At 55.3% G+C, this 44093-nt stretch carries 30 protein-coding genes and 1 pseudogene; 17 read left to right on the top strand and 14 right to left on the bottom strand.

The genetic code is table 11. The features are described from left to right. Positions 1-285 precede the first annotated feature (285 nt). On the bottom strand, positions 286-1140 hold the full coding sequence (locus ACFWW4_RS20600; RefSeq protein WP_411892559.1) for a LysR family transcriptional regulator: 855 nt from the start codon (positions 1138-1140) through the stop codon (positions 286-288). 103 nt (positions 1141-1243) lie between these two features. Here ACFWW4_RS20600 and ACFWW4_RS20595 point away from each other — a divergent pair, with 103 nt between their 5' ends. Genes ACFWW4_RS20595 through ACFWW4_RS20580 form a run of 4 tightly spaced genes read left to right on the top strand, consistent with a single transcriptional unit; the run spans position 1244 to position 2950 of the window. Then, entirely contained in the window at positions 1244-1441 is a 198-nt protein-coding gene (locus tag ACFWW4_RS20595; RefSeq protein WP_411892558.1) for a tautomerase family protein, read from the top strand. Between the two features lie 3 nt (positions 1442-1444). Then, on the top strand, positions 1445-2143 hold the full coding sequence (locus ACFWW4_RS20590; protein WP_411892557.1) for an SRPBCC family protein: 699 nt from the start codon (positions 1445-1447) through the stop codon (positions 2141-2143). Then, positions 2031-2558 (top strand): YceI family protein, encoded by a 528-nt coding sequence (locus tag ACFWW4_RS20585; RefSeq protein WP_411892556.1) that lies wholly within the window; start codon positions 2031-2033, stop codon positions 2556-2558. Before ACFWW4_RS20590 ends, ACFWW4_RS20585 begins: the two co-directional genes overlap by 113 nt. A gap of 20 nt (positions 2559-2578) precedes the next feature. Then, positions 2579-2950 carry a GFA family protein gene (locus tag ACFWW4_RS20580; RefSeq protein WP_411892555.1) on the top strand — a complete coding sequence of 124 codons (372 nt, stop codon included), beginning with the start codon at positions 2579-2581 and terminating at the stop codon, positions 2948-2950. A 447-nt stretch (positions 2951-3397) separates the two neighbouring features. Here ACFWW4_RS20580 and ACFWW4_RS20575 read toward each other — a convergent pair whose 3' ends face one another. Beyond that, complete coding sequence (locus ACFWW4_RS20575) at positions 3398-4189, bottom strand: helix-turn-helix transcriptional regulator (protein WP_411892554.1); 792 nt, start codon at positions 4187-4189, stop codon at positions 3398-3400. A gap of 196 nt (positions 4190-4385) precedes the next feature. Here ACFWW4_RS20575 and ACFWW4_RS20570 point away from each other — a divergent pair, with 196 nt between their 5' ends. The 5 genes from ACFWW4_RS20570 to ACFWW4_RS20550 all read left to right on the top strand — a co-directional run bounded on the left by ACFWW4_RS20570 (position 4386) and on the right by ACFWW4_RS20550 (position 12230). Then, positions 4386-5324: a S66 peptidase family protein gene (locus ACFWW4_RS20570; RefSeq protein ID WP_411892553.1), complete on the top strand. Its 939-nt coding sequence runs from the start codon at positions 4386-4388 to the stop codon at positions 5322-5324. 485 nt (positions 5325-5809) lie between these two features. After that, positions 5810-7492, top strand: a complete 1683-nt coding sequence (locus tag ACFWW4_RS20565; protein ID WP_411892552.1) for a hypothetical protein — start codon at positions 5810-5812, stop codon at positions 7490-7492. An 89-nt stretch (positions 7493-7581) separates the two neighbouring features. Beyond that, positions 7582-7842, top strand: coding sequence for a hypothetical protein (locus tag ACFWW4_RS20560; RefSeq protein ID WP_411892551.1), 261 nt, complete (start codon positions 7582-7584; stop codon positions 7840-7842). A gap of 383 nt (positions 7843-8225) precedes the next feature. Beyond that, the gene (locus ACFWW4_RS20555; RefSeq protein WP_411892550.1) at positions 8226-8717 is read left to right on the top strand and encodes a hypothetical protein; all 492 of its coding nucleotides are present in this window, start codon (positions 8226-8228) and stop codon (positions 8715-8717) included. Between the two features lie 9 nt (positions 8718-8726). Next, entirely contained in the window at positions 8727-12230 is a 3504-nt protein-coding gene (locus ACFWW4_RS20550) for a hypothetical protein (RefSeq protein WP_411892549.1), read from the top strand. A 224-nt stretch (positions 12231-12454) separates the two neighbouring features. On the opposite strand, the gene ACFWW4_RS20545 is transcribed toward ACFWW4_RS20550, so the two are convergent. Continuing rightward, the gene (locus ACFWW4_RS20545; protein ID WP_411892548.1) at positions 12455-13231 is read right to left on the bottom strand and encodes an alpha/beta fold hydrolase; all 777 of its coding nucleotides are present in this window, start codon (positions 13229-13231) and stop codon (positions 12455-12457) included. 296 nt (positions 13232-13527) lie between these two features. Here ACFWW4_RS20545 and ACFWW4_RS20540 point away from each other — a divergent pair, with 296 nt between their 5' ends. Next, a complete protein-coding gene (locus ACFWW4_RS20540; RefSeq protein WP_411892547.1) occupies positions 13528-14841 on the top strand; it encodes a tyrosine-type recombinase/integrase in 1314 nt (437 codons plus the stop codon). Next, complete coding sequence (locus ACFWW4_RS20535; RefSeq protein ID WP_411892546.1) at positions 14838-15974, top strand: tyrosine-type recombinase/integrase; 1137 nt, start codon at positions 14838-14840, stop codon at positions 15972-15974. The genes ACFWW4_RS20540 and ACFWW4_RS20535 overlap by 4 nt, the downstream gene beginning before the upstream one ends. Before the next feature lie 205 nt (positions 15975-16179). Here the strand turns inward: ACFWW4_RS20535 and ACFWW4_RS20530 are convergent, their stop codons facing one another. Then, on the bottom strand, positions 16180-21138 hold the full coding sequence (locus ACFWW4_RS20530) for a RecQ family ATP-dependent DNA helicase (RefSeq protein ID WP_411892560.1): 4959 nt from the start codon (positions 21136-21138) through the stop codon (positions 16180-16182). Positions 21139-21549: 411 nt separating this feature from the next. On the opposite strand from ACFWW4_RS20530, the pseudogene ACFWW4_RS20525 reads away from it, so the two are divergent. After that, a pseudogene (locus tag ACFWW4_RS20525) lies at positions 21550-21834 on the top strand (IS110 family transposase); the annotation flags it as partial. 204 nt (positions 21835-22038) lie between these two features. On the opposite strand, the gene ACFWW4_RS20520 reads toward ACFWW4_RS20525, so the two are convergent. Beyond that, a complete protein-coding gene (locus tag ACFWW4_RS20520) occupies positions 22039-23418 on the bottom strand; it encodes an IS1182 family transposase (RefSeq protein WP_411892545.1) in 1380 nt (459 codons plus the stop codon). 288 nt (positions 23419-23706) lie between these two features. Next, positions 23707-24642, bottom strand: coding sequence for a hypothetical protein (locus ACFWW4_RS20515; protein ID WP_411892544.1), 936 nt, complete (start codon positions 24640-24642; stop codon positions 23707-23709). Positions 24643-25211: 569 nt separating this feature from the next. Here ACFWW4_RS20515 and ACFWW4_RS20510 point away from each other — a divergent pair. The 3 genes from ACFWW4_RS20510 to ACFWW4_RS20500 all read left to right on the top strand — a co-directional run bounded on the left by ACFWW4_RS20510 (position 25212) and on the right by ACFWW4_RS20500 (position 27934). Beyond that, the gene (locus ACFWW4_RS20510; RefSeq protein WP_411892543.1) at positions 25212-26009 is read left to right on the top strand and encodes a HipA family kinase; all 798 of its coding nucleotides are present in this window, start codon (positions 25212-25214) and stop codon (positions 26007-26009) included. Continuing rightward, complete coding sequence (locus ACFWW4_RS20505) at positions 26006-26935, top strand: hypothetical protein (RefSeq protein WP_411892542.1); 930 nt, start codon at positions 26006-26008, stop codon at positions 26933-26935. Before ACFWW4_RS20510 ends, ACFWW4_RS20505 begins: the two co-directional genes overlap by 4 nt. A 63-nt stretch (positions 26936-26998) precedes the next feature. Next, a complete protein-coding gene (locus ACFWW4_RS20500; RefSeq protein WP_411892541.1) occupies positions 26999-27934 on the top strand; it encodes a hypothetical protein in 936 nt (311 codons plus the stop codon). Between the two features lie 233 nt (positions 27935-28167). Here the strand turns inward: ACFWW4_RS20500 and ACFWW4_RS20495 are convergent, their stop codons facing one another. Together ACFWW4_RS20495 and ACFWW4_RS20490 are read right to left on the bottom strand one after the other, a co-directional pair. Then, a complete protein-coding gene (locus ACFWW4_RS20495) occupies positions 28168-29778 on the bottom strand; it encodes an SH3 domain-containing protein (protein WP_411892540.1) in 1611 nt (536 codons plus the stop codon). Further along, positions 29766-31220, bottom strand: coding sequence for a hypothetical protein (locus ACFWW4_RS20490; RefSeq protein ID WP_411892539.1), 1455 nt, complete (start codon positions 31218-31220; stop codon positions 29766-29768). Before ACFWW4_RS20490 ends, ACFWW4_RS20495 begins: the two co-directional genes overlap by 13 nt. A 44-nt stretch (positions 31221-31264) precedes the next feature. Between ACFWW4_RS20490 and ACFWW4_RS20485 the strand changes: the two genes are divergently transcribed. Further along, the gene (locus ACFWW4_RS20485; RefSeq protein ID WP_411892538.1) at positions 31265-31852 is read left to right on the top strand and encodes a DUF1353 domain-containing protein; all 588 of its coding nucleotides are present in this window, start codon (positions 31265-31267) and stop codon (positions 31850-31852) included. A 678-nt stretch (positions 31853-32530) separates the two neighbouring features. On the opposite strand, the gene ACFWW4_RS20480 is transcribed toward ACFWW4_RS20485, so the two are convergent. The 6 genes from ACFWW4_RS20480 to ACFWW4_RS20455 all read right to left on the bottom strand — a co-directional run bounded on the left by ACFWW4_RS20480 (position 32531) and on the right by ACFWW4_RS20455 (position 43371). Beyond that, positions 32531-33100 (bottom strand): hypothetical protein, encoded by a 570-nt coding sequence (locus ACFWW4_RS20480; RefSeq protein ID WP_411892537.1) that lies wholly within the window; start codon positions 33098-33100, stop codon positions 32531-32533. Positions 33101-33254: 154 nt separating this feature from the next. Further along, entirely contained in the window at positions 33255-36332 is a 3078-nt protein-coding gene (locus ACFWW4_RS20475) for a type III restriction-modification system endonuclease (protein WP_411892536.1), read from the bottom strand. Between the two features lie 4 nt (positions 36333-36336). Next, a complete protein-coding gene (locus ACFWW4_RS20470; protein ID WP_411892535.1) occupies positions 36337-38217 on the bottom strand; it encodes a site-specific DNA-methyltransferase in 1881 nt (626 codons plus the stop codon). Between the two features lie 25 nt (positions 38218-38242). After that, the gene (locus ACFWW4_RS20465; protein WP_411892534.1) at positions 38243-38911 is read right to left on the bottom strand and encodes a DUF4391 domain-containing protein; all 669 of its coding nucleotides are present in this window, start codon (positions 38909-38911) and stop codon (positions 38243-38245) included. Continuing rightward, complete coding sequence (locus ACFWW4_RS20460) at positions 38908-42180, bottom strand: helicase-related protein (protein WP_411892533.1); 3273 nt, start codon at positions 42178-42180, stop codon at positions 38908-38910. The genes ACFWW4_RS20465 and ACFWW4_RS20460 overlap by 4 nt, the downstream gene beginning before the upstream one ends. 360 nt (positions 42181-42540) lie before the next feature. Next, complete coding sequence (locus tag ACFWW4_RS20455; protein WP_411892532.1) at positions 42541-43371, bottom strand: helix-turn-helix transcriptional regulator; 831 nt, start codon at positions 43369-43371, stop codon at positions 42541-42543. A gap of 65 nt (positions 43372-43436) precedes the next feature. Here ACFWW4_RS20455 and ACFWW4_RS20450 point away from each other — a divergent pair, with 65 nt between their 5' ends. Continuing rightward, the gene (locus ACFWW4_RS20450; RefSeq protein ID WP_411892531.1) at positions 43437-43859 is read left to right on the top strand and encodes a hypothetical protein; all 423 of its coding nucleotides are present in this window, start codon (positions 43437-43439) and stop codon (positions 43857-43859) included. Positions 43860-44093: the final 234 nt, after the last annotated feature.

Genomic DNA, 44093 nt, shown 5'->3' with positions numbered 1-44093 from the left:
GCGATGCAGCAATGAATTCGCGACAACGCAGGAAGTTTTCATGCTGCGAGCGCACGCAGCGCGACTAAGCCACCTCCGCAATGGGCTCTCTGCCGCCGTTAGATCGGTTGCAGTATGTGCGAAGGTCAGATGGTGTACCACGAGCAGGGACGGCCCATTCTGGACCTTCGACTACGGGGTCAGATGCTGCGGTTCAGCCCCTCAAACCGGACCCAGAACGCAAGAGCGTGAATGCGATAGCCGCACGAATTTAAACATAGCGGGACATGACGACATTGAGGGCGGCTACATGTTCTTCAACCCCCGCACGACCGCGGCCATCACCTCGCCCACACGCGGGACGTGGCGCAGTTCCTCGTGCGTCACCACCCATGCGGCGGTCTCCATCGCGTCGCCGAGGCGCACGAGCGAGGCCAGCGCCAGGTGCCGGGCCACGTAGGCGTCTGGCAGGATCGTCCGCCCCAGCCCGAGCGTGGCAAGCCGCGCGTGCGACATGAAGCTGTCGACGCGCGCGACGATGCGGGCGTCGGGTTCCTGCGCCAGGATGAAGTTGTCGATCTCGGACACGCCGCGCGGCAGGTTCCACGACAGCCACGGCAGGCCCGCGCCGCCCTTTGCCGCGTCCGGCGGCGCATAGACGCCAAGCTGGATCGGCGGCAGGCGGCGTCCGACGAGGCTGTCATGGGGCTTGTCGATGACCCGGATCGCGACATCGGTCTCGCGTCGGTCGATGCTGAGGTAATCGTTGGTGGGCCGCAGGTCGAGCACGAGGTCGGGAAACCGCTTCTGAAGTGCCACCAGTTCCTCCGCCAGAAGGTCGAGCAGAAAATCGGTGCCGGAGAGCTTCACGAGGCCGGAGACGGCGTAGCCCTCGGAGTGAGGCGCCAGCGCCGAGTTCAGACCCGCCTCCGCCGTCCGCGCGACGCGCACCAGCTCATTTCCGGTCGCCGTTAGCACAACGCCGCCCTTGATCCGCTCGACCAGCTTTTCGCCCAGCCGCTTCTCCAGTCGGCGCAAACGGCGCGGGATCGTCGTGGGATCGACGCGCAGCCGCTCGGACGCGCGGTTGACGTAGCCCGCCTCGGCCAGCGCGAGGATCAGCTTCAGGTCGTCCCAGTCCAGTTCGTCGCTCGGTCTCATGCCGCCTCCTGCATAGATGCAGGACAACCTGCAAAGACCTGCATTGAGATGTCAAGCGCCGTTGCACATCTTCCTTGCACACACCCGAACAGGAGAAACCCAAATGCCAACCATTCGCGTCACCGTCCCGCAGGCCGCCTGGTCGAAGGACGAAAAGGCCCAGATCGTGGCCAAGCTCACCGACGGGCTGAACGCCGTCGCCGCCGACAGCGGCAAGGGCGACATCAAGCCTTACATCAACGTGCACATCGAGGAGACCGCAGAGGGCGGCTACGCGATGGGCGGTCAGGTGGTGGGCTGAGCCATGGAACTGACCATCTCACGACAGATCAACGCGCCGCTCGACAAGGTATGGAACATCGTCGGGCCGAACTACACCGCCGCCGGGGACTGGGCCAGTTCGGTCTATGTCTCGGGCGCGCGGCCCGGCACGCCCAAGATCGCCAATGCGCCGGCGGCGGGGCGGGTCTGCGAAACTTCGCTCGGACCGTTCACCGAAACCATCGAAGCCTATGACGACGCGCGCCACATGGTGTCCTACTCGGCCACCGGCGCGAAGATGCCGGGCTTCATGAAGGGGCTGCGCAACACGTGGCACCTGACCCCCAGCGGCAGCGGCACCAAGGCCAGCATGACCCTGCGCGCCGACATCGCCTTTCCCATGAACATCCTCATGGGCTGGATGATGAAGATGCAGTTCAAGAAGGCCCTGAACGAGACCATCGACGACCTGAAGGTCTACGCCGAAACCGGCCGCCGCGGTCGGCGAGGCGCTTGCCGTCGATTTCCGCAACTTCGCGAACATCCACGGCGGCACCTACGTCGAGATGTGATGATCCGCCCGGGCGCCACACGCGCCCGGGGCACCCCCCGATCCCGAGGACAAACCGATGCGCACCACCATCCCCCTTCTCTTCTGGTTGCTGACAGCCAACCTCGCCCAAGCGATGGAGATCGACCACCATGCCAGCACGCTCGGCTTCACCGTGGAAATCGGCGGTAACATCAAGGAGGCCAGCTTTGCCGGCTGGCACGCCACGCTCGAAACGCGGGACGACCTGATCGCCGGGTTCGACGTCGTCGTCCAGATCGCCTCGGCCAGTTTGGGCAACGCACTTTTCGACAGCGTCATGCTGTCGCCGGACTGGCTCGATGCCGCGGCCCACCCCGAAGCGCGCTTCGTCGTGGACAGGATCGAAAGCAGCGGACGGGGGTCACATACCGCAACCGGCATGCTGACGCTGAACGGACATGAAAGACCACTCGCGGTGACGATCCGCGAGGTCGGCCCACTGGATGACCGGACCTTCGAGGTGTTCGCGCAACTGTCGCGGCTGGACTTCGGCATGACCGACATCACCGCCCCAGTGGCTGAGACCGTCGCGATCACCGGCCGGATCCACCTCCTCGACCAATGACATTCCTGAGAAAGATCCCCATGCTCACGCTCTCCGGTCGCTGCCTGTGCGGTGCCATCACCTTCGAGATCCCCGCCCCCGCGCGTTTCGACGTGTGTCATTGCGTCGACTGCCGTCGCTGGCACGGCACGTCCCCGGTCGGGATCGACCTGACCGACGTGACGCTCACCAGCGGGGCTAGCGCGCTCACATGGTATCGAAGCTCGTCCCTCGCCGAGCGCGGCTTTTGCAGCACCTGCGGCTCCAGTCTGTTCTATCGCATGACCACCAATCCGGCCCGCTGGTCGTGCTACCTCGGAGCGCTGGAAAACGTGCCCCGCAACATCGGGTTGGGATCACAGCATTTCGAGCAACAGAGACCGGCGCAATACCGGGTCGTGTCAATGCCATGACCCGGTTCAATGACGGGAGCGTCCATTCAACTGCATAATCGGAATCATCCAAAGATCTGCAAAACGATCGATTCAAGAGGCGCGGCCCGTTTTTTTTGGAGTAACTCTTAGAATATCCAAAACGGGGAAAACCGACTCACTGAAAGTCGTAGGGCATATGGCAGAAGCTCCCAACTAGCGCTTAGGATCTGACACTGTGAGATTTATCAAGTTCGATACCGGCCCATAGCTGCCTTTGGCCTGTTGGTGTTGATGCTGCGGTACGGCCGCTCAAAGCGGACATTGGTACGTGCTTAGGTTTTAGCATCGCAACCACATCTTAGCGGACCAATCCAAAGACCATAAACTCAAGGATAGATTCACCTTTGCTTGCCTCTGTTACGCTGTCGCAAGACTATCTTGCTAGACGAGTAAAATCATGCGAGTGCGCGAGAGCTAGAACTCAGATTATAGCTGATCTGCTGAGCTAAGGGCGCCATTCACAACGGCAAGCGACATTTTTGAGACCTCCTCGAGTTTCGGCAGGACTCGTTGGTCTTCTACATCAGAAATTTGCTTTGATCCGATTGCTTGTCTGAACGTCGCTTCAGAGCGTTTGCCCTGGCTCTTGAAAGCAACTACTGGAGAGGCGACGGGAAAATAACCAAAGTAAGTCTTTTCTTGCAATCCCATCACAACACCAAGTAACACGCCATTGTCAGACAAGCGAAAGTTCATTGTTTTTCGAATTACGTTAGCACCGTCATCCGTACGGCTACGCATCTGCAAAACAGATGCCTGCGGAACAATCGCAACGACACCCTGGAAAAGATAGTCGTGCCGTTCGCCTTCGCGCGACAAGTTCGACTGCCTTTCCAAGAATCGGAAACAATCGTCGGTATCCTCACCCGATATGCGAAGGTGGGAAATCACAACGCCGTCCGGGTAGTCAAATGAACGACGGTAAAGAAGATAATCGCCCTTCACCTGGGCAAGATCCGAGTATTTGTACCCACCAAACTTTGCGTCGGCATAGCCCAGGCGGGCGCCCAGCTCTTCGGGAGTCAGCAGCCTGTCTGTCAGTCTTACTTTGAAAACACTTTCTAACTTCTTCAAGGTGTTGCGCTGAGGCGAGGATCTGCCGTTTCTAAGATCATTGACGGTTCGCTGAGAAACTCTTGCCTGGACCGCTACATCTTGATCACCCAACCGGCGATGTTCCATCAACTTATTCAGATTTTCCTGAAAAATCTCCTGCAAATCTGCCCCTCCCTCAACAAGCGAATCGCTACATAATTATGAAATCCTAAGCAGAAGTCGGCAGAATCCAAAGGAAAACGCGAAGTTCTTCATCGTCGCGCCGAAAGCTATTGCCAGCTTTCCGTATTCTCCAGCAAAGAAGAGTGTTAGTAATCTTCGCTCAAAAAAAAGAGAATGGATGAATCGGAGAGCAGCTATGCGTCCACTAAAAGTTGGCGATACTATCGGGCTAGTTTCACCAGCCTCGGCGCCACAGGATCAGATAATCCCATTTGCGAACGACTTCTTCCCATCGCGAGGCTACAGAGTCCGCCACTTTGGGCATGAAGAAACTAGTTTCGGCCGTATGTCGGCGCCAGATGCCTCTCGCTCGGAGGCCCTAAAAGCTGCTTTTGATGCACCAGAGGTCGCAGCAATCATGTGTACACGCGGCGGATATGGAAGCGGACGACTGATTGATAAATTGGACTTTACCCAGATCGGCGCAAATCCCAAACCGTTCGTTGGCTATAGTGATATCACCAATTTGCTCATGGAATTCCATGTTCGCTTGGGGATGACTACTTTTCATGGCCCCATGGTGAGCGACCTGCACTCCAAGGGAGACGCTTGGTCAATTGCACGGATGTTCGATGTGCTCACAGGCCGGGCAAACGGATACCGACTAAGATCTGAGGACTTTGCCTGCTTGATACCAGGCCACGCAAGCGGACGATTGATCGGCGGCAATCTATCAATATTGTGTGCGATGGCCGGCACCACAAAGTTGGCGCCGGACGAGGATATTGTTCTGCTTATAGAAGATGTGGGTGAATTTATGTTTCGGCTTGACCGCTGTCTTGTGCAGCTATCGAGAATTGGACTTCTCGATCGGGCAAAAGCTATACTCGTTGCTGACATGAAATTGAAGGATCGCGGCGATGATAATTCCTTGGGGTTTTCACTTGAAGAAGTGTTTAGTGAACACTTCGGTCCGCTCGGGATTCCTGTCGCATACGACCTGCCTGCAGGCCACACAGAGCGCCAAATGACTCTGCCGATAGGTGCATGGGCAACTGTAGACGTGAGTCGGGACACGCTGAATCTATCGTTTCCATACCTGTGGCGCGATCAAGACAGCGAATATGCAGCCTGAGCACCAGGCGCTCCTTGCTCGCGCTCCCTACGCCTAATTTCGGGCTCATCTTTACAATACCGCATTCAATCCGTGTCCCACTGACCACACCAAGGGAACATTGCTCACGCAATTCAAGTCTGGATCAGGGCAAATATCGTGCACCGGAGTCAGCGGCTTTATGGTTAAAAGCTTACCGCTCGTGAGAGACTTATCTCATAAAATCAGCATATTAGCCTGCAATTCTCCTTGCTCTGATCATGGGACTAAACGGTTCTATCGGCTCCAGCTCTGCTAAGTTCTGCCGAATTGGCATCATGTTTTGCGCAGTCTTGGCGCAAAAATTCAAAACGTATCGCTCTTGAAAACGAAAATTTGCCGCAATCCCCAGAAAACTGAGTGGAAAAGGCATAACTCCCGCTGGCCAATTCCAATTCTCTCAATAGAACCAATGGATTGAATTCGGGCAAGAAAAGGACATCAAACCAATAAGGGGGAACTCAAAAATGTCCTTTACTCGTAATCCCGTAATTCTGCTGCTTGTCATCCTGTCTTGGACTGCGACTGCATCAGGTGTGTATCTCAAAACCGGTGGACCGGTTGATCCGTCTCAACCTGGTTTTTTCCTTGCTCTGCTTTTTTCCGTTCCGGGGCTGCTTTTTGCTGCGCTGGTGCAGGTGCTCAACGTCAAATGGCTCGAACTTTCGCTGCTGCCGCGCGCGGTCAACAATTTGAAGAGCGTCACGACTCTCTTGTTCGGTCTGACGCTTGCGATCAGCGTGACGTTCGGACTCGCATTCTACGGATCAGTCTTCAACAGCTTCGGCTCCGCCAATCGCGTTACTTTGGACGTGGCCCGTGAAGCGGTCGCGGAATCGGTCGAATCTGCCCATGCCAATGAACAACTGGTTGTCTCTTCTCTCGAGCAGCTCTACAGTTCAATCCGCGCGGAACGGGAAGAAGAAGGCAAGACTGGTGAAGGACCGCGTTATCACACCCTCGGACGCGCCCTTGAACAGATCGAGTTCGCATTGCAGCGGGCACGGTCAATCAATGTCGCGGAGCTTTCGGCTTCGGTCGAGACCGCTCCTGATATTGTGGCTCTTCGCGGTGTTGGTCGTCGTGCACACTCCTATGGAGCGATCGAATATCAGGCTGTAGCGAATAGCTTGGCAGCTGCGGAAACCGAGGTATTGTCTATCGCGGATAATGGGCGTCAGATGCATGCCGCGATGGCTTCTACCATTGCAATTGTACGTGGTGCGCTCGATCAGGACGTAACCCCTGTGGCCGAGCTCACGGACACCTTCGTATCTCCTGTCGAGTGGGCATTTGACGTATGGGGTCGTCTGCTTACCGCCCCCAAAGATCTTGACCGCGAGGAGTATCTGGCCTTGATCCTGGCCATCGTTGTCGATCTCTTCATCGCAATGCTGGTGATCTACGAAGCGCGGCGCGGTTCGCCGATGGCTAACGACGTCCAGGTGATCACTGAAGAGTTGGCCGAAGGTGCTAACCGCTTCGCCCATGTTGTGAAGAATGTGGGCCTGAAGGATGCAGCTGAGGCGATTCACCGGATCGAGCAAAACAGCAATGCCACTGGCAAGGTCGGATTGTTCGGTGGACAGGTGGTGTTTGCTGAGGTGCCCGTGGGCCATTCGACCTTCCACAAACTCATGCTGGCTCTCAAAGCAGCAGGTTATGCCTCTGAACTTCCGATGGCACCGGTGATTGCTCGGATTTTTCAGCGTGAGTGGATGAACTTCGATGAAGAGAGCCGCCTTAAAGTATTCTGGATTGGGCGTAATCGCTGGTACGAGCTTCAGAGCTTCAAATTGATCGCTCTCGCCGCGCAAGCCCTCGATGAAGACATGGTTTTCGGTGAATTTATCGACTGGCTCCGGACCGAACCCCGCTCTCGGGAACGCATGGGCCGCAACGTTGATGTAATGGCTCGTACGGTTGCTCGCTACTTCCCGACGGCGGTTGGCATGCGCTTGTCGGATCTTACTCCGGAAGTAGTAGATGGGATGATCGAGGATTTTCAACAGGAGAGCGGCCGTACGCTGCGCGCAAACACGCGCCGCACTTACGTTGGCTACTTTCAAACCATCATCGCAGCGGCACGTGGGCAAGGGATCCTTCCCGATGGCAATGCCGCTCGCGTGGTGAAACTTCGGGCTGCATGAAATCTCGCATAAAACTGGCGGGCCGCTGCAATACCATAGCGGCCTGTCCTTACAGAACAGAACTTAGATCATGGAGAAAGGGGATAGTAATGGCTCGCACGCAGGTATTTATGCTATTGGTTGCAATTGCGGCTGCCATTTGGAGATTAAACGATCCAACAGGCTCCTACGGCACCCTGCTTGAAATCAGTAAGTTTCTAACCCGCATATTCTCCGAAAAAGATCTAATTAGAACGGGTATTGGAATGCTTTTGGTAGATCAGTTTAATGGTTTTATTGTTGGAATTTTCGCCGCCTCGATTTTGCCCGTTTGTGTTCTTTTGGGAAAGTGCGTAGCAAAATCTTTCTAGAAAACCAAACGATATACTCTTGGCGTAACGCGAATACCTTTGAGCCTAGATTGATCACGGCCCTGAGCCGACATCCAGCTGGTGATCGCGATGCTGCAGTCGCAACCCGCATACCGGCCGTTCGCCGCACATGCGAAATCTAGAGATGGTCGAACTCACAGTCCGCCGGACATGGCCGTCATTTGTTGCTTGTGCGAAACGAGCGTTCTCGCTTCCGTACCACGTGCAAGCCGCCCAATAGCCCAAAGACATCGGGGTGTCGCTGGTCTCTTTCAAAAACTCATGGAATAGTGGATATTGGTTCTTAGTTCTTTATTTGATTCGAGGATCCGACCGCACTCGTCTTTGATCCAGAAGTGTCGCGATCTAGAGGAAGGATGCTCATGGGTATAGATATTCTTGTTAGCAACGCAATCGCATTGCTCTATCCCGCTGCGAAGAAAGCGGCGGGGCAAGTTGCCGAAGGCTTCCTCGCCGATTTTTCAGATGACGCCTACGCAGCCGCCGGTCGATTCCTTGCATGGCTCAAGAAGAAGTGGAGCAACAATCCAAAAGGGCAGCGCGCCATTGAAGATCTAGAATCTGACCCCGAAGACGAGATTTCAAGGCAGGCACTTAAGGCACGACTGGCCCAGGCTGCCGAAGATGACCCGGACTTTCGACACGAGCTGGAGCAACAAATCAAGGCGAGCGGGGCGGCCCTCAGCATTTTCATCTCCGTCAAAGACATGGAAGATATCACCGGCTTGAAGGTGGGCGAGTTCAAGTCCGGCGCCGCAGAAGTTCGAATTGTCGGAGACAAAGCGAAAAATGTCACGGGCGCAGAGATAGATGTTCTAGGTGACTCGCCCGCAAAGGATGACGACGCTCGCTAGGAGCGAACAATGATCTCATCCGTTCACGGGAATAGCGATGAACTGACCGCCCACTTCACCGGCCGCGAGTGGGTATTCCAAAAGATTGCCCAATGGTTTAACGCGGACGACCATCCGTCGTTTCTGCTGCTAGGCGGCCCTGGCACCGGAAAAAGCACAATTGCCGCCCGGTTGGTCGAGATGGCTAACGGAACGGTTGACTCTGCGATCGAGGGTCTTGGCGACGCGTTGATCTACCATCATTTCTGCCACTCTCGAGACCCGCGCTCTCTGGAGCCGCGCCGGTTCATCGAAGGCTTGTCGTTGGCGCTTTGCTCCCGTCACGAAATATGCGCTAAGATCATCGCCGAGCAGACAGCCGATGTCGAGATCAATGTGCTCGTCGAAAATGTCAGCGCCGACAGCGTGCGCGGCGTGGTGATCAACCGACTGTTTGTCTCCGAGAGTCTCGACCTCAACATCGCATTCGACCGGATCGTTCGACGCCCGGTCGAAGCGCTGCGTGAATCTGGCGTGCGGACGCCGCTACTTGTCCTGATCGACAGTCTGGATGAGGCAGTTAGCTTGGGGGGAGAACAACATATTCCTTGGATGATCGAGCGTGTGATGTGCGGCGCGGATGGCAGCCGACCCCACGGCATGCGTTTGCTCGTTACCGGTCGCCGCCAGACAACCGCGATCCGTCATGTCGGCGATGCCAAACAATGCGATCTGGTTCTTGATGAGCCGGACAAGGTTGACGATCTGTTCGCTTACGTGTGCCGACGTCTCATCGCGATCCCCGACCCGCGCCGCCGACGGCTGGCAACAGAGATCAGCAAGGCCAGCAAGGGTAACTTCCTCTACGCACGCTACCAGATCGACGATCCAGTGCGCGACTGGTCCCAGGTTGAAGACATTGGCGCGCTCGGCCTTCCCGATGGGCTGCCGGGGATCTACGAAGAGTTTCTCACGCGCCGCCTAGCCGCGACCGCCGGGTCCTGGCGTCTCTACCGACCGCTGCTCGGCCTGCTGGCGGTCGCGCAGGGAGACGGACTTCCGCCTTCCCACCTTCGCGGCGCGCACCGTCGCGCGGTGCCCGATCTCAAGGATTCACAGCACGACGATGCCCTATCGGATCTGGATCAATATCTCGCGCCGCGATGGGGTCCGAAGGCACCTTACCGAATCTACCACCGCTCATTCGAGGAGTATCTGCTGCCCAACGACGACGACGAGCGGGAACGACCGCACCGCGTCTACCCAAAGGAGGCGCACGCCGAAATTGCCCGGCAACTGATCGGCCGAGACGACGGATGCGCAGAAAGCTGGGACAAGTGCGACCAGTATGGACAGCAGTTCTTGGCACTCCATCTCAGCGGCGCGGGTATGTGGGAAGAGCTTCGAAAACTGCTCGATGATCCGCTTTACTTGATAACAGCGGAGCCGACCCAGTTGCTGGCGGCTCTCGACGCTGGACGGAATGAACTGCCCCGCAGGAGCGCGAACCTGTACAGGGGAATCGTACACCGTCTGCGCGACCAACCGATCGAGGTTGCGGCCGCCTACCTAGATCTGGCAGCGTGCCAGTCCGGAACCGACACACTGCGCGAGCACGAAGCGTACGGTGCTCTCGCGCGCCCCTGGCGGGTACGGTGGTCGCGCTGGGAGCACGAGAACCCGAGCCGGGTTCTCACGCGGCACACTGGTAGCTACATCCGGCTCGCATTGGCCGCGTTCGAAAACCGCAAAGTGGTGGTTTCAATCGCGCGCGACCTCCAGGTTACGTTCTTGGACGACGGTTCACCAGCGCGGGAGCCCATCGAGTCACCCCGCGATTGGGGGGGTGCCGGAGTCGCCGCCACCCGCCTCGAAGGCCAGTTGACCTTCTTTACGGCTGGAACCGAGGGCATCAAGCGATGGGGGATGGACTCCGACAAAGGCGAACTGCTGGCAAGTTGCGACGTCACCGTGAATCGTATCGTGCTGTGGGAGGCTTCCGACTCCGTGTTCCTGATCGGTGGCTGCAAGGATGGGACGGTCCGCATGTGGAACCTGAACCTGGGCACCCCTCCGGTCGTCGTGGGCGCCCACGGGGAATACAAGTACCAGTTGGGGAGCAAGGACGGGCCGGTAATGGGTGGAAGTGATGTTCTCTGCGTCACTGTCGGAGAGCTGGGCGATGAACCGGTGCTGGCCACAGGCGGTCAGGATAAGACCATCCGCCTATGGAAACTGCCCGAGCTTGCCGCGATTGGGGAGCCGCTCACGGGGCATACCAGTTGGATCGAGGCGCTCCGCTTCGTCAAGATGGATAGCAGGACGTTGCTGCTCTCGGGCGGTGCGATGGAGGATTCGCCGCGTATCTGGGATCCCGCAGAGGGAATCGAAGTCGGCACCAACTCCCCCGTACCCGAGGGCTTCTACGGCAACTCGGCCATCTACGACCTGGAAGTGGGCGAGGTAGACGGGCGACCCTGCGCCATCACGTGCTCCTACGACGGCGGGATCCGGCTCTGGGATCTACCACACGGTGAACCCATCGGCGATCCGCTCATAGGGCACGACGGTCCGGTCAGATCGCTGGCATTCGACCGTAGCAGCAGCCGGCACGCTCTGGTCTCGGGCGGACAAGACGAGACCGTGCGGCACTGGGACCTGGAAGACTGTGCGCTAGCGGCGCATGGCGGCGAGAGGCATTCCTCCACCGCGGTGTCGATTGCGGTGGGACATTACGAAGGCCGTTCGGTCGTGTGCTGTGCCGATATGGACTGGGTGCTGCGCATGCTTGATGTCGCCACGGGCGAGCCCGTGGGCGAGTCGGTCGGGAACCCTGTCCAAATCCACCCCAACGCAGTCGTTGGCTTCACTCACGTTCCGTTCGCGTTCGGTATCGTCGAGGGGCGGCCTGCGGTAGCCGCCTACTTCGACGAACGACTCGGATTCTTCGAGCCAGCCACCGCTGAGGAATTTGGCGTTCCGCGTCCGATGAAACCTACTGAGGGCTACATCAACGAGATCCGGTTCTCGCGTCTTGCCGAAGGCGCCGTCGTTGTCGCCAGTTCCACGGAAGGCGACATCTGGGTTGAGAGCGCAAGGGGCGAGCGCATTGCCGGTTTGGTAGCTCCCAACTTCAGCGCTGTAACGGCCGCAACGCTGGACGGACACGACTATGCCGCAAGCGGAGGCTATGGTTCCGGGAATCCGGTGACACTGCAAAAGCTGGCAGACGGATCCGTCGCAGCAACCTTCGGCACAGGACACTCGGGCCACGTCTCTGCTATCGCAGGTGGGACACTGACGGGAGCGTCGGTAGTCGCTACGGGGGGAAGCGAGGGTGACGTTAGGCTGTGGACCGTCAAAGGTGAGCTCCTGAACAAAATATCGTTCGGCGCGCGCATCGACGGGCTCGACTTCTCAGGCGAGGCTGACCTCATCGTCTCGACCAATAAAGGGATCGTCGTGCTCCGGATGGCGGACTTGAGACCTGGAGATTTTTCCGGTCCGACTAGCCCGGATGGCCCATCCGACTGAACTTCAAACTGGTGACGCTCGGCTTGGCCTGCACCCCACTGAAATCCAGCCCGGGTGGCCGCCTTTACGGACGGCCCATTCCTGCCGTTCACCGACCTGTTAAGATGCTGCGGTCGCAGCCCGCATTGCGGACTTTCGTGCATCCCGCAGCATCCATTTGTTGGTCTGCTTTTTCGACCGTGTTTTAAGTTCAAAGCGCACCTCGGCCCTGGCCGACACGCCGACTAAAACTCTTTCAGAACTGTATCGAGTTGACCTGTTAGAAATGGGATGATGGAGGGCACACAGATGTTCTTTGCGTTGATACGTTGTGCAAATTTTGCTTGTGCCATTTGTTGAACAAATGGGCTGTCCTGTGACCGTACCAAGGTCACTGCAGGGAGGTGATTTGACATTGGCGCTGATGCGGCCCAATCCGTTGTACAATAGCTAATTTCGCGCCAGTACGCCTCACCCCCATTCTTTATTGCCTCCTGTGAGTTTCGACGGCTGGCCTCCAGTACGTCTTCAGATTCCGCACTTTCATAATCGTAGTCAGGGAATAGCAACGGTTTCCCCAGGTTTTTTCCTTCATTTGAGAATTTCTTGGCGGCCAGATTGCACAATAGTCGGAGAGATGTAGGGGCAAACAACGCCACTAACGCACCGGCTCGAAACCCGGCGTTGAGCTCCGACGCATCTTTTCTCTTGAGAATTGGTGGAACTGCATTTAGCGCTACAACCTTAGATACAATTTCGGGGTAAGCTAGCGCAAATGCATAGGCCGTGGCCACGCCAGTCGAATACGCAAAAATTCCGCAACCGCTTACGCCTAAATGGCTGATCACCTCATGATAGTCACGTACGTGTTCCGAGATCAGCATGGCAGACGACTCTGCATTGAGTGATGAGTCGCCGAAACCTGCGCGAGAAATGCTGATAACTTTGAAACCGCGTCGATAAGCAATTTGCATCGCAGATTTGGGCCAATGTCGTCCAGTCAGAAAGCAATGAGAATACAAAATGGGAGTTCCACTTAGGTCACCGAAGACCGAGTATGCGATGACTCGACCGTCACGAAGGGTCAGTTGCTTGTCATGACATGTTGATGCGTATGGTGTGTATAATCTAAGCCCGAGGGGGCCTCGTACCTGGCGCTGCTGATGGCACTGTAAGCCATTGATTGCTTGCAGGAAACGCCGTTACTGGCAGAGCCCGAGTGGCGACTGAACGAAGATAAAGAGACCTTCCCCGCGTTTTCCTGAGGTGTTCCCATGGGATTGCGTAGATTTTTTCCTGAACCAAAAGGGGTCTCAAAATGACAAGTATTCAGAATTCCAAGCAAGGCTTTGAAGGGATCAATGCCCCCGCCGCAAAACCAATCCCACCGCGCAAGGACCATGTGGTCAGGGATGCCATTCTCCCGCAGTTGGGGCGCAGGCAGCGCGGCGATCATGCCACATGGGTGGTCTATCTGCCTCAGGCTGGACGCACCCGCAAGCAGACACTTGGCACCTGTGCGGCGCTTTCCGTCCTGCAAGCCCGTGCGCTGGCTGAGGAGCTATTGGGCCGGTGCGATGAACCCCGCGGGCTGTCAGGCCGCTCGCCCCTCGCGGGGGTCGCGCAAACCTTCATGGCAGATTGCGCCGGACGTTGGAAACCCAGCACTGCGCTGGCGCATCAGCATAACATAGATCGTGATATTCTGCCCGCATTGGGACATAAGCCGGTCGGCGATATCACCCGTGAAGATGTGGTGACTTGGTTCAATGACATGCCGAATTCGAAGGGTGCACGGAACCGTGCGCTATCGGTTCTATCGTCCATCTTTGGGCATGCCGAACTGACCGGTCTGCGCCCGCCGGATAGCAATCCTTGTGCGCGGATGCGGCGGCATGAAACAACCTTCAAGGCGATGTATCTGGATGCCGCTGATTATGCGCTCCTGGGGGCCGCGTTTTCCTGCCTTGCAAAGACCTACCCTCTTGAAGTCGCGCTGCTCAGATTTTGCGCCCTGACGGGGTGCCGCAGGTCCGAGGCAACAGAGCTGAAATGGACACTGATTGAGGGTAACCGTGCAGCCCTGCCGGATGCCAAATCTGGCCCGAAATCTATCTGGCTGGCACGGCCTGCCCGCAAGATTTTGTCGTCCCTGCCGCGGCAAGGTGCCTATGTGTTCAGTGACCGCAACGCTCCTATCGCCGTTGGCCGTCTGAACCGTGTCTGGGAGAAGATCAGAACGGAACTGAAGAAACCGAAGTTGCGTATCCATGACCTCAGACACAGCTATGCGTCAGTCGCCGTGGGGCTAGGATATGATTTGTTGATCGTCGGTGGTTTGCTAGGGCATGCCGACAAAGGCTCTACCGCTGGCTATGCCTACCTCGACACCAAAGACGTTGCCGCGGCCACAGCGCGGGTGGGCAAACATCTGGCGCGGGTCGCAGGCGTCAAAACTGCGTCGAAAGCCCCCAAGGCCAGACCGTCCATTAAGCCCCATCCGCTTTGTGCGGCGTTCGCGAGGTCCAAGGACACGCTGCCCGTCTTCTGCGCTCGCCATAATCTTGATCCCGCCAGCTTCCAGCGCGACCTGCAGGCATGGCGGGATAGCCACCGGAGGGCTTTGTCATGAAAACCGAAGCACTCCTCACGCCGCGTATGCTCGCTTCGCTGAAACCAAAGAAAAAAGAATACACGCTCTTCGATGGTGGATGTCCCGGCCTTGCCGTCCGTGTGCAGCCCGGTGGCGCAATGTCTTGGGTGACATGGCAGCGGGCTGAGGGAAAGACACGGCGGATCACTTTGGGCAGATACCCAAACCTCGGTCTAGAAGAAGCACGCGCAGCGCTCCACGGCTTCGTAGCGACAAAGACAGTGCCGCAAATTCCCGCATGTCCAACCTTCGGAGCGGTTACGAAGCACTTTCTCAAGGCCAAGCAAGGCGTCTATCAAGCCGGTACGCTCTCATGCATGCAGGCCTATCTTGATACACAGCTGCTTCCTGCAGTTGGTGATACCCGCATGGACAAGATCACCACACCCCAGCTCGCTGCGTGGTTCCACAAATATGCGCGCACCAAGCCCGGTGGAGCCAACCAAGCCTTGTTGCACTTCACCACCATCCTCAACTGGGGCAAGCAGAACGGCCATCTTCCCTTTGCGCTTCCCAACCCTGCCAGCCCGATCAAGAAAAACCGGCGGCAAGCGCGCGGGCAGATGTTGAATAGTGAAGACCTCAAGCGGCTCTTTGATGTTCTGGCAGCGCCGCCACCACGTAGCAAGGATGCGGCTCAAATCGTTGAAATGGTCTTGCTGACCGGCTGCCGATCTGGTGAAATCCTGCGCCTGCGCTGGGACGAAGTCAAAAGAAACTGTCTAAAACTTGCCCGCACAAAAACCGGTGCGCGGACGGTGCTACTCAATGACCTCGCCATCAAGAAACTGAAGCAACGCAAGAGGCATGCCTCAAGCCCGTTTGTATTTCCGTCCCCCATCAGCCCCAACAAATCGCGTAGCGGCATTACCTGCTGCTGGCGCACCATCAAAGCCGCCGCCAAGCTGCCCCCAACCCTACGCCTACATGATTTGCGGCACACTTACGCCAGCCATGCGATCCTCGCCGGTGAAAGCCTCTATGTCACAGGCAAGCTTCTGGGTCACAAAGATGTTCACAGCGCCGAGCGGTACGCCCATCTAGACGCCAGAATGCTCTCAACAGCAGCAGAAAAGGTCGGAACTGAGATCAGCCGAATGCTTGGTGTGTGATCGAGCATAGGAACACTGGACACCCCGCCAGCGCGGAGACCGCCAAGAGTCTCAAGCGCTGGCGGGGTGGGTGTACGGTACACCAAGTGTGGTCAGGTTCACCAAACCGGACATTCGCTGCGAGCGCAATTCTACGGGCAGGTGCAAGTCAGAAGAAGGGCGTAAAGCGGTTACTTCTCAACTGCATAATCTAGATCGAACCGCCTTACTCGAGCACAATTTCCGGCAGGACAACTTCCCATCGATCCTGTTTCAACTTTGCGCGATGCTCCTCACCGCTTTCATTGGCATGGCGCGCGACGATCGCGCCAATGACTGCTGAGACGACACGCTGCCCATCAGGCACCGCCCATCCGCCTTTCATGCCAATCAGTCTCCGTCCCTTTCGATCTTTCACCCACCAGCGTCCGTTCTGTTGGTTCAGGGTGACAGGGTCACCTGGCTGCGCTTGTGAGATTGCGTCGAGACTGGCATCGCCATTCCGCAGCCGCCCTGCCCAGTCGATGAACACTTGGCTCATGTCTGGCATGAGGTAAGTCCGGTCTGGCGGTAGATCCTTCAGTTCTGGCAAGGCGGCGTGCCGGCGCAAGATGCTGTCTCCTTCGGTAGGCAAAAAAGCATGCGCGCCCTGTGTCATGACTGCAAGACTGCGTCGGGCGCGGGTCATGGCGACGTAGAACAAGCGGCGCGGTGCATCGAGATCCTCGTTTAGTGAGGGCCTGTCCCAACCGCCGTTCAGGATCACGACGTCATCGAATTCCAATCCCTTGGCGCGGTGCGCGGTCATCAGCAGCAGCCCATGCTGCTCACCCCGTGCATCCCGCGCCCACTCGCCGAACCACTCCACAAGATCGGGGACAGAGGCAGATCCGGAACCGATTTCCTGCACCAAGGCTGCGACGCCCTCGGCGATCAGGTCAGACCAGCGGTTGCGCGGCAGGGTGTTCACGACCTCCAGCAAATCTGTTACGTTCAGAAGCCGTGTCCTGTCGCGGCTGATGCCTTCGATGAACTGCCGCATCTCGCGCAAACGCCACAAACTGGGCAGGCGCTCGTTGGCCATTTCAACCGGAATACCCTGTGCCTCGGCATAGGCGCGTACTGGGGCCAGCTGCTGCCAGTTGCGCGCAATGATCGCTGCGCGCGACCAATTCCACCCAGATTCCAGTGCCGCCAACCTCTGCAACTCTGTCAACGCAGTAACGGCCTGAGCACGGTCACCTGGCGGACATTGCAGCAATTGCACCCGCCCATACCCGACAGGATCGCCCTCGGCCATCACGCCACCCGCGGGGTCCCTGCGACGATTGCGATCAATGGTAATGTCGTGCCCCAGCTTCATGCGATCAGATGCACCGGCGATTACTGTGTTTGACGCTGCAATGATGTGGCCGGTCGAGCGGTAGTTTTCGACCAGATATTCGGGTCTCGCGCGGTAATCCTGTTCAAACTGACGGATGTAGCGGATCGATGCGCCAGCGAAGGCATAGATATTCTGATCGTCATCGCCCACTGCGAAAAGGCTCAGCTTCATATCCTCATCTTCGATCATCCGCCCGGCGACAGCTGCGATCAGGGCGTATTCCTCGGCCCCGATGTCCTGGTATTCATCGACCAGAATCCAGCGATGGCCCTGAATCAGCGTCTCACGCTGCGCCTCGGCTTCGGTCTTGCTCAGCCCCTCGCCATTCAACTGGCGCACCGCTTCCATAACGATGCCGTCGAAATCGTGGCTCTCCGCGTGCGATCCGGCGAAACTGGCCCCAACCAGCCGCATGGCCATCGCGTGGCAGGTGGACACTGTGACACCGAACGCCTCATCACCGATCAGGTGCCGCAGCCGAGCCCGGATTTCGACCGCTGCATGACGGTTGTAGCTCAGAACGAGGATGCTGCGCGGGTCTTCGCGACGCACGCGGATGAGGTAGGCAATGCGGTGCACAAGAACCCGCGTTTTGCCTGACCCGGGTCCCGCCAGAACAAGCACGTTGGTGGCATCCCGGTCGTCAGCAACGATCTTCTGCTGCACTGGGTTTCCCAGAGACTCGACCACGGCGGCCCAGGATTTCCCGGTTGTCTGGCGTTTGACCTCGGTCGTTCGGCCTTTCATCCAGCGGCCCATGAAGCCCTCCTGATCGAGGACGAAGTAGTCTTCGGTCAGCCGGATGGCATCGGGCATGGATGACAAGCCAGTTTCCGCATAGGCAGCCATCACATGGGTCTGGACCGTCTGCTCGTCGTAATGCTCTTGCAGCGGCGCGAAGTCCTTGACCAGGAACTGCGACTTCCCCGGTTCAAGCTGCACTGTCATCGCAGGTCGGAACACCGTCAGTCCTTTGCCCAGCGTCAGCACTTCCTGTTCGTGCAGCCACAAAAGCGCGCGGTCCATCAGGCGCGTCATTTCCTTGACTTGCCCGCGCAGGAAGGCGTCGCCTGTGAGGCACGCGAGCATATCGCCCAAGGTGGTTTCGACCTGCTGATCCTTGCCGCGTTGGCCCTTTGCAAGCCGCCCCAGCAAGTGGTCGACTAGCGCCTCACCAGCCTGCCTGCGCAGCACAGCGGACTGTTCCAAGACGGACCACGCGCGTTGCAAGGCCACGGACAGCGTATCCCGAGAAACCTTGCGCAAGCGCAAGTTACCCCTGCCGCCATCAAGGTCGCGTCCGTCGCGGGCCATTCCCCGCAGCAGCTTCTCAACCACGTCAGGGCGCACATGGCTATGGCCCGCGTCGCGGAGTTTCTGGCAGGCTAATTGCAGGTTGAACGGCGCGCTGGCCTGGTCTTCGGCGTCCGGCGCTTCCTCTTGCATCAAGGCAATGAGATCGGTTTCCAGCCGAGTTGCCTGAGTCAGGCGCTTTTGGGAGTCGTCCGCGACGCCTGAATGCACGAACACTGTGACAGCCGTGTCGTTCCGCGCGATGCCGAGGCTCTCAAGATCGGCCAGCGCTTTGGTCAGCTGCCCAGCGGTCAGACCGCTGACGCCAGTCAGCTCGTCCGTAGAAATGCCTTCGTCGGCCGGGGCATTCATCAGATGGCGGACGAGGTCCATCAACTGCGTCCGCCGCATCACTGTGATGGCTGCCTTGTCGATCCTCGTCCCCGCCTCTTTGAGGCTGCGGACGCGCAGCGACGATGGAAAGACCTGAACTCGGTTTTCCTCGCGCGACAGAAGCTTGGCCTCTTCCAGCCACGACAGTGCCGTCTTAACACGGGTGTCATCCGTCGCGCTCTCGCGCTGGAATTCACGCTCATGCTCCTGCCGCACGATCTCGCCCGGGGTTGCGACGACGGTGCCTGTGCTGCGGGTGCGCTGATCCATGCGCCGAACGGCTTTCAGGATCGCGCCGATTTCTTTCCGATCAAGCCGTGATCGCGCGGAGAGTTGAAACTGCCTCTCCACATCGTCGGGGGCGTATAGCAGGACGCAATTGGCATGATCCCGATCACGCCCCGCGCGACCGGCCTCCTGCAAGTAATTCTCCAATGACCCCGGAATGTCGCCGTGAACCACCAACCTTACGTCTGGCTTGTCGATCCCCATGCCAAAGGCATTGGTCGCCGCTATGACCCGCAGTTCACCTACGCGGAATTTTTCTTGAATGGTCTTCTTCTCATCCGGCGTCAGACCTGCGTGATAGCGTTCCGCCGATAGACCTTGCTGTTGCAGAAATTGCGCCACATCCTCGGTTGACTTGCGGGTGGCGCAATAGACCACAGCACCGGACGCGCCCTCAGGCGGCAAGCGCTGCTCGATGACTTCCAAAATATCCGCAAGCTTGGTCCGCTTGCCGGTCGAGCGCACCTCGAAACTGAGGTTGCTCCGCGACGCCCCACCATCGAGCAACAGGAGATCCGTTCCAAGCCGTTGATTAAAATGGTCGCGGATATCGCGCACGACATCGGGCTTGGCGGTGGCGGTCAAGCAGATGATTGGCGCCGAGTTTTCGTCGCCCGCCGTTTCCCGGATGAACCGCGATATGTAGCGATAATCCGGCCGGAAATCGTGGCCCCATTTCGACACGCAGTGCGCCTCGTCGAGAACCCAAAGCCCGATCTCGCGCTGTTTCAAGACCGAGCGGACCGACACGCTGCGCAATTGCTCCGGTGAGATCAGCAACATCGCCGCGTCTCCCATGCGGACCTTTTCCAGCGCGTCCTGTCGTTCCAGCAGTGAAAGCATTCCATTCACCGTGACCGCAGATGAGATGCCCGCGCGTTCCATTCCCGCCACCTGGTCGGCCATCAGCGCGACCAGCGGCGAAATCACGACCGTCAGCGCGCCGGTCCGGTCGAACTTTGCCAGTGCCGGGATTTGGTAGCAGACAGACTTGCCCGTGCCGGTCGGCAGAATACCCAACAAGCTGTTACCGCGCATGCCTTCATCTACGATGCGCTCTTGCAGCGGGCGTCCAGCGGCGTCGGTGGGCGTCGGACGGAAGCCTTCGAAACCGAACCAACGCGACAAAGCTTTGACCGGATCGCTTTTTTCGCGGCACCAGGCGCAGTCGGGGGCGTCGCAAGCTGTGTCGCGCAGGCTTTTGACCATGCGCGCGGCATCGGGGAACTGCATCCGTACCCAGGGTGGCATGACAGAATCCCCGCCCGCGACCGAAACCCACGCCAGCGCGTAGGCCAGCGGCCATCCTTTTTGCGGCGAGCCGACCTGCTCCAGCATGTGCCGTAGCGTCGTCCCGCAGGCTTCGCCGACCAGCAAACGCCAAAGCACCTGTTGCGCCTGTACCGTAGAGGGCACGTTCGCGCCCCGCACGTAGGTAAACACGGCGTCGAAGCCCCGATCCTGCTCACCACGTGTCGTAAGGTAATGGTAGGCGGCCATCGCGTCCGGCGACTTCGCGCTCAACGCGCGGAACGCCTCCACCTGGTTGCCCAGCACGTCGAAGACCAGCCGCGCATCGGCCTCGGGATCGTTCACATGCCCCGAAAGCAGCCGCCCGTCATGGTAATGCTTGACGAGGTGGTGATACGGGTTGCGCGGGAAGGCTAGCGGATTTAGCCAGAGCGTGTCGATCGACGCCTCGGCGAGTTTCGCCAGACGTGGCCGCATGGCCATCAGATGCGGCAGATCGTGCCGCAGGATATTGTGCCCGATCAGGTGCCTTGTCTCGCCGAGGTTCGCCTCCAGATTGTCCAACGCCGCATGCATGTCCTTTTGGTATCGGATGGCGGGCGTATGGTCACAACGAACCGCCGCCAAATCAAAGACCCGCGCCGTTTTCGGATCGACTTCGAGGTCAATCGACAGGCATTGCGCTAGAAACGGATCTGGCTGTTGAGCGGATTTTAGCAGGGCGCACCGGTGATATTTTTTCAAATGAATAACCTATGTGGCCCGTAGAACCTATCGCGGTCAAGCGAGACAGGCCATATCACTCTACGATGCCGCAAAACCTGTGCTCCCGCCGCGGCAAGGGCGGCCCAATCCGACCGTTCACCTGAACATTGCCATACTGTAGTGCGGCCCGTCGAAGGAGATGGGGTGGATGGCTCCTGCTCCGCCGGCGTCACAATCCGCCATACTGCAGTTGTCTATCATTGCTAGGAAAGGAGCCACCCAATGCAGGTTACAACAGTCGGCCTAGATCTGGCCAAGAACATCTTTCAGGTGCACGGGATCACAGCGGATGGAACGGTTGCGTTCAACAAGTCGCTCAGACGGGCGCAGCTTTTGCAGTTTTTCGAGACCCTTGAGCCCTGTCTCATCGGCATGGAGGCGTGTGGATCAGGCCACCACTGGGCGCGGCAATTCCAGAAGCTGGGCCATGAAGTCCGGCTGATGCCCGCCATGTATGTGAAGGCCTACGTCAAACGCGGCAAGTCTGACGCCATTGATGCGGGGGCGAGTCGAGGATGACAAAAGTTGCAAGAAGGATCCACAGAAATTCTGAGCAAAGCGGCCATTCGTGCATCTCACAGCGTCAGTCACAGCGGGCTCTCTACCGACATCTGACTGATTTGGTCAGTTGACCGGTGCCAGCCGATGTTGTTGAAAAACTCTGCTTGAGAACCGCGCTGATGAGTTTGTTTTGGACTGCCCGCGTTGCCCTTATGTCGTCGCGGGGCCGATTGGACGCAGTTTGGCGAGTTTGCGGAGGTTTTGGGCGGTTGCTGCGAGTAGGAATTCGTCTTTTGCACCGTTTGGTCCGCGAAGGCGCAGGCGGTCGAGCCGCATGATTTTCTTGAGGTGAGCGAAGAGCATTTCGACCTTCTTTCGTCGCCGGCTCGCATCGATGTAGGCATCAGTCTTGGCAATCTGGCGCGCTTTGTCGCGGGCAGCCTCATGGACATGCCGTGAGACAATGCGGGCATCTTTGTTTGGCGTGCACTGTTCTTTGAGGGCGCAAGTGGAGCAATGCGACTTGCTGGCGTAGTACCGTTTGATGCCATCCTTGCTGACGCCTGTGCGTGGGGTGCGCATCTTGCGCCAGTACTTCTTGAGGGGTTTGCCACCAGGACAGGTGTATTCGTCTGTGGCTGGATCATAGCGGAACTCGAGATTGGAGAATGTCCCGTCTTTGCGATCCGATTTGTCGATCACGGGGACATGCGGTTCAATGTCTTGGTCCACCAGCCAGCCCAGCATGTTGCCCGAACCATATGCGGTGTCTGCGGCCAGCCGGTCTGGAAAAAGATCGAACCTGTCGCGCGTGCGGGTCAGCATTGTTCGGGTCGCCCCGACCTCTGCCGGGCGGATAGCGCGGGTCGCCTCAACATCCAGAATGATCGAGTGGTCAGTATCGATCAGATAATTGGTTGAATAGGCAAAGAATGCTGGTCCTTTCAACGCCCCTGTCCACTGGCTGGCGGGATCAGAGAAGGATGTGAACTTTGGTGTCTTATCGCTTGCGGCACCAAATGCAGCGTCATCCAAGGTCTCAAGATACTCACGCACAGCTCTTGGTACGACCGCCGGGTCGATCTTCGCTGTCTCCCATTCCGCCTTTGGCGCTGAGTATTGCTTGTTGGCATCGGCCTGGATGATGCTGGCATCTGTCGCGAAGGTCTCGCCACCAACGAGGCCCTCCGCCATGCAGCGCGCCACTACCGTCTCAAACAGATGCCGGAACAGATCACAGTCACGGAACCGTCCAAGCCGGTTCTTGGAAAAGGTTGAGTGATCCGGGATCGGATCCGAGAGGTCGAGCTTGCAAAACCATCGGTAGGCAAGATTCAGATGAACCTCTTCGCAGAGCCGCCGTTCGGACCGGATACCAAAGCAATAACCCACCAAGAGCATCCGGATCATCAGTTCTGGATCAACCGACGGACGGCCTGTGCGTCTATAAAAATCCGCCAGATGGACGCGGATGCTGCTCAGATCGAGGAACTGATCAATCGCACGCAACATGTGGCCTTGCGGGATATGGTCCTCCAATGAGAACTCATAAAATAACGCCGCTTGCGCCTCCTGCTTCGGTCCCATCATCGCTATCAATCCCCCGCATCAATGTGGAAATTGAATCAGTGATCAGCGCACCAAACAAGAAGTGTTTTTCAACAACATCAGCCCGAACCGGACATTCGATCTGCGGGCGACATTGGCCGGTCAGCGGGAAAAGCTGTCCTTGGTTAAGAGACCGCCAATGTCTGCCGTCGAGTGCGCGCTACCAGTCATGGTCGCTGCAGACAACAAACCTTATACACACCGCCTAGCGTAGAAAGTTGGCAGGCAAACCTCATGAGTAGGCGACCACATTACCGCAAGAAACTACGACTAACCGGGAAATTGACCCGAAACCGCCGCCTTTATTGCTGTTTCCGCTGCGACAAGCCCAAGTTTGTTTGCTGTTGTTAGCGTCCATTTGCCAGCTTGTTTTAACAAGCTTTTAGCTTTTTCCGCATCACCAGACTCAGCTGCTTTGGCCGCTTCTTCGAGGAGTTCTGCCTCGTTGCCTTCACCCTCCTCTGAAGCCTTGGCCGCGATTTTCTTGAAGCCGTCAATAGACCTAGCGTCCAGTACCAGATCATTAATTGACACATTACCTCCAATCCCAATGTTGACACCACCGTGTATATTGTAGGTATCCCCGCGATTATCGTTGCTCATTTGTTTATCCTCTTTAAAAGAAGGCGCGTCTCCCAGCGGTAGGCGCAACTGTACTTCGCTTCTGAAAGGGAGGTCTAAGTGCGTCTCCGCGCTAGTTCGTCCAATGTCCCGGAGCACGGCTCGGAAGTTCGCTGTGGGCGTTGCACGCACATGAACTTTGATCTTTCTTCGGTCCCGACGCAGATCGCGATCAACAAATGCAATAATTGCATTTTGAAACCATGACTTACTTCGAAAGTAAGATGATGCAATATTGTATCCGATAAGATCCGGAGTTGGGTACGAGTCGACTAACTTAGGAGTTGCAGTATCGATAAGATGATTAAAGAATTGAATAGACTTATTTTGCCTCTGTTTTTGGTTTACCAAGAATTCAATGTTGAGCTTTTCAAGCCTGCCAGGAATTCCACCAGAAACACCAAAATGCGTTTCTTCTGCCTTTACGATCAGCTGATGAAGATACACTTGGTACCTATCAAGATCGATATTCTCAACATCAACGAGTTTTCGTGCCTCAGCTCTTAGAATCACCTCGTCCACAGGATCTAACTTGTGCTTAACTATTACTCGAAACCCATAATACTTTTCCATATTTTGCGTCATACGTTTCCGATCCCTTCGCAACCAGCAACCACTTTAGAGAACTCAAAGTACGAAGCAAGATATCTTCAACGCCGTGTTGAAAACAGGGGGCATTGCTTCAACTATCCATGTATTACTGACACTGTTCAGATCATACGTTTTGTCGCCGCTTGTGGCTGGCTAGCTGAAGCGAAGGACAGATTGGTGTGACAGCGGTGAGACTTATGCTCTAACCTCTGAAGCGTTTTGTCCGCGAAAGCGTCGAAGCGCGTCAGAAAATCATTCATTCGCTGCAAGACAATAAGCGGGCCATCTGGGCTCGCTGCCGACATCTGACGGTTTTGGTCGGATGACTGGTGCCAGCCTCAGCCCAAAGCGGACGTAATCCTGAAGTATCTCGCGACTGGTGGTTCCCGAAGGCCCGATCAGGGAAGCTGACTTTCGCTGCAGTGGCGATACAGTTAAGCAAAAGCGCTTGGGGGCGGTCGTTGAACTAGGTAATGTGGCGATCTTAGTCTGCTACCAATGGGTTGCCAAAACAGCGAACAAATCGCTAAGGTTGCATACTGTACATTCATTTCGAGTATTTGATGCCAACCGTTGAACTAGCGACTGTCCTACTTGGTGCGACCAAGTTTAAGGAAAACAACGTCAACGACACCTTTCGCGGGCAGGTCTTGACATCGAACAACGAAACCCGCCAAGCCATAATCAAAGACCTCAACCTTGTCCAACTCTGCAATGAGCTAGTTGCTCACAGTTTGGCGCGTGAAGTAGGTTTGCCCATACCCGATTGCTACCTTGGTCTCGCGCGTTCAAACGTTTTGACGGCAGTAAAGGCTCCGGCTACCACAGACGGTTCGCGGCTTGTGTTTGTGAGTGTCGATGTGAAGGTTCCAAACGTCACCTATCGTTGGACGGGTTCAGATGCCGCCGGTCGCAAGGCTCTGCTAGATCAGATTACAAAATGGGGTGATCTTGGACATCTCTATGCCTTTGACGCATGGATAGCGAACGTGGACCGCCACAGAGGCAACTTGCTGTTTGGCGGCGAAAACGAGTTCTGGCTGATCGACCACGGCCATTGTTTCACCGGACCAAACTGGCAAGCTGATCAGCTTGACCCTGATGTTGAGTATCGAAACCGTTTGAGTGAGTGGTTAACAATGCATCTCTCACTTGATCAGAAGAAGCAGCGTGCCTCTGAGGTACGCAAGTTCGGTGCAGACATCGACGGGTTTGATGCAACTGAAACCTCGAAAAACAGTCGCATAACTGATCTTCTGCCGCTACAAAACGTGAACGCGCTGAAAGGATTTCTTGAGAGAAGAACGGGTAATGTGCCTGTTCATGCAAGCAAGGCGCTCGGCGTGCCGACAATGGTATGATGGATATTAAGATAGACACAGACATATTCCCCAAGCTGCGCGACGGCGTTCGCGCTCACTGGGCACCTGTGTATTTCGAACCCATATCAGGCTCTTACGAACGATTTGTTGTCGGAGTCGCTGCTTTCCACCAAGACGATTTCCATCTTGAATGGGCAAATCAGCTTGACCGCTTGAAGTGTTTCTACGGCTCAGATGCAATCGGCGCGGTCAGCGCAATCGAAATTGCCGGTGAATATCTTGAGGCTGATTTAGCCAAGAGAGCGACAGAAGCATTCACAAAGCCTGACCCAGCCGTAACTGGCATTGCTTTTGGCGATCTACGGGAGGCTGAGGGCAGAAGCCTTGAAAGCGTTGCTCGAAGCTGGATGTCTGCCCTTTCGTCACTCTACATTGAACCGACGGCTGAGATGGTTGCTGTCGCTCGTCCTGCGCTCAACGCTGCTGCCGACGCTGGACAAGGTTCTGGTGATCGTTTGCCGTTTATGGTTTGCGACTACGTGAAGTCACAGCGAGAGGGGTTTGCTGGTTATTTCAGTGCTGATCTGCGTGAGGGCAAGCAGCGTCGGATGAAAGGGTCGAGTCACAAGGTCATAATCGACTTTTCCGGTTCGAAACTCGTCGCGAATTTTGGTACACTTAAAGCAGGATCGCTCACTGGGTCAGTCAATCTGATCAAGCGCCGTCTGTGGGACTTGAAGGTCGAACGCGACCGCGAACCCGGCAGCGAGCTCTCCCGCAATCATGAAATGATATTGCAGCGGCCACCGAAAGATGACCCTCAAGTCACTGAGAAACAGCAAGCAAATCTTGATGAAGCATTCGAGGCTCTCGAGCATCAGGCAGACCAAGAAGAATTGCGTCTGCGTGCGCTTGCTTCAGTACAACAAATTGGTGAACACATCTTGAATGCTGAAGCTGCATGATAGACCGCGCCGAGGATTCTCTCAGCAATGATCTCCGGGCCAAATACATAATCTGGAGCGCGTATGGTGATTGAGAACATACCTGATGCTACCCGATTTGATCGTTCCGCCAAGGCGTCGTTTTTTGCTGGTTGGAACGAGCTTATACATTTGCTTGCTGATTTCGAGATATCGTTTCCAGCAGATGAAGATGGAGTTGATTCTTGGAAAGATGAGCGGGAGGAGTACTTCCGGAGTTGTCAGGCCGAATTTCAAAACATTATTTCGTTTGCGGCTCAAGCAAATGAGCTCGCACTCAAGTCCAGAGTCTGTGAAGTGAGTCCATACTTACTAATTCTAGGGAATGAGCCGAAGTTCAGAATTACACAAGAAGACTTGGACTTCACGGACTTCCGTACAATTGATGCGGTAGACCTTCCAGCGGTTGTGAACACGGTTAGCAATAACCGTCTACCGATCGAGTTCCACGAGCGGTATTCAAAAGTCAGGAAACTAAGAAACCGGATAATCCACCAAGGTGCTGCTGGAACTGGTTTCAAGCCCGACGAACTGATTTTACTTCTTACCTCACAATATGCAGACCTCTGGCCACAAAAACGGTTCCTTCATGACTGGTTCCAATACATATCGTCCACAAGATTTTCTTTCTTTCATGACGGCAAATGGTCTTCAGCGGGGATGGAAATGCTAGAAATGCTTGATGTCTTTTTTAGCGCATTGACCGGCAGCCAGATCAAATCATTGACCGGTTATCCAAAGAACAAGAGGCGATACGTTTGTCTCCGCTGCTTTCGCGACGAAGCAATTGAGAACGCAGGAGGTTACCCAAGCTCCTTTCGTACGGCATATCTGCTAAATCAAACTACGCTTCACTGCCACCTTTGCGACGACCAGTTCGTTGTTAATCGTCTCGATTGCCCGGAGGAAGACTGTAAAGGGAACGTGATTGGGACGACTGGGCAAGATCAAGGTGTTTGCCATACGTGTGTTATGCCCTGAATGGCAGCGATGCGGGCTGCAGATGCAGAATCGAGACAGCGGGTCGGATGTCGGCTTAGGGCCGCTCCTTACAAACGGGTCATTACATCACACAATTACAGCACCCAAACGGATCAATCTTAATCAGGCAGGCCTTGATCGCCAAAACTGCAAGAACCACTGACCTATTGTGGCAGGTAGATTGCGACTTCAACCTGACAGGTAATTTCGACGTTTCCCCCTTGGTTTCTGAGCTACCTCAAACAAAAGACTTGGAATCCACTTTGACACGCGAAGTTAATGTTCCAGTCTAGGGTTGATCTAGGTGCGGCAGATCCTACGGCTAGCTGCAATTGCCGCCCTGCCTCCTCAGTGATTTGCGAGTCCAGAAGTAGAAAAGTGTAGAGCAACCGGGGCTCCGGAAACAGAGGCAGATTGCGAGCTGCCTCGCGCGCATGGAAAAGCGATCCTTCTAAGCTATCCGCCTCGTCAAAACGTTTGACCAACTGGTGGTGCGCCAAAGCAGAGATCATATGTGCAAAGGCGATAGCTTGATTATCTAGCTCTGGATCCGCAAGCAGGCGGAACTCATCTAGAAGGCTCAGCGTTTCCGACAGGTTTTCGCGTCTTTGCCATCGCACATTGGGTTCGTTTGAGTTGGCGACAGCAAAACGGAACATCGCTGCTAGAAAGTACAACGATTTGTCGCGCTGCCCAATATGCGACTCAGCGGCAACGACGGTCGCCCCTTGCGCTGGGATGAAGCCCTTGACCCAGCCGGCACCATTGCCGGTGTCGATCCGATACCAATTTCCCTTGATGTGATCATTGGCGCGCCGAGATGTCAGCGTTGTCCCATCCTCGCTTACATCATTAGCTACCTCTAAGACAGCGAATACACCGTTCAGATCGGATTGAAATGACACCGGATAGGTCGTTCCCGGTCCTTGCCGTATGTTGATGCTCCGTCGATCAACGTAGCGCAGATAGGTTGGCACCACTTCAAGATGGTAAATGTTGACGTACCCGACTTCACCGTTCTCACGCTCAACCAACACCCACTTTTGGACAACGTTTTTCCCTTGAACACGCTCTCCTGCGGGTAGATGCGTGATGATTTCGGCACTTGCGTTGGAAGGTGTACGATAGAATTCGATTCCCCGACTGTCATCACAGCCTGCCCGTTCGTTGCACCGTAACACGAACTGGCGTTCAAAGCTCTCTTCTATTAGGCCAAAAGTCGGTGAGAAGTCGAACTCCCAGGCTGGCAGCCGAAAAGCCGTCGACACGTCGCCGATCTCTATCGGGACACGGAGCCAACTGTCAGCACGACGGTCAAAATCATCGATCAAGGTGACGGAGGTGCGCAAGGCTGAGACAGACCCGGAACGGTAGTGCTCACCCCAGATCACGGCCTGAGCAGTCACATCGGTGCCTAGGCGCCTGGCTGCATCATGAAACTCTAGCGCAGTCAGGTCGGCAACGGACTCGAGCCCGGGTCGCTCTTCGCCAAAAAAGTCTTCATCAAAGAAGTTGTCACCTTCGGCGAGCTCGTAGGAAAAAAGGGTCTTGGTTCTTGCCAGTGAGAAGGTGAGTTCACGTGCCATCCGCCAACTCAGGCGCGCCATCGCATGACCATGGTTGAAACCACCGTCGTCACTAAAACTCAGGAACAGGGCTTTGAATGTATAGTCAGGGTCTTGTTCGGCCACACATCTTACGTCGTCGCTTTCCAAACAACTCACTAATAGCTCATCCACCTGGGCAGACGCAGGTACTGCCAGAAATGTTGTGCAAGTCGCAAGCGTCACACAGCGCTTGATCGTTCGGTACAGCCACATGTGTGAGAACATCAAAAACCGCATAACTCGTCCAAATCAATCGTCAGATAAGCCGATGTAGCCGCGTTATTTTGGATCCAACTAACTAACTCATCGCTTTGCCCAGATTCCGGACACCTCAAGTCAAGAACTGCAAGGTTGATCAATTGCCTGATGGTCTCTTTCCTTTGCTCAATTTCGGCTGCATTGCGGCTAGTGTCTAGTTCCTCGATCATTTCGACAGCCTTTGCCAGCGCAGCCATGTTGCCCCACCGAGTCGATATTTGGCCCCTTTGGGCATACCTCCTAGGGCTTCGATATGTGTCCTCAACGCGAGAGTACTCTTCAAAAAAAGTCTGATTCTCCGCCGTGGCGCCAACAACAAAAAACTGTGAATCAATGTCGAGAGCTTGCGCCGATGCATCCCAGTCCACGTCAGAGTTTACGATCGCGACAACCTCGAACCGCTGACCGAATGAGAAAGCCTGCTCGGGCAAAGCTGCGTTAACACTGGAAGGCAGCACAGCAGGTACAAATGAGAGCCTTTTGAGATCTATGCCCGCCACCGCACTTGTTCTTTTCTGAAAATGCGACTGTGCAGCAGCGGCCAGAACTTCGTAAAAAACTTCGCCAAAAGAGGCTCTAAATTCTTCCGATACCTGATCCGGCAGTTCTAGAATACCAACGACAATGTTGTTTCGTGCGCTATCTTGTAGCTGGGCACTGTCAAAACTCGCCTCGGCACAGTTGTCGGGATTATTGCGACAACCCATCATCCAACCACGCTCAACATACTGTTTGCGATCCGCATGTGAAGGGTATGTTGCGTTACCTTCTTCAGGCGCAAACAAGTTCAGCGGGATAACGGCATCGTCAATCGATACTCCTAGTGCTTGCGCGATTTGGCCGGAGTTCAGATCGGCATTGATTTCAGCGGAGCGCTTTTGTGCCAACAAGTTCGATCTAACGGTGTCAAGCGCCCTGGCAGAAAGAGATCGATCACTTTCCTGTCCTGACCCAAGCTGCCCCCAACTTTGCCGAAAGATGTGTGAGAGTTCATGCGCCAGAAAAGCAATCAGCGCATCTTCACGGCCCCCCGCTGCCATGCGCATTGCATCCACCGCCGAACTTGCCACAACCAAGTATGCAGTACCGTCATGGTCAACGAAAGCCGCACCGGGCATGTCGTTGCCAAGGTAGAGAGCCACTCGAATACTGTTGATACGGTCATGCTGTCCAAACGTCGCGACGACCCGTTCAATCGTTTCGATTAGTTGAACATCCTGAATCACACCAAATTGGCTGACGTATGTCTGAAGATCAGTTTCTGACGCATAACTGCTAAATTTTGTGTAGGCGAGGCTATCGCCAAGGTCTAGATCAACAAGACTGGCGGGTGCAACGCGATCGGTAAAACTTAGGTTTGCAGCATCAACAGTTGCTTGACCCAACAGCAACTGTGGAAATAGCATCAGCACGCCGATCAAATAAAGCCTTTTAAAGAAGCATTTTAGGACCATTGGAGCAAGAAATGACCTGTAATTTTCTCAAAATACTATGTGGCGTAAGTATTGGTGCTGGGGCACAACCTGTCAATGCGGAGTTCATTGGCGAGCTGTTACTTCGGGATGTGGCGGCTGATTACGAGAACCACGGAGAGTCCGACCCCGGCCATACGGAGTTTGAGTTGTTGGTCGACTACAGCTATCGTGATGCCAATGGCACAGTTTGGAACGTGCCTGCAGGAACCGTTGTGAACGGCGCGTCTATTCCACGCGTTGTATGGAACTCGATTGGGGGGCCTTGGTCGGGCAAATACCGCAATGCCGCAGTGATACATGACCACCTAACCGTTGAAAGGCCCAGTTCGTCTGAAGTAGTCCACAGGCTTTTTCTCGACGGCATGCTTGAAAACGGAGTGAACCCAGTAAGAGCGCGCCTTATGTATGCAGCGGTCGTAACATTTGGTGGCAGATGGAATGAAGCAGGTAACTTTGTTGCTGGCGGAGACCCAATAGAAATGACAATGACAGATCTCGAGAACTTGGAAACATATCTTAATTCTAACGACCCGAGCCTCGCCGAAATCGCTAATTTGAAGATAGATGATATTAGGTAGACATTATTTTCCCTTCCGTGCAGACAGGCCTGGTTTGTCTTCACCGTCGTTCCGTCACTGAAGACAACGCAATTGAGAAATTCATAATGGGGCTGAGCCTAGTGATCGCTTGTTCCTTCCGAGTTTCGCAGTGTTGTAAGCGTTGATCGTGCTCCTAAGGACGACAAAGCCCTAAAATATCGCTTTTTCGGCGTTGACCTGCTTCAAGAAAGTGAATGTCCGCAATGCGGTTTGCACATGCAGGATTCTGAGATGATGTCGAAGGTCCGGTTTGGGCCGTCTATGTCAGCAAACTTGATAAGCATCTAGCTGATGCTGCATTGTCTCCGAGGTCCAGATAGAGCCCAACATGAAGGATGCTGCGTTTCTCTCCAATGACGGCTATGCGCAGAAAGCGGACTTTGCAAAACAGCAAAGTGGAGACGGGTTCCGTGACCCACCGGCCCAATGCGGTCATCCAAAGGGCTGGTCTGATGCTGCCTAGCAGCCCACATACTGGCCATTCGCCGCACGTGCAAAACCTGGCGATGATCGAACTCGCAGATCGCGGGACGTCGCTTTCGAAAGAGAATTGCTCCAAATGAGCACCTGGGACGGTACGAAAGCGTGGCAGTTCCAAAACAGCTATCGCTTTTTCGAGCGGTAGCCACGGTCTCGACCTAAGCGGCTCTCATAGGACTAGCTTGAACCGCTTTCCAAGTGTTTGATTTCCTTTCCTGCAAGGCTGATGAACTCTCGTGCCTGCGCGATCTCGTCTTTTAGAAAGGCAATGCGATCAAGATCGGGCTTCGGTTTTTGAACTGCACGTCGACGCTTGGCGACAACTTCTACCTGCACGAGGCCTGCGGTATTGCTCTTCCGTTTTGCTTTCGCTTGCTTCTTCTGAAGCTTGGTTTTGACCAACTCGTTAAAACCCGCTTGTTTGGATGCCCAAGCCTCGATTGTGCCAGCGCGGGCCACATCTTGTTGAATCTCATCTCCGATATTCTTTGGAAACTTCAGGCCTTGTTTCCTGTTCGATACACGGGCGTCGGCTGCGATATTCAGCAACATCTTGCGTTGCGCGGCTAGCGGCAGTGGCTTGGATGGCTTGACCGCTTTCTTGGGTCTTTTGGTTTTGTTTTTCCGAGCCCGCTTTGGTTCGTATCTGGTTTCGGCCGGATCAAACGAGCCAAAGGAACCATCTGCTCTGATGATAGTGTGGCCTCCGCTATACGATCCTCTCCTCAAACCAAATTTCTCCCCCACAATCGCAACCGAGCGTAGTCCTGCATGGCCACCGACAACATTTGCAGATTTCTGCTCTCACGCTGAATCACTTCACCGAAATGCTTATGGGCTAGCTGGGACAATCGGTTTTGGTTCAAATTGAGACTGAACAAAGGTAGCCTCCAAAGCAAGGCTAATTACCCCGAACAGCAGACATGAGCTCAGAAAATTCTGAGACTACATCATACTTTACCCGGTCATTGGGGACGCTATTCGCAATTTCCTCGAAGAACTTTCTGGCGCACTTGATTTTTTCTCGCTCCAACTCACGGAACTTGAGGGACGGCTGGGACCCCTTTGTTTCCGCAACAAAGTAGATGTGCTGCACTGAGTGTTCTTTGAAGGCTATCGCCCAGTCGGGGTTGTAGTCGCCAACAGGCGTGGGGATCAAGAACCCCTGCGGCAGCTTCGAATAGACGACGATTTCATCGCTTGTATCCAGGTCTTCGACAAACTTGCGTTCGACTCCAGAGTCGACCACGGCATAGTCATAGATGTGGTTTCGCAACTTCCCGACGGCCTGCGTTAGGTCGGTGCCACTCTGGGTCGCGGGGAAAATATCGGTGTCGTATCTGTCGGCAGTTGCATCATAGGTCAGATGCTCGATGACAGTCGTGGCCTTCTGCTCTTTGATTATGCGTGCTGCCTCAGAGATGAATTGTTCAGGGTTGGCCTGGAACGTCGAGAACTTCGCAGCGCTCATTCCGGTCAGAATTTTCCCGATCGTCCCACGCGTCAAGTCCGCACCTTCGGCAAGTTTGCCGATGACATCATATGAAACAAGCGAGTGGGCAGAGCTGCTTTTTTCGCTGCGTATACCAGACTGTTTGAACGCAGCTCCGGTTCGAAGCTGAGCCTCAGTCAGCTCATTCGAAAGTTGACCTTCGGTGACGACGTATTGCAGAGGCGAGACAACGAGGTCTCGGTCCAAAGCATCGACGCAGCGTTGGACCAAATCGTTGGAGTCAAACTCGACCTGATAGACTGCCTTCCGGTTGATGCGCTGCCAAAGTTCCTGAAACTCCTTCCTTTCGAAGTTCTTGTTTCGCAGGTTCGGTTTGCCCTTGCGGCCATCGCCCATCATGTTCTCGAGCTGGCTTCCGTTGAAGACGGTATCGATCAGCTGCAGGATCTGTTCCTGTTGGTCGAGGAGTTCATCGGGCAATGAAGCCAGCGTGCCCGCCTCGCGCGCCTCATGATACGCTTTTGTGATGCCATCGTTGTCATCGATGTAGTCGTTCTTGATGAGATACCGCTCGATGCGTTTGGCCATGTCCTTGGACACTGTGGTTTCACTACCGTTGACGGTGATCGACTTGCCCTCAAAGTATTCAGCGTTCGCCTGGCGTGGCCGCTCCGACAGATTTTCCGCGATTTCTTTCTGAAGGCCGCCAACAAAGTCTTTGTAGCTTTCGCTGGCCACCACGGTCAGGACGTTGATGTCATGCACGGTTGATGCGTGATCCATGCGGTCGCCGTTCTTGTTGACCGAAACGCGGAGTCCCCGGCCAACCTCCTGGCGACGCGATATGGTGTTGTCGCTGTGCTTGAGCATGCACATCACAAAGACGTTCGGGTTGTCCCAGCCCTCGCGCAACGCGGAGTGGGAGAAGATGAATCGCGTCGGCTCTTCGAAGGAAAGCAGGCGTTCCTTATCCTTTAGGATCAGATCGTAGGCCGAAACGTCATCTGTCAAACCGGCGAACTCACCACGCGCTTTGACCTTTGGATCAACGAGCTTGCCCTTTTTGTCGATCGAGAAATAACCGTTGTGGGTTGCTCCGACGTCGATGCTGTCCAGATGCTTTCGGTAGGCCTCATCCTCCAAGGGCAGCTCGCCAAGATACTCGGCTTTCAGCGCTTCGTATTCCTCTTCGAAAACACGGGCATATTCTCCTTTTTCGTCCTCAGCATCGTAGTCCCGATATTTTGCCACCTCATCGATGAAGAACAAGGACAGCACCTTAATGCCTTTGGCGAACAACTGTTTTTCGCGTTCCAGATGGGCCGCGATTGTCTCGCGGATCTGAATGCGGCGGATATCGCGCTCGGTGATATCGCCGCTGGCCTCACCGGCCTTCAGAACCGCTCCGTTTGTGAAATGCACCTCATCCACGCGCGCGTCGATGTCAGAGACGACGAAATCTCGGTACTGATCCAGCCCCTTGGACAGCTCAAACAGGTTGCGGCCCTTCCCGATCTTGCGCGGCAGGCGTTTGATTTGACCGGAAGCTATTTTGACCTCCATCTCCACCCGCGCCACGGGGTCGCTTTTGGAAATCTGGATGCCTTCCAGATAGAGATACGCATTCGTGCCGGTCAGACCCTTGGCCTGAATACCGCGCACTTCGATCTTCTTGACCAGCTTCTGGCTGAACGCATCTACCGCATCCAGGCGATGCACTTTGTTGTGGATCGTCTTGTGGGTTGCGGAATAGCGCAGGATGAACAGCGGGTTGAACTTGGGCAGGGCGTTCTGTGTCGCCGTGCCTTCCATCTTCTGCGGCTCATCGAGGATCAGGATGGGGCGGTTCTTGGCAATGACGTCGATCGGGCGGCGGGACTGGAAATCATCCAGCTCCTCATAAATCCGTCGGTTGTCAACGCCGCTCGCGTTGAACGCCTGCACGTTGATCACCATCACGTTGATGCCCGCGTCCGAGGAAAAGCTCTCCAGCTCGTGCAGCCGCTTCGAGTTGTAGATGAAGAACCGTGCCTTTTTGCCATAGCCTTCGACGAAATGCTCGGCCGTCATCTCCAGCGACTTGGCCACGCCTTCGCGGATCGCAATCGACGGCACCATGATGATGAACTTGGACCAGCCGTAACGTTTGTTCATCTCGAAGATGGACTTGATATAGCAATAGGTCTTGCCCGTGCCGGTCTCCATCTCGATATCAAGGTTGATGGCCGCGCCCGCCTTGTAGCTGGCCTTTTTGGGCTTGCCCTTGTCGTCGACAAAGTTGGTTAGGCTTTCGGACAGAGGCAGGTTCTGGCGCTGTTGTACTTTGCGGATGTTTTCCAGCACTTGGCTCGCAGGCAGGGCGATATCGGCGTTGCGAAAGCCGTCTTCGTCGGACCGCATCTGCGCGCGGACACCGGGGTCGATCCGATAGACTTGCGCCGCTGTGTTGGGCTGGCCTTCGAAGCAATCGACCACGGCCTCGACCGCCGCTGTCTGATAGGGTTGCGACTTGAACTTGATCTTCATGAGGTCAAATCGCCTTCACTTCGGTGTCGGGCGACATGGCTTTGAAGATCTGTTTCACGTTGATCTTGGTCTGGTCGTCGACAAAGCCTGTGTCCTTGAACACGATCCGCATCGGCGCGTGGCCTGCCAATTCTTTGACCAGATCTTCCGAGATGCCATCGTCGAAACAGGCCATCAGTGCGGTGTCATCGACGAAGAAGACGGTCTTGCTTTGTACGGTCTCGCGGCGGATGGGCAGGGTCAGGTCAACGCCCCAGTCGAGCAGGACCTGGAACAGCAGGTCCTCTGCCGTGCGGTCCGGTTTGATATTGTCCACGCGGGACAGCAGGTCCGCCTGAGAGGTCTGATCTGGCCTGTAGAACACATCGGCCATGTTGGAGCTGTCGATCTTGAGCACGCGGAAGCCGACATCCTTGTTCCAATTAGCGTGACATTCGCCTTCAAGGATTTTCTGCCCTGCGCGGCGGATGCGTTCCTTGGAAATTTCGGAAATTTCTTTGAAGCCCAGCTTGTTCAATGAAGACCCTTCGCCAATAGCCTCTGGCAATTGAATCAGGAGAAATCTTCTGTTCACGCCATCGGTAGAATTCAACTTTAGATTCGCATGCGCGGTTGTCGCCGAACCGGCAAAGAAATCCAGAACGAGATCGCCTTCTTCGTCAGCTACTTGCTCAATCAGTCTTTCGAGAAGCTTTACGGGTTTAGGAAACGGAAAAACGTCGTCCTCGAATAGTTCTCGCACATCTCGGGTTCCATCAGCAGTAAAGACATCATCGATCACAGACCGAAAAGAAATGAGTTCCGAGGTCATCTGAGACCGAAATTTCTTTTCCCTTGGTCGCCCGTCATCCTTAAGTGGGAACAAAATACAACCCTCAGAGATGAGCTGGTTCATCCTTTCCTTGGCGTAACGCCAACCAGATGAGGGGCTGGGAGGAAAAACCCGTCCTGTTTCTGGCTCAACCAAATCATAGTGCAGGTTTGGCCTTTGTTCTTCTGTTGCGAGACCTAGAATGCTCCTGCTCATCCACGGACCACGCGGGTCATTATCTGGATTCTTGAACTTACTCTCGTCTCGTTTAACGCCCCTCAAGGAAGTATCGCCCTGCTTGGCATACACAACTATATATTCATGATCGGTCGAGACATTTGTCTTCGCGCGGGCATCTGTGAATTGCCGCGCCTTCCACACAAACTGTGCCATAAAACCAGAAGAGCCTAAGACCTCGTCGCATAGTTTTCTCACGTTGTGAACTTCGATGTCGTCACAACTGATCATTACAATCCCGCCATCCGAAAGAAGGTTTTTTGCTACCCGAAGGCGCGGAAGCAACATACTCAGCCAAACAGAATGGAACCGACCATTCGCGGAAGTGTTCGCAACAAGCCGATTGCCTTCATCATCCTTCTGGTTCGACCGTTCCAGAAATTCCGTTGAATTCTCTGAAAAATCATCATCATAGACAAAATCATTTCCCGTGTTATACGGTGGGTCGATGTAGATCATCTTGACCTTGCCCAGATAGGTCTCTTGCAGCAGCTTCAGCGCCTCAAGGTTGTCGCCTTCGATGAACAGGTTCTGGGTGGTGTCGAAGTCCAAGCTTTCGTCGCGCGCGGGTCGCAGGGTTTTGGCGATGGGGGCGTTGGCGGTAATCAGCGCCTCGCGCTTGCCCGGCCAGTTCAGGTGATAGCGTTCCTGTGGCCCTTCGACGATGCTGTCCGACAGCTCTTGACGCAGTTGGTCAAAATCCACCGCCAGCCGCAGCTTACCATCCTCCCCCGCTGCCTCGGTCACGCAGCCGGGGAAGAGCGCGCGGATTTTGGCGATGTTGTCCTGCGTCAGGTCAGGGCTGTGCATTTTCAGCTTTTCGATCTCGTCACTCATGTCTTCCCACGTTCTTTTCTTGGGCCTATTCCGGCTTTTTCAGATGCTCGAAGTCTGCCTGCGCCTCACGCAGCTGACCGTGCAGTGTCATTTTGATGTTGAATTGCGTCTCGCGTTTCAACTTGGATTTTAGCTGGCTGATCTCACGCTCTTTGGTTTTGAGGGCGTGCGTCCGGTCCATCCGCGCGCTCAAGGATTCCGCCGTTTGCGGCACAATCGGCATGAGCGCCGTCAGGATCTGTTCATAAAGCACGCCAAGGTTCAGCGCTACTGGCAATGGGCTGCGGGGCGTATCGATCGGCAGCCAATCCGAGCGCAGATAGTCCGAGAGCACCCATTTGGCCGCGTCCGCCTCTGACGGCCGTTTGTGGGCGGCTGCGATCTGGATCTGGCCGTTCTGTTCCAGTTCGAACAGGATGGGAAAGGGGATGGCGCGGTCGATGGCTTTGAGCACATCGTCGTGCACTGCGTCGGTTTTGAGCGTGACGCGGAACACCTGAATTTCCGGCACAGATTTGGTGGCAGGCAAGTTGATCGTTTCTGGGGCCAGCTTAACGCGCCATGTGATCTGGTCGACCTGCGCAACGAATTTGTCCTTGAGCGCGGTGGTGGCTTGGATTCGGTCATAGATCCGCGTCTTGGGCACGACACGTTTCAGGAGTGTCGATTTGGGGTAGTCGTAGAGCGCGGTCATGCAGCGTCCCTCACGACGATGAAGGCGAGCAGTTCAAAGTCATCGAGCCCGGCGATGGTGTGGGTCAACGCGGTGGTGTGCCCGCCAGAAAAGAGGCTGTCGAGGTCGCGTTCTTCCTTCACCTCGATCATGGATTTGATCGCGTCGCTAAGCAGTTCGGAATACTTGCCCATCTCGCGCCCGTCCTTGGTTTCCGCATTGAAGGAATCGCAAAGTGCCTTGATCGGTTTGTCCAGCCCCTTACAGCTGGAGCGGATCAGGTCGAGCAGACGCTTCACCTCGGTGTGGTCGGCGATGACGTTCGCGTCAGTGTCGAGGTAGATCAGATAGTATGGATGCAGCCGGTTCTGCTGGTTGACGTTCACATCCTGGTGGATGTTGCGCAGGGCAAAGATCACGCCGGGCTGCAGGCCTTTCGCAGGATTGGACGGGACGATGGCGTGCAGGCCTTTGGGCTGGCCCGCCAGATCTCCATGTTCCTTTGTGTAGTTCAGCAGGTCCATCCGGAAGTCGTTCAGGCCTAGGTCTGTGATGGAAACGCCGGTTTTGACATCTTCGAGCTCAATCACCTCTTCCTGCAAGCGCTGCAACTGGTCCTTGCGGTAGGCAACGTCACTGCTTTTCGCCGTCAGCACGTTGTCTTCGCCGGTGCCGGTGAGGTCGACGATGTGCATCCGGTTTTCAACGCGTTCCTTGAGGTTGATGTACTCGTCAAGCGAGATGTCGGGCCAGTAGTTGACCAGCTGAATGGCGGTGTTGGGCGAGCCGATCCGGTCAACCCGGCCAAAGCGCTGTACGATGCGAACCGGGTTCCAGTGGATGTCGTAATTGATCAGGTAGTCGCAATCCTGAAGGTTTTGCCCTTCTGAAATGCAGTCGGTGCCGATGAGGATGTCTAGCTCTTCTAGCACCTCTGGCATGATCAGCGCCTTCTCTTTCGCCTTGGGGGCGAAGAGTGTCAGCACCGACTGGAAATCATAGTGAGGCTTCAGGGTCGTTTTGGGGTTCCCTGATCCTGTGACAATGCCCGTCTCGGACCCCATCGCACCTTTAAGTACGGGAGCGACGTGGCGATAAAGATATTCGGCAGTATCTGCGTAAGCCGTGAAGATCAGAACCTTGCGATTGCCTGGATTCAGGGGCGAGGCCATCTTTTGCTTGATGACGTCAATTAGGTGCTGGAGCTTGGCATCCTCTTCAACGCCAACCTTGTCCATCTCAGCCAAGAGACCCTGAATGATCTCGCGGTCGCCGCCCAAGTCAGCTTTCCACGTCGGGATATCCATATCAGCGAGGTCGATTTGGATCTTCTTGCCGATCGTGAATTCGCCAAGTCCCGACAGGTCATCATCATCGGTGTCCAAGTTGTCCACGTCATTGAAAACGTCTTCAATCCTGCCGTTGCCGCCACTCGCCTCGAAACGATCAATGGCCGCCAGCATCGAGCCGATGTTTCGGTCAAGCGCACCCAATGTGAGGCGGAACGCCTCTACAGAACTTTCAAGGCGCTTCAGAAGGTTCGTCGTCATCAGCGCTTGCAGGCTGCGCTCGCGATCGGCCTGGCGCAGCGTGCCTTTGGAGCCTTCTGTTTTGGTGTCGTAGAGCTCCTCATATTTTCTAAGGCGGCTCGGTTGGATGTAGTTCACCGGCGCATAGACAGCCATTTTTAGCAGGGATAAGTCTCGATATATCTCGTCGAACCCCACGACATCCTCGCGGAACGTGATCGGGAGGTGATGGGAAATGGGCTTCTTACGCTCGGGGAATTGCCCGATGTCGGCCGTATCGTAGAATTGCTCGATATGCTTGCGAGAACGTGCAATCGTCACCGAGTCCAAGAGCTCAAAGAAATCAAGATCCAGCGCTCTGAGAATGGATTGTGCTGTGCGTTCCGCTGAAGGTAGCTCTGACCAAGTATTGAAGGCGGTTTGAGCCTTCCGGAAAATCTCTTCAACACTGGATTTGGCCTTCAGGTTTCGGCTCAAGGTGTCCGAATGCCCCTCGTATGCCAATGCGAGCTGGTTGCGTAGGTCGGTGAACCTGTTGTTAACGGGGGTCGCGGAAAGCATCAAAACTTTTGTCTTCACGCCGGATCTGATGACCTTGTTCATCAGCTTCTGGTACCGAGTTTCCCGATCTTTGTAGACGTCGTTGTTTCTGAAGTTGTGAGACTCATCGATGACGACCAGATCATAATTGCCCCAATTGACCCGATCGAGCGGGATGCCCAAAGACTCGCCCGATGTTCTGGAGAGGTCGGTGTGGCAGAGGACATCATAGTTGAAGCGGTCGCCTGCAAAGAGGTTTGTCTTAAGGTTCGTATTATAGTTGCGCCAATTGTCTGCAAGCTTCTTGGGGCAGAGAACCAGGACAGATTTGTTCCGTAGTTCATAGTATTTAACGACAGCAAGCGCGGTGAACGTTTTTCCCAAGCCGACGCTGTCCGCAAGGATGCAGCCGTTATAGGTTTCCAGCTTGTTAATTACCCCAGTGGCAGCGTCTCGTTGATAGTTGAACAGCTTGTTCCAGACGAGGCTATCCAAGTATCCCGTTTGGTCATTGGGCAGCACATCCTCGTCGACCTGCTCAAGGAATTCCCTGAAGATGTTGTACAGGATCAGGAAGTAAATCCTTTGCGGCGAATTCTCTTGGTAGACGGCCTCAATGTGCTGAAGGACTTGATCCGTCACATCTTGAACGTTTGCGGGGTTGGCCCAGACCTGATCAAACAACGAAAGATAAGTTTTTGCAGACAGATCATCTTCGAAAGCATGGGTGAAGTTCGAAACAGCGTTGCCAGGCTGGTAGCCCAAATCGACGGCTGAAAACCCACTGATAGGCGAGAAAACCTTGTTTCCATTGCGCGCTTCAATGGTCACGAACTGCTGCATCGGGGCATCAGTAGCGTTGGATTTAAAGGTCGCTTTCCTCCGGATCCAGTCGGCGCACTGTTTTGCGATGGCTTTTTGGGTCAATTTGTTCCGAAGGTGAATTTCAAATTCTGTGCCGTACAGCGCAGTTTCTCTGAGCTGTTTCGGGATAAAGAACTCTCGTTTCTCTTTCCTTGAACGCCCGAGAGCTTCGTTCGGAATAAACGTCGGATCTGTCAGTATGAACTCGAGCTCTTTGACGCTTTCCAGTTCATTCCGCAGTGCTTCATATGCAAAGATTGAGAAGCAACTGGCCGCCACCCGTATTTTCGCACCGGCTTCGGCCCCTGCCTTCAGCTCATCTCCCAAGAGGACAGAAATGTTGTCGATGATTTTCAAGTGCAAACCTCAAAAAGTACTTTGAGGCTCAAGCTAACGTCCCATGCCGGTGATGCACAGCCATGAACTGCCCCACGCCTCAACAGAAGGCGCGTCTTTCGGTGCTACAGCACTTGATTTAGCAGGGAATGTCAGCTTTGCTTATTGCGATTGCAGGTGTGCGCACTTGCAGCGAAGGTCCGGTTCCCGTCCCCCTCTTCCACATCTTGTATCATACTGACAGCGGCCAATTTGGTGGAATTATAAGCGTGTGAACACGCCATAGTAGTAGACTTTAGGCTCAAAAATCTGCATTATTTTTCCTGAGAAGGTTGTTTTGCCTTCGTTCCGTCGCTGGTTTGAACTGGATGTCGCAACTTATTATCCTTCCAATACAATGGGTAGTGAGCGCACGTACGGTGAAAACCCAGCAGCTTCAGCTGCGTCAGGTGCGGAATCCCGATTCTTGTCTTGGCTTAGAAAAGCAACGCTGTTGGCTTGCGCGAGCAATTCAGCGTTTCCGAAGACCCCGACTTTAGACATGAGAGACTTTATGTGATTCCGAATCGTGTCTACCGAGCGATCTTGTGCCGACGCAATGTCAGTTGGTCGCAGACCCAAAAGTAGCTGTTCTAAAACACGCGCTTCGCTGTTGGTCACGCCGAAGTTGTCTCGAAATATCAGAGAAGTGATGTGATACACATTGGTTGTTTTGGCCTTCGATACTTCGATAGCATGGTCGGTGAGTTCAATTCGGACGACCAAGGGGGTGTCAGCTACCCCGCCGTGCACCCGCACGTACCATTCAGTTTTGGCGGTGTTGCTCTCAGTTAGAGCACGTTTGACACGTGCCCTGTCTTCTTCATCAACGCTCTCCCACAACTCCAAAGCTTCCAGAGCGGTCAGAGCGCCAACGGAATCAGAAATCTGCAGCAAGTGAGTGGATGTAAAGTCTCGTGTGGTTTCTTTACAGGTGCGCTCAAACAATTCCCAAACCTTGGCGGAGTGTTCATCTACTAGTTCGACACATCTGATGTCGGGCTCGCTTTCCAGCCACGATGCCATAGCATGAACCATCTCGTCGACTCGACTTGGGTTAAGAGCACAATCAATGAATGCCATTTGCAGGCTTGCGATTTTCGCGTCTGTGGAACCCGGTTGGCGCATGGTGCTCAAACTCACAAAGTGACTCACATAACCAATTTTGGTCATGCGAACTTTGATTGTGAAGCATTACTTCATTGCTGGCGACAGATTCAGAAAAAGTGAGGAACGCAATGTCCAATAACTCAACAAAGACGATCGCAATTCTATTGATTGGCCTGACGTCATCATTCAGCGCACCAGCAATGGCGGAGGAAGTCACAAGTCGGGCTGAATGCCGCAAGACGCATACAGGCGGATGCACCGCGTGGGGTGACAATTCATACACCGCGCCCTCGGGAAAATACATTAAACGTGCGCACCAACTGCCAGTGGGAACAATTATCAACCACTTAGGCGTTAAGCCGTTGTGCCGGGAACCAATTGCATCAACGTCAGTGACCCGCACTTTTCCAAACTCCGATGCTGAGGCGACCTTTTACACCGCAATCCGGTTGCGTCCGTATCAGGAGAGCGGCAGCGGCATTGGCGGTCTGAACCAAGTGTATTTCGTCAACTGCAAATACGAATTTCAGCTTGGTACACTGCCTGACTGAGGCTGGCCCGGGGTCTCAAAGGCCCCGGACTCTTCGCGATGCCATGATTTACAAGCCCTCCTAACTCGAACGAGGACGGCCCAAAGCCGACATCCACTGCGTGTTCGAGATGCTGCGGTCGCATTCCGCATTGCTGTCATTTGGCCTGCTGCCGGTTTTGTGGACGGCAACTTAAGCTTTCATTGCTCGCTCCTCGAATGTCATAGGGCTTAGATAGCCGATGGTCGAGTGGCG

It is taken from the genome of Yoonia sp. SDW83-1 (assembly GCF_046762885.1).
In the GTDB taxonomy this organism is placed as follows: Bacteria; Pseudomonadota; Alphaproteobacteria; order Rhodobacterales; family Rhodobacteraceae; genus Yoonia.
This window is presented reverse-complemented; position numbering and strand designations above follow the sequence as displayed.

Bases quoted from the DNA above. Each gene is read 5' to 3' on its own strand.
- ACFWW4_RS20470 (WP_411892535.1), bottom strand. From the start codon at position 38,217: ATGAGTGACGAGATCGAAAAGCTGAAAATGCACAGCCCTGACCTGACG.
- ACFWW4_RS20585 (WP_411892556.1), top strand. From the start codon at position 2,031: ATGCGCACCACCATCCCCCTTCTCTTCTGGTTGCTGACAGCCAACCTC.
- ACFWW4_RS20595 (WP_411892558.1), top strand. From the start codon at position 1,244: ATGCCAACCATTCGCGTCACCGTCCCGCAGGCCGCCTGGTCGAAGGAC.
- ACFWW4_RS20555 (WP_411892550.1), top strand. From the start codon at position 8,226: ATGGGTATAGATATTCTTGTTAGCAACGCAATCGCATTGCTCTATCCC.
- ACFWW4_RS20570 (WP_411892553.1), top strand. From the start codon at position 4,386: ATGCGTCCACTAAAAGTTGGCGATACTATCGGGCTAGTTTCACCAGCC.
- ACFWW4_RS20560 (WP_411892551.1), top strand. From the start codon at position 7,582: ATGGCTCGCACGCAGGTATTTATGCTATTGGTTGCAATTGCGGCTGCC.
- ACFWW4_RS20455 (WP_411892532.1), bottom strand. From the start codon at position 43,371: ATGACCAAAATTGGTTATGTGAGTCACTTTGTGAGTTTGAGCACCATG.
- ACFWW4_RS20565 (WP_411892552.1), top strand. From the start codon at position 5,810: ATGTCCTTTACTCGTAATCCCGTAATTCTGCTGCTTGTCATCCTGTCT.
- ACFWW4_RS20465 (WP_411892534.1), bottom strand. From the start codon at position 38,911: ATGACCGCGCTCTACGACTACCCCAAATCGACACTCCTGAAACGTGTC.
- ACFWW4_RS20485 (WP_411892538.1), top strand. From the start codon at position 31,265: ATGACCTGTAATTTTCTCAAAATACTATGTGGCGTAAGTATTGGTGCT.
- ACFWW4_RS20590 (WP_411892557.1), top strand. From the start codon at position 1,445: ATGGAACTGACCATCTCACGACAGATCAACGCGCCGCTCGACAAGGTA.
- ACFWW4_RS20540 (WP_411892547.1), top strand. From the start codon at position 13,528: ATGACAAGTATTCAGAATTCCAAGCAAGGCTTTGAAGGGATCAATGCC.
- ACFWW4_RS20500 (WP_411892541.1), top strand. From the start codon at position 26,999: ATGGTGATTGAGAACATACCTGATGCTACCCGATTTGATCGTTCCGCC.
- ACFWW4_RS20510 (WP_411892543.1), top strand. From the start codon at position 25,212: ATGCCAACCGTTGAACTAGCGACTGTCCTACTTGGTGCGACCAAGTTT.
- ACFWW4_RS20520 (WP_411892545.1), bottom strand. From the start codon at position 23,418: ATGATGGGACCGAAGCAGGAGGCGCAAGCGGCGTTATTTTATGAGTTC.
- ACFWW4_RS20515 (WP_411892544.1), bottom strand. From the start codon at position 24,642: ATGACGCAAAATATGGAAAAGTATTATGGGTTTCGAGTAATAGTTAAG.
- ACFWW4_RS20505 (WP_411892542.1), top strand. From the start codon at position 26,006: ATGATGGATATTAAGATAGACACAGACATATTCCCCAAGCTGCGCGAC.
- ACFWW4_RS20535 (WP_411892546.1), top strand. From the start codon at position 14,838: ATGAAAACCGAAGCACTCCTCACGCCGCGTATGCTCGCTTCGCTGAAA.
- ACFWW4_RS20450 (WP_411892531.1), top strand. From the start codon at position 43,437: ATGTCCAATAACTCAACAAAGACGATCGCAATTCTATTGATTGGCCTG.
- ACFWW4_RS20580 (WP_411892555.1), top strand. From the start codon at position 2,579: ATGCTCACGCTCTCCGGTCGCTGCCTGTGCGGTGCCATCACCTTCGAG.
- ACFWW4_RS20495 (WP_411892540.1), bottom strand. From the start codon at position 29,778: ATGCGGTTTTTGATGTTCTCACACATGTGGCTGTACCGAACGATCAAG.
- ACFWW4_RS20550 (WP_411892549.1), top strand. From the start codon at position 8,727: ATGATCTCATCCGTTCACGGGAATAGCGATGAACTGACCGCCCACTTC.
- ACFWW4_RS20475 (WP_411892536.1), bottom strand. From the start codon at position 36,332: ATGAAGATCAAGTTCAAGTCGCAACCCTATCAGACAGCGGCGGTCGAG.
- ACFWW4_RS20600 (WP_411892559.1), bottom strand. From the start codon at position 1,140: ATGAGACCGAGCGACGAACTGGACTGGGACGACCTGAAGCTGATCCTC.
- ACFWW4_RS20530 (WP_411892560.1), bottom strand. From the start codon at position 21,138: ATGCATGCGGCGTTGGACAATCTGGAGGCGAACCTCGGCGAGACAAGG.